At 65.5% G+C, this 45,647-nt stretch carries 40 protein-coding genes, 2 pseudogenes and 1 riboswitch; of the genes and pseudogenes, 31 read left to right on the top strand and 11 right to left on the bottom strand.

Features of this window, described 5'->3' with window-relative positions:
• Positions 1-336 precede the first annotated feature (336 nt).
• From rpmH to CCX87_RS18955, 8 genes are all read left to right on the top strand, one after another.
• Positions 337-471, top strand: a complete 135-nt coding sequence (rpmH, locus tag CCX87_RS18995) for a 50S ribosomal protein L34 (protein WP_005798102.1) — start codon at positions 337-339, stop codon at positions 469-471.
• Between the two features lie 63 nt (positions 472-534).
• On the top strand, positions 535-1,026 hold the full coding sequence (locus tag CCX87_RS18990) for a ribonuclease P protein component (protein WP_087748085.1): 492 nt from the start codon (positions 535-537) through the stop codon (positions 1,024-1,026).
• The gene (yidD, locus tag CCX87_RS18985) at positions 1,023-1,325 is read left to right on the top strand and encodes a membrane protein insertion efficiency factor YidD (RefSeq protein WP_087748084.1); all 303 of its coding nucleotides are present in this window, start codon (positions 1,023-1,025) and stop codon (positions 1,323-1,325) included. Before CCX87_RS18990 ends, yidD begins: the two co-directional genes overlap by 4 nt.
• The gene (yidC, locus tag CCX87_RS18980; RefSeq protein WP_087748083.1) at positions 1,322-3,034 is read left to right on the top strand and encodes a membrane protein insertase YidC; all 1,713 of its coding nucleotides are present in this window, start codon (positions 1,322-1,324) and stop codon (positions 3,032-3,034) included. The genes yidD and yidC overlap by 4 nt, the downstream gene beginning before the upstream one ends.
• Positions 3,035-3,159: 125 nt before the next feature.
• Positions 3,160-4,746, top strand: coding sequence for an ABC transporter substrate-binding protein (locus tag CCX87_RS18975; protein WP_087748510.1), 1,587 nt, complete (start codon positions 3,160-3,162; stop codon positions 4,744-4,746).
• Between the two features lie 203 nt (positions 4,747-4,949).
• Positions 4,950-6,374: a tRNA uridine-5-carboxymethylaminomethyl(34) synthesis GTPase MnmE gene (gene mnmE / locus CCX87_RS18970; protein ID WP_087748082.1), complete on the top strand. Its 1,425-nt coding sequence runs from the start codon at positions 4,950-4,952 to the stop codon at positions 6,372-6,374.
• An 80-nt stretch (positions 6,375-6,454) separates the two neighbouring features.
• On the top strand, positions 6,455-6,946 hold the full coding sequence (locus CCX87_RS18965) for a Crp/Fnr family transcriptional regulator (protein WP_087748081.1): 492 nt from the start codon (positions 6,455-6,457) through the stop codon (positions 6,944-6,946).
• Between the two features lie 412 nt (positions 6,947-7,358).
• Positions 7,359-8,222, top strand: a complete 864-nt coding sequence (locus CCX87_RS18955) for a hypothetical protein (RefSeq protein ID WP_087748080.1) — start codon at positions 7,359-7,361, stop codon at positions 8,220-8,222.
• Positions 8,223-8,284: 62 nt separating this feature from the next.
• Here the strand turns inward: CCX87_RS18955 and CCX87_RS18950 are convergent, their stop codons facing one another.
• Complete coding sequence (locus tag CCX87_RS18950) at positions 8,285-8,839, bottom strand: adenine phosphoribosyltransferase (protein WP_086913825.1); 555 nt, start codon at positions 8,837-8,839, stop codon at positions 8,285-8,287.
• Positions 8,840-9,039: 200 nt separating this feature from the next.
• On the opposite strand from CCX87_RS18950, the gene CCX87_RS21545 reads away from it, so the two are divergent.
• Positions 9,040-12,087, top strand: coding sequence for an EAL domain-containing protein (locus CCX87_RS21545; protein WP_087748079.1), 3,048 nt, complete (start codon positions 9,040-9,042; stop codon positions 12,085-12,087).
• A 134-nt stretch (positions 12,088-12,221) separates the two neighbouring features.
• Here the strand turns inward: CCX87_RS21545 and CCX87_RS18940 are convergent, their stop codons facing one another.
• Complete coding sequence (locus CCX87_RS18940) at positions 12,222-14,207, bottom strand: monovalent cation:proton antiporter-2 (CPA2) family protein (protein WP_087748078.1); 1,986 nt, start codon at positions 14,205-14,207, stop codon at positions 12,222-12,224.
• Positions 14,208-14,255: 48 nt separating this feature from the next.
• Between CCX87_RS18940 and CCX87_RS18935 the strand changes: the two genes are divergently transcribed.
• The 4 genes from CCX87_RS18935 to CCX87_RS18920 all read left to right on the top strand — a co-directional run bounded on the left by CCX87_RS18935 (position 14,256) and on the right by CCX87_RS18920 (position 17,322).
• A complete protein-coding gene (locus CCX87_RS18935) occupies positions 14,256-15,251 on the top strand; it encodes a KpsF/GutQ family sugar-phosphate isomerase (RefSeq protein ID WP_087748077.1) in 996 nt (331 codons plus the stop codon).
• Between the two features lie 106 nt (positions 15,252-15,357).
• Positions 15,358-15,921 (top strand): KdsC family phosphatase, encoded by a 564-nt coding sequence (locus tag CCX87_RS18930; protein WP_087748076.1) that lies wholly within the window; start codon positions 15,358-15,360, stop codon positions 15,919-15,921.
• Positions 15,918-16,511, top strand: a complete 594-nt coding sequence (gene lptC / locus CCX87_RS18925) for an LPS export ABC transporter periplasmic protein LptC (RefSeq protein ID WP_087748075.1) — start codon at positions 15,918-15,920, stop codon at positions 16,509-16,511. The genes CCX87_RS18930 and lptC overlap by 4 nt, the downstream gene beginning before the upstream one ends.
• Positions 16,512-16,539: 28 nt before the next feature.
• Positions 16,540-17,322, top strand: a complete 783-nt coding sequence (locus CCX87_RS18920) for an SDR family oxidoreductase (RefSeq protein WP_087748074.1) — start codon at positions 16,540-16,542, stop codon at positions 17,320-17,322.
• A 145-nt stretch (positions 17,323-17,467) separates the two neighbouring features.
• Here the strand turns inward: CCX87_RS18920 and CCX87_RS18915 are convergent, their stop codons facing one another.
• Positions 17,468-18,016, bottom strand: coding sequence for an RNA recognition motif domain-containing protein (locus CCX87_RS18915; protein WP_087748073.1), 549 nt, complete (start codon positions 18,014-18,016; stop codon positions 17,468-17,470).
• Positions 18,017-18,284: 268 nt separating this feature from the next.
• Positions 18,285-18,671, bottom strand: coding sequence for an RNA recognition motif domain-containing protein (locus CCX87_RS18910; protein WP_087748509.1), 387 nt, complete (start codon positions 18,669-18,671; stop codon positions 18,285-18,287).
• A gap of 256 nt (positions 18,672-18,927) precedes the next feature.
• A riboswitch (yybP-ykoY riboswitch) is annotated at positions 18,928-19,116 on the top strand.
• Between the two features lie 14 nt (positions 19,117-19,130).
• Between CCX87_RS18910 and CCX87_RS18905 the strand changes: the two genes are divergently transcribed.
• From CCX87_RS18905 to CCX87_RS18880, 6 genes are all read left to right on the top strand, one after another.
• Positions 19,131-19,694: a TMEM165/GDT1 family protein gene (locus tag CCX87_RS18905; RefSeq protein ID WP_087748072.1), complete on the top strand. Its 564-nt coding sequence runs from the start codon at positions 19,131-19,133 to the stop codon at positions 19,692-19,694.
• Positions 19,695-19,838: 144 nt separating this feature from the next.
• Entirely contained in the window at positions 19,839-20,966 is a 1,128-nt protein-coding gene (gene metX, locus CCX87_RS18900; RefSeq protein WP_087748508.1) for a homoserine O-succinyltransferase MetX, read from the top strand.
• Positions 20,963-21,547, top strand: a complete 585-nt coding sequence (gene metW, locus CCX87_RS18895; protein WP_087748071.1) for a methionine biosynthesis protein MetW — start codon at positions 20,963-20,965, stop codon at positions 21,545-21,547. The genes metX and metW overlap by 4 nt, the downstream gene beginning before the upstream one ends.
• A 261-nt stretch (positions 21,548-21,808) precedes the next feature.
• Complete coding sequence (locus CCX87_RS18890) at positions 21,809-23,779, top strand: methyl-accepting chemotaxis protein (protein WP_087748070.1); 1,971 nt, start codon at positions 21,809-21,811, stop codon at positions 23,777-23,779.
• A gap of 222 nt (positions 23,780-24,001) precedes the next feature.
• A complete protein-coding gene (locus tag CCX87_RS18885; RefSeq protein WP_087748069.1) occupies positions 24,002-25,492 on the top strand; it encodes a M20 family metallopeptidase in 1,491 nt (496 codons plus the stop codon).
• 152 nt (positions 25,493-25,644) lie between these two features.
• Complete coding sequence (locus CCX87_RS18880; RefSeq protein ID WP_442857477.1) at positions 25,645-26,493, top strand: alpha/beta hydrolase; 849 nt, start codon at positions 25,645-25,647, stop codon at positions 26,491-26,493.
• 6 nt (positions 26,494-26,499) lie between these two features.
• Here the strand turns inward: CCX87_RS18880 and CCX87_RS18875 are convergent, their stop codons facing one another.
• The 5 genes and pseudogenes from CCX87_RS18875 to CCX87_RS18855 all read right to left on the bottom strand — a co-directional run.
• Complete coding sequence (locus tag CCX87_RS18875; RefSeq protein WP_087748067.1) at positions 26,500-27,411, bottom strand: ABC transporter permease; 912 nt, start codon at positions 27,409-27,411, stop codon at positions 26,500-26,502.
• Entirely contained in the window at positions 27,408-28,403 is a 996-nt protein-coding gene (locus CCX87_RS18870; protein ID WP_087748066.1) for an ABC transporter ATP-binding protein, read from the bottom strand. Before CCX87_RS18870 ends, CCX87_RS18875 begins: the two co-directional genes overlap by 4 nt.
• Positions 28,404-28,411: 8 nt before the next feature.
• On the bottom strand, positions 28,412-29,467 hold the full coding sequence (locus tag CCX87_RS18865; protein ID WP_198314737.1) for an ABC transporter substrate-binding protein: 1,056 nt from the start codon (positions 29,465-29,467) through the stop codon (positions 28,412-28,414).
• Positions 29,468-29,551: 84 nt separating this feature from the next.
• Positions 29,552-30,472 carry a TauD/TfdA dioxygenase family protein gene (locus CCX87_RS18860; RefSeq protein WP_087748065.1) on the bottom strand — a complete coding sequence of 307 codons (921 nt, stop codon included), beginning with the start codon at positions 30,470-30,472 and terminating at the stop codon, positions 29,552-29,554.
• Between the two features lie 147 nt (positions 30,473-30,619).
• A pseudogene (locus CCX87_RS18855) lies at positions 30,620-31,010 on the bottom strand (MFS transporter); the annotation flags it as partial.
• A gap of 278 nt (positions 31,011-31,288) precedes the next feature.
• On the opposite strand from CCX87_RS18855, the gene ubiU reads away from it, so the two are divergent.
• The 8 genes from ubiU (at position 31,289) to CCX87_RS18815 (ending at position 39,713) form a co-directional block, all read left to right on the top strand.
• Entirely contained in the window at positions 31,289-32,332 is a 1,044-nt protein-coding gene (gene ubiU, locus CCX87_RS18850; protein WP_087748064.1) for a ubiquinone anaerobic biosynthesis protein UbiU, read from the top strand.
• Positions 32,333-32,513: 181 nt separating this feature from the next.
• Complete coding sequence (locus tag CCX87_RS18845; protein WP_087748506.1) at positions 32,514-33,437, top strand: U32 family peptidase; 924 nt, start codon at positions 32,514-32,516, stop codon at positions 33,435-33,437.
• Between the two features lie 45 nt (positions 33,438-33,482).
• Complete coding sequence (gene ubiT, locus CCX87_RS18840; RefSeq protein ID WP_087748063.1) at positions 33,483-33,998, top strand: ubiquinone anaerobic biosynthesis accessory factor UbiT; 516 nt, start codon at positions 33,483-33,485, stop codon at positions 33,996-33,998.
• A gap of 2 nt (positions 33,999-34,000) precedes the next feature.
• A complete protein-coding gene (locus tag CCX87_RS18835) occupies positions 34,001-34,405 on the top strand; it encodes a putative zinc-binding protein (RefSeq protein ID WP_369825319.1) in 405 nt (134 codons plus the stop codon).
• Positions 34,398-34,994: a UbiX family flavin prenyltransferase gene (locus tag CCX87_RS18830; protein ID WP_087748061.1), complete on the top strand. Its 597-nt coding sequence runs from the start codon at positions 34,398-34,400 to the stop codon at positions 34,992-34,994. Before CCX87_RS18835 ends, CCX87_RS18830 begins: the two co-directional genes overlap by 8 nt.
• 66 nt (positions 34,995-35,060) lie before the next feature.
• Complete coding sequence (ubiD, locus tag CCX87_RS18825) at positions 35,061-36,548, top strand: 4-hydroxy-3-polyprenylbenzoate decarboxylase (RefSeq protein WP_087748060.1); 1,488 nt, start codon at positions 35,061-35,063, stop codon at positions 36,546-36,548.
• 218 nt (positions 36,549-36,766) lie between these two features.
• On the top strand, positions 36,767-38,401 hold the full coding sequence (locus CCX87_RS18820; RefSeq protein WP_087748505.1) for a long-chain-fatty-acid--CoA ligase: 1,635 nt from the start codon (positions 36,767-36,769) through the stop codon (positions 38,399-38,401).
• A 52-nt stretch (positions 38,402-38,453) separates the two neighbouring features.
• On the top strand, positions 38,454-39,713 hold the full coding sequence (locus CCX87_RS18815) for a branched-chain amino acid ABC transporter substrate-binding protein (protein ID WP_087748059.1): 1,260 nt from the start codon (positions 38,454-38,456) through the stop codon (positions 39,711-39,713).
• A 27-nt stretch (positions 39,714-39,740) separates the two neighbouring features.
• On the opposite strand, the gene CCX87_RS18810 is transcribed toward CCX87_RS18815, so the two are convergent.
• Positions 39,741-40,484, bottom strand: coding sequence for an SOS response-associated peptidase (locus CCX87_RS18810; RefSeq protein ID WP_087748058.1), 744 nt, complete (start codon positions 40,482-40,484; stop codon positions 39,741-39,743).
• A 152-nt stretch (positions 40,485-40,636) separates the two neighbouring features.
• Entirely contained in the window at positions 40,637-41,569 is a 933-nt protein-coding gene (gene argC, locus CCX87_RS18805; RefSeq protein ID WP_087748057.1) for an N-acetyl-gamma-glutamyl-phosphate reductase, read from the bottom strand.
• 172 nt (positions 41,570-41,741) lie between these two features.
• Here argC and sucC point away from each other — a divergent pair, with 172 nt between their 5' ends.
• The 4 genes and pseudogenes from sucC (at position 41,742) to CCX87_RS18785 (ending at position 45,596) form a co-directional block, all read left to right on the top strand.
• On the top strand, positions 41,742-42,902 hold the full coding sequence (gene sucC, locus CCX87_RS18800) for an ADP-forming succinate--CoA ligase subunit beta (RefSeq protein WP_087748056.1): 1,161 nt from the start codon (positions 41,742-41,744) through the stop codon (positions 42,900-42,902).
• Between the two features lie 19 nt (positions 42,903-42,921).
• The gene (gene sucD, locus CCX87_RS18795; protein ID WP_087748055.1) at positions 42,922-43,818 is read left to right on the top strand and encodes a succinate--CoA ligase subunit alpha; all 897 of its coding nucleotides are present in this window, start codon (positions 42,922-42,924) and stop codon (positions 43,816-43,818) included.
• Positions 43,819-43,953: 135 nt separating this feature from the next.
• Positions 43,954-44,154, top strand: a pseudogene (locus CCX87_RS18790) (TerC family protein); the annotation flags it as partial.
• 356 nt (positions 44,155-44,510) lie between these two features.
• On the top strand, positions 44,511-45,596 hold the full coding sequence (locus CCX87_RS18785) for an IS630 family transposase (protein ID WP_087748270.1): 1,086 nt from the start codon (positions 44,511-44,513) through the stop codon (positions 45,594-45,596).
• The last annotated feature ends 51 nt before the right edge of the window (positions 45,597-45,647 follow it).

The raw sequence follows: 45,647 nt of genomic DNA, 5'->3' as shown, positions 1-45,647 counted from the left end.
GTGGATAGGAGGAACGGTTGCAGGCCGCGGATTGTAGCTTGTCAAGGAGTTATCCACAATTTGAAAAGCACCTGCGGGAAGGGGGGGCGGGTCGCCAAGGCGGGTGTGCCCGCCCCGCCCGCAAAGGCCCACAACCAGATGGGCATTGCCAGCCGGCGTCAAGCCTGCGATAATTTCGGGTTTCCCTGAATGTGTTCAGGGTGATTTGACCCGGCGCGCCGATATTGGTGCTCCGCCAAGTCTTTGGTTCGTGCGCGTTTCCCGCAAGGGCGCTGCGACCACGGCGGGCGGGGTTCAAGAGCAGCAGTCCGGAACTGAACCTCAAGGAATAGCATCATGAAACGTACTTACCAGCCATCCAAGACGCGCCGCGCGCGCACCCACGGTTTCCTCGTCCGCATGAAGACCCGCGGCGGCCGCGCCGTGATCAACGCACGCCGCGCCAAGGGCCGCAAGCGCCTGGCCGTCTGAGGCCGTTACGGTCTCCGGCCTGCTCCCCGGTTTGCGCCGTCAGGTTCCAAACGGGGCGCTTGCATGCAACGGCTGAAAACCCGTCCGCAGTTTCAGGCGGCCATGGCGGGGGGCACTGTCTCCCGCACTGCGCATTTCGCGCTGCACCGCCTGGTGCTGGACGCCGAGAATACCGCCGCGGCAGCGACCCGCATTGCTCCTACAGGGCCCGATTCCTTGCCGTCTGCGCAAGGGTCGCAGGCCCTGTTTGGCGTGTCTGATGTGTGGCTGGGCGCCATGGTGCCCAAGCGCTGGGCGCGTCGCGCCGTCACCCGCAACACCATCAAGCGACAGATTTATGCCGTGGCGGCCTTGTTCGAGGCCCGGTTGCCGCAGGCTGCCCATGTGGTGCGCTTGCGTTCCACGTTTGATCGCAAGCAGTTCGTCAGCGCCACGTCCGGCCCGCTCAAGCAGGCGGTGCGGGCCGAGTTGCTGCAGTTGTTTGGCCATGCGGCGCGGCGCTCTGCCGCAGCGCAGGCACCAGCGACAGCGCCAATGCAGGTGGCCGCCCCATGATGCGTGCGCTGCTGATCGGCGTGGTCAAAGGCTATCGGCTGTTCCTCAGCCCCTGGCTGGGCTCGGCCTGCCGGTTCGAACCCACCTGTTCGGCTTATTCGCTGCAGGCGCTGGAGCAGCATGGCGCTGCGGCGGGCAGTTACCTTACAGTGCGCAGGCTGGTACGCTGCCACCCCTGGTGTGACGGGGGTCTCGATCCGGTTCCTCCGGGCCCGCAAGACTTGCCGCGCAGCATGCGGCTTTTCTCGCGGCTTTCTCCTTCCAACACCCAACCATCCTCACCAAAGAAGTCTTCATGAACGACATTCGCCGCACCATCCTGTGGGTGATTTTTGGCTTTTCCATGGTTCTGCTGTGGGACAAGTGGCAGCTGCACAACGGGAACAAAGCCACATTTTTCCCATCACCCACCCCCGCCGTGACGGCGCCTGCACAGGGCCCTGCGGGTGCCGCATCCGCCTTGGCGGGGGCTGCCAGCGTGCCGTCGCCCACGGTGGCGCCTGCCGCGCCTGTGCAAGGGGCGGCCGCGGTGCCGGGCCAGCCTGCCCCCGCAGCGCCCGCCGTGCGCGAGCGGGTCGAGGTGACCACCGATGTGTACCGCCTGACCTTTGACAGCGAAGGCGGCTCGCTCACCCATGCAGAGCTCCTCAAGCATGTGGACATGGCCGACAAGTCCCGCAATTTCGTCCTGTTTGACGAGAGCGCCCAGCGGGTGTACATGGCCCAGACGGGCCTGATCGGCGGCAATTACCCGACCCACAAGACGGTGATGAAGGCCGTGCCGGGCCCTCGCGCGCTGCAGGACGGCGAGAACGAACTGAGCGTGCGCTTTGAATCGCCCGACCTGGGTGGCCTGAAGCTGGTCAAGACCTGGACGCTCAAGCGCGGCGCCTACGACATGGCCGTGGCCCATGAAGTGGTCAACACCGGCAGCACGCCGGTGTCGCCCCAGCTGTATCTGCAACTGGTGCGCGACGGCAACCCGCCTCCCGGAGAGTCTTCCTTCTATTCCACCTTCACCGGCCCCGCGGTCTACACCGACGCCAAGAAATACCAGAAGGTCGAGTTCAAGAAGATCGAAGAAGGCAAGGCCGAGATCGAAAAGACCGCCACCAACGGCTATGCGGCCATGGTGCAGCATTACTTTGCCAGCGCCTGGCTGCTGGGCGACGGCATCCAGCGCGACCTGTTCATGCGCAAGGTCGACACCAACCTGTATTCGGTGGGCATGATCACGCCGGTGGGTGAAATCGCCCCCGGCGCCAGCAAGACGGCGCAGGCCCAACTGTTCGCCGGCCCACAGATCGAGACCAGCCTGGAAAAGCTGGCCCCCGGCCTCGAACTCGTCAAGGACTACGGCTGGCTCACCATCCTGGCCAAGCCGCTGTACTGGTTGCTCGACCAACTGCACAAGATCCTGGGCAACTGGGGCTGGTCCATCGTGGGCCTGGTGCTGCTGCTCAAGATTTTGTTCTATTGGCTCAACGCCAAGGCCTACGCCAGCATGGCCAAGATGAAGGCCATCAACCCCAAGATCATGGAGATGCGCGAGCGCCTGAAAGACAAGCCGCAGCAGATGCAGCAGGAGATGATGCGCATCTACCGCGAGGAAAAGGTCAACCCCATGGGTGGCTGCTTTCCCATCATGATCCAGATCCCCGTGTTCATTGCGCTGTACTGGGTGCTGCTGTCCAGCGTCGAGATGCGCAACGCGCCCTGGATTGGCTGGATTACCGACCTGTCCACGCCCGACCCGTACTTCATCCTGCCCCTGCTGATGACGGCCAGCTCGCTGCTGCAGACGGCGCTGAACCCCGCACCGCCCGATCCGATGCAGGCCAAGATGATGTGGTTCATGCCGCTGATCTTCAGCGTGATGTTCTTCTTCTTCCCGGCCGGCCTGGTGCTGTACTGGCTGACCAACAACATCCTGTCGATTGCGCAGCAGTGGCTTATCAACACCCGCATGGGCGTGCCGCCGCAGTTCAATCTGCCGAAGTTCCGCTGACCCCCACACTGGCGCACCACTGCGGTGCGACTGAAACCCAACGGCCGCGCATGCGGCCGTTATCGTTTTGGGTACGATGCTTGCTTGTCACCTCATTCACGATTCACGACCACGAGGAAAAGCTGATGAACCATCGACCGAACTTCAAGCTGGGTGCCCTGTGTCTGGCTGCGCTGCTGGCTACCGGGGCGGCGGGGGCTGCCACCATGCGCTGGGCAGGCGCCAATGACATCCTGACTGTGGATCCGCACGCGCAAAACCACCAGACCACGCACGCCTTCCTGCAGCAGGTGTACGAAAGCCTGGTGCGCTACGACAAGGCCTACAAGATCGAGCCGGCATTGGCCACCAAGTGGACGCAGATCTCGCCCACGCAGATCCGGTTCGAGCTGCGCAAGGGCGTCAAATTCCATGACGGAGCGCCCTTCACGGCGGACGACGTGGTCTTCTCGCTGACGCGCGCGATGACACCGCCGTCCAACATGCAGTCGGCCGTGCAGAGCGTCAAGGAAGTGAAGAAGGTGGACGATCACACCGTGGATCTGATCCTCAAGGGCCCCAACCCCATCTTGCTGCGCGAGCTGACGGAAGCGCGCATCATGAACAAGGCCTGGGCCGAGAAGAACAATGCCCTGAAATCGCAGGACTACGCTGCCAAGGAAGAAAACTTCGCTGCGCGCAACGCCAACGGCACCGGTCCTTTCATCATGGTCGGCTGGCAGCCGGACGTGAAGGTCACGCTCAAGAAGAACCCCAACTGGTGGGACAAGCCCACGGGCAACATCGACGAGGTGGTTTTCACGCCCATCAAGTCGGCCGCCACGCGCTCGGCCGCGCTGATCTCGGGCCAGGTGGACTTTGTGTCTGATCCGCCGCCGCAAGACCTGGCGCGCATGAAGGGCAGCCCCGACATCAAGCTCGTCGAAGGCGCCGAGAACCGCACCATTTACCTGGGCCTGGACCAGTTCCGCGACGAGCTCCCCGGTGCGGGCACACCAGGCAAGAACCCGCTCAAGGACAAGCGCGTGCGCCAGGCGCTCTACCAGGCCATCGACTCGGCCGGCCTGCACAGCCGCACCATGCGCAACCTCTCGGTGCCCGCCGGCACCATGGTGGCACCCATGGTCCACGGCTGGAGCAAGGCACTGGACGAGCGCGCCGCCAAGTACGACGTCGAAGCCGCCAAAAAGCTGCTGGCCGATGCCGGCTATCCCAACGGTTTCTCGCTCAAGCTCGACTGCCCGAACGACCGCTATGTGAACGACGAGGCCATCTGCCAGGCAGTGACCGCCATGTGGACACGGATCGGCGTCAAGACCACGCTGCAGGCCGCGCCCATGTCGCAGTTCGTGACGCGGGTGATGAACAACGACGTCAGCGCCTACCTGTTCGGCTGGGGCGTGGCCACGTTCGATGCGCTTTACTCGCTCGACTCCCTCATGGCCACCAAAGACGGCAAGACGTCTGCGGGCGTCTACAACGCCGGGCGTTTCAGCAATGCCGAGCTGGACACCAAGATCAGCCAGATCAAGGTCGAGATGGACACCGCCAAGCGCGACGCGCTGCTGGCCGACGCGCTCAAGCTGGTCAAGGACGAGTACCTGTACCTGCCGGTGCACCACCAGATCCGTCCTTGGGCCATGCGCAGCAACGTGGAAACGCAGCACCGCGCGGACGACCGCCCGATGCCCGTCTGGACCACGATCAAGTGAGCTGTTGAAGACATGGCCCGGGTTGCCCGCTGCGTTGTGGATTTTGAGCAAAAAGTGCCTCAAGCCCAATGAGATAAAGCGCAAGGTGCTATTGTTTTTAAAGCGATAAAGCCCTGGCACAAGGCCCGCACGCGCGGGCCTTGTGCATTGCGCGGCTATCATGCCGCTCCCCTTCTCCCCCGCACAACGCCTGCCACCCACCCATGCTGCCCCGCCACTCCGACCCCATCGCCGCCATCGCCACTGCCCCGGGGCGCGGCGCGGTCGGCATCGTGCGCGTCTCGGGCAGGCAGCTCGCCGGCCTGGTCCAGGCGCTGTGCGGCCGCACGCTGCGGCCGCGCGAAGCCACCTATCTTCCCTTTCGCGATGCGGCGGGCCAGGCCATCGACCAGGGGCTGGCGCTGTATTTTCCCGGCCCGCACAGCTACACCGGTGAAGACGTGCTGGAACTGCAGGCCCACGGCGGCCCCGTAGTGCTGCAACTGCTGCTGGCGCGCTGCCTGGAGGCGGGCGCAGCCGCCGATCTGGCCACGGGCCAGCCCTGCCTGCCCGGCTTGCGGCTGGCACAGCCGGGCGAGTTCACCGAACGCGCGTTCCTGAACGACAAGATTGACCTGGCCCAGGCCGAGGCCATTGCCGACCTGATCGACGCCAGCACCGAGGCGGCCGCGCGCAGCGCCAGCCGCTCGCTGACCGGGGCGTTCTCGCAAGAGATCCATGCGCTGCGCGATGCGCTGATCCATCTGCGCATGCTGGTGGAGGCCACGCTGGATTTTCCTGAGGAAGAAATCGACTTCCTGCGCAAGGCAGACGCGCGCGGACAGCTACAAAAACTAGAGCAAACGCTGGCGCAGGTGATGGCGCGCGCTCGGCAAGGTGCGTTGCTGCGCGAAGGCATCAAGGTGGTCATTGCCGGCCAGCCCAATGCCGGCAAAAGCTCGCTGCTCAACGCGCTGGCGGGCGCCGAGCTGGCCATCGTGACCCCCATTGCCGGCACCACGCGCGACAAGGTGCAGCAGACCATCCAGATCGAAGGCGTGCCCCTGCATGTGATCGACACCGCCGGCCTGCGCGACAGCGACGACGAGGTCGAACGCATCGGCATCGCCCGTGCCTGGGACGAAATCGCGGGCGCCGATGCGGTGCTGTTCCTGCACGATCTGGTCCGCTGGGATGCTATCGAATACAGAGCTGCAGACGCAGTCATAGAAAGCACTCTGGCCGAAAAACTGCCTAAATCAACCCCTGTCATTGATGTCTGGAACAAGGTCGATTGCGTGCCCGGCGCAGCAGCGCGGCCCCCGGCCGCAGGGCGCGCTGCCGTGCACCTGTCGGCGCGCACGGGCGAGGGGCTCGATGCCTTGCGCCGCATCTTGCTGCAGGTGGCCGGCTGGCAGTCGGCGCCCGAAGGCGTGTACATCGCCCGCGCCCGGCATGTGCAGGCGTTGCGTGCGGTGCAGGCGCATCTGCACGAAGCCGCGGCGCAGCTGGATGCGCAAGGCCCCGCGCTGGACCTGCTGGCCGAGGAACTGCGGCTGGCCCAGAACGCGCTGAGCGCCATCACGGGGGAATTCTCGTCCGACGACTTGCTGGGCGTCATCTTTTCCAGCTTTTGCATCGGCAAATAACGGCATCGGTTGGCTTTTGTTGTAAACAGTCGTAAAGAATGCTTGTGCCTGCTCTGTTGCACAGGTAGTTTCGGAGGGCCATGAACGCCATCACGCCCCTCCAATCCAAAGTGGATCTCACTGACCTGCTCAACGCCATTGCCCAGGCGGGCGCGGAAGACAGCATGACCAATCCCTTCACCCCGGCGCAGTGGGACATCTTCTGTGCCTATCTGCAGCCCTACACCCTGCCAGCAGGGCATGTGCTGTTTGCCCAGGGTGCTTCGGACCGCACCCTTTACCTGGTCGAAAGCGGCAGCCTGAGCGTGCATTACCAGGACGAGAAAGAGCGCTTGCGGCTGGCGATCGTGGGGCCGGGCTCGGTGGTGGGTGAAGGCGCCTTCTTCTCGCTGCGCCCCCGCAGCGCCACGGTGCAGGCCAGTGCCCCGACCAAGCTCTGGAGCCTGACCGCGCTGCGCTTCACCGAGCTGTCCAATCGCCAGCCGGCCATCGCACTGGGGCTGGCCATGGCCGCTGGCGCCGTGCTAGCCAAACGGCTGAGCAATCGCCGCCGCCGCGTTGCAGCCACCTGACCAAAGGCGCCTGATTTGAGCGGGGACGGATAGCGCTGCCAGCACAAGCTACGACCCGCAAAAGTTCACGGGGGCAGTAAATGCGACGGCGTGAGCGTGGGCAGCGGCACTGTGCAATTGGTGTGCGTGGAATACGCTACGCGGCGCAAGCAGTTCAAGAAGGCCCGTCTGAACTGGCGCGTCAGCAATCCAAAATCGGGCAAGTAATCGCTGGGTTGGATTCCGTTCAAAGGCGGGCACGCCAGGTACAAGGCCGGGCAAATTCACTTTGCGGGCCAGAGTTCAGCCTCTGGGCAGAGGCGGCGAGGATGTCAAACCGGGTATTTTCAGCACGCTTGCGGGGGCGCTTGCTGGGAGGCGCCGGGTAAACTTGATCGGGTTATTTACCGGTGCTATCGCCAGAAAGCAAACGATGTCCCTGTTCAGTTGGTTTAGCCGCAAACCTTCACCGCCGAAAGCCCGTGCAGCCCTGGACCCTTCGGGGTTGTTCAATGCCGATGCCACCGTTCCGCTGGCCGTGGGACGCAAGCCCACCCTGGAACCCCAGCCTGCGGAACACGCGGTAAATCGCAAGAATGAACGCATGGAGCGGCGCGAACTGCTCTACACCGTGGTGCGCGATGCCATGGTGCGCGCCGGCGTGCTGTCGGCCAGTTACAAGTTCAAGGTGCTGTCGCTGGACCAGCGGGGCCGGCAGTTTCTCGTCATGATGGACCTGGCCCGCGAGTTTGGTGGAGAAACCGTGCGGCTCAGCGAGATCGAGGCGCTGATCGCCCAGACGGCCAAGGCCCGTTACGACATTCTGGTGACGGCGGTTTACTGGCGCATCAATGACCATGTGGCCGTGGGCATTCCCCAAAAGGGCATTGCGCCCCTTGGCGCGTCGCTGCCCACGGCCTCTGCTGCGCCCGCGGTGCCGGTGCGGGCGCCGCAGGCCCCGGCCGCACGCCCGGTCGCGCCGGTGAGCGCGGCGGCCCCTGCAGCGCCCATGCTGCCAGCCACCCCGGTGCCGGCCCGCCCTGCTGCCGCTGCGGCGCGCCCTGTGCAGCGTTTTGATCCGATCGAGGCCGATGAAGTGGCTGCATTCAAGCGTGCGCTGTCGGATGCAGCGGGTGCCCGGCCCACCCCTGCCGCGGCCGTCAAGCCGGGGGTGTCTGTGCGATCGGGCCCGCTGTTGCCGCCGTCGCGGCCGACCGGATTTGAAGACACGGTGATACCCGGTGCCGACGGGACCTTTCCCGATCTCAGCACCACCCAGTACGGCGATCTGAATTGAGGCAAGGCGTCTGGCAGGGCCAGACACACAGGCCTTGGCCGCCTGGAGCGCCCGGTATGGCTTCAGTGCCCGGCGAAGTCCACCAGGGTGTACAGCGCAAGGCCGCCTTCGCGCAGCCGTTGTGACCCACCAAGCTCCGGCAAATCGACGATGGCGGCGCCTTCGGTGACCGTGGCGCCAAGTTTTTCCAGCAGTTTCTTGCCGGCCATCATGGTGCCGCCGGTGGCAATCAGGTCGTCGATCAGCAGCACGCGGTCTCCTGCCTTGACGGCGTCGGTGTGCAATTCGACCGTGGCGCTGCCGTATTCGAGCTCATACGTTTCCTCGACCGTCGTGAATGGCAGCTTGCCCTTCTTGCGGATGGGCACGAACCCCACGTTCAGTTCGTAGGCCACCACGGCCCCCAGGATGAAACCGCGCGCGTCGAGCCCGGCCACCACATCGGGGCGCAGGGCGCGGTCCATGTAGCGGTGAACGAAGGCATCTATCAGGACGCGAAAGACTTTGGGGTCCTGCAGCAGGGGCGTGATGTCACGAAACTGCACTCCGGGCGCGGGCCAGTCAGGAACCGTGCGGATGTGCTGGCGAAGGTACTCGTTGACGCTAAGGGGCTGCATGGAGGGGTGGATTGGGAAATGAACAAAGAGCAACGCGGGCAAGCCCGTTTCACTCGACGCCCGAAGTGTAAGGACTGCGTCGCACGCATGACACAGCGGCTGTGCAGCCTGGGCTGCCCCCATAATCGGTAACTGTTGTTTCTCCTTGTTCCGCCATCGGCTTTTTGGGGCCGATTTGGTTTCGCACTCCGGATCGGCCCATGCCCATCTCTGTCCTTTTGATCGATGGCGACTCTGACCATGCGCAGTCCGTCGTCCATGCGCTGGTCGATCCCTGGCTGGACTGGACAGTCGACATGGCGCCCACCCTTGCGCAAGCCCGCCGGATACTGGCCCGCCAGCAAATCGACGTGGTGCTGACGGTGCGCAGCATGGCCGATGGCACGGCCTTTGATGTGCTGAAAATGCTCGACGATGTGCCGGCGCTGATCATGGTGCTCCCGGGCGAGGAGGCTCAGGCGGCCCAGGCCATGCGGCACGGGTTCAGTGATTTTCTGGTGCAGACCCCGCAACGCGATCACTTGCTGGCGCTTCCCGCGCAGATTGAGGCGGTGTTGGAACGCAGCACGGTCGCACGGGCCCGCCAGACCGCCGAGGCCATGCTGGCAAGGCAGCACCGCCTGCTGCAGGCGATCTCCAAAGTTCAGGCCATTTTCATTGCCCAAACTTCTCCCCGCGCGGCGTTTGATGCGGTGCTCCAGGAGTTGATGGCGCTCACCGGCAGTGCGTTCGGGCTGGTGGGGCAGGTACAGCGCGCGCCCCAGGGCCTGCCGTTCTTGCGGGTGCATGCCATGACCGACATCAGCTGGGACGCAGCTTCGCGGGTCCGCTATGCCCAGCACGCCCAGGAGGGGATGGTTTTTGACAATCCGCACTCGCTCTTGGGCGCGGCGCTGTTGACGGGCGAGGCCGTCATCAGCAACAACCCCGCCGCAGACCCGCGCAGTGCCGGGCGGCCGCAGGGGCACCCGGCGCTCACAACCTATCTGGGCCTGCCGATCCATGCCGCAGGGGAGCTGGTCGCCATGGTCGGGCTGGCCAATCGCCCGGGGGGCTATTCGCAGGCCGATGTGCAGTTTTTGCAGCCGCTGCGCAACACCGTGGGCCAGCTGGAACTGGCCCGCCGGGCCGAGCTGGCGCGCAGCGAAGTCGAGTCCCGGCTGGCACGCACCAGTGCCCTGCTCTCCGAAAAGACCCGCGCGCTGGAAGGCACGCTGGCCAGCGTGTCCCAGGGCATCGCGAACGTGGATGCCAACGGGCGCATACGCCTGTACAACCGGCGTTATCTGGAACTGCTGGATTTGCCCGAAGAACTGCTCGCAACGCAGCCGCTCGTGGAAGACGTGGTGCGTTTCCAGACCGAGCGGGGAGATTTCGGGCAGGATCTCGACCTGATCGAATCGCCCGCACGGGCCTACCTGGCATCGGACCACGCCGGGGGCTCAGCAATGCCCGAAACCTATATCCGCAAGACACGCGCAGGGCGGTACCTGGAAGTGCGCACGCGACTGCTGGAGGCGGGCGGCTGGGTGCGTAGTTTTGCGGATGTGACCGATTACCTGGGCACATTGCAGGCATTGCGGGAGAGCGAGGCGCGCTGGCGCAGCCTTACCGATCTTTCCTCGGACTGGTACTGGGAGCAGGATGCCGACTTCCGGTTTGTCCGGTTCGACGGCAGCGTCGAGCGCGGTATCCCGGACGAAACGCAGTACGGACTGACCCGCTGGGAACTGCCCGACGCCGTGGTGGCGCCCGGGCAGTGGAGTAAGCACCGCCAACAGCTGCAGGCCCATGAGGTCTTTCATGACTTCGAGATGCAGCGCACCACCACTGACGGCACACCCGTCTGGGTGTCCATCAGTGGCGAACCCATTTTTGATGCCGAAGGCCGGTGTACCGGCTACCGCGGCGTTGCGCGCAACATCACTGAACGCAAGAAGGCGGAGGCCGAGATCCAGCGGCTGGTGTTTTACGACGAGCTCACGGCGCTGCCCAATCGCCGGCTTTTGCTTGACCGGCTGGAGCACGCCACCCTGGGCTGTGTGCGCGAAGCGTGCCATGGCGCCTTGCTGTTTCTGGACCTGGACAACTTCAAGGCCATCAATGACACCCTGGGCCACGAGATGGGCGACCGCCTGCTGGTGCAGGTGGCCGCGCGCTTGCGATCGTGCGTGCGTGCCATGGACACCGTGGCACGGCTGGGCGGTGATGAATTTGTGGTGATTCTCCAGCAGCTGCACAGCGCGGAGCCCGAGGCCGCCGTCGAGGCGGAGGCCATTGCCCAGAAGATCATCGCGTCGCTCAACGGGCCCTTTCAGGTGGACAACCGCGAGATACACAGCACCCCGAGCATCGGCATTGCGCTGTTTCGCGACGCAGGGCAGCCGGTGCATGAATTGCTGCAGCGCGCTGACCTGGCCATGTACCAGGCCAAGGCCCAGGGGCGCAACACCTTGTGTTTCTTTGACCCGGCCATGCAGGCGGCCGCCAGTGCACGTTCGGCACTGGAAGGGGATATCCGGCAGGGCCTGCAGCGCGACGAGTTCTTGCTGCACTACCAGCCGGTGGTCAATGAGACAGGCGATGTGCTGGGCGCAGAGGCCCTGGTGCGCTGGAAGCATCCGCAACGCGGCATGGTGCCGCCCGGCGATTTCATCCCCTTGGCCGAACAGACTGGGCTGATCTTGCCCCTGGGGCGACAGGTCATGCGCCTGGCATGTGCGCAACTGGCGCTGTGGGCGGCCATGCCGCACAGCGCCGGCTGGAGCGTGGCGGTGAACGTCAGTGCGCAGGAGTTCCGGCATCCCCACTTTGTGCAGCAGGTGCTGGATGCCCTGCGCGAGTCCGGCGCCAGCCCGCGCCGGCTGAAGCTGGAGCTGACCGAAAGCCTGATGCTGCATGACGTGGAAGACAGCATCCTGAAAATGCAGGCCCTGCGCACCCTGGGGGTGGGGTTTTCGCTCGACGATTTTGGTACGGGCTATTCCTCGCTGGGTTATCTCAAGCGCCTGCCGCTCGACCAGCTCAAGATCGACCAGAGTTTTGTGCGCGATGTGCTCACCGACCCCAACGATGCGGCCATTGCCTGCACCATCATTACGCTGGCAAGCAGCCTGGGGCTGGATGTGGTGGCCGAAGGGGTGGAAACCGAGGGCCAGCGCGCTTTTTTGCTGCGCAACGGCTGCCGGCAGTTCCAGGGCTACCTGTTCGGGCGGCCCGGACCTGTCGATTTGCTATCTAAAATATAGCTATTAGCGCTTTATGGATAAGCGCTAGAGCCGTATTTCATTCATTTTTTCCAGTCCCTTTGGGTACAGGCACTGCGTGAAACGAGTACCGCCGCGCAAGGGCCGCCCCGCCGCTCAGGGGCTGCCTCCTGCCTTTACCCCCGCAGCAGCTTGTCTTCCGCCAGCGCCAGCGCAGCAGGGTGCCCCGACAGCACCAGCGTATCGCCCGCCGCCAGCAGCGCTTCGGCCACCGCGGCACCCGGATGGCCGTCGCCGCGCCGCAAATTGACCACCCGCACGCCCATCGCCGGCAAGGCCAGCCCGCCCAGCGACTGACCGACGACTTTGGCGCCGGGTGGCAGCGTGACGGTGGACAGGCGCTCCTGGTCGCGCTCGTTCACGGTGTCGTCGTCGGCGCCATGGAAGTAGCCGCGCAGCAGGTTGTAGCGCGCATCGCGCTGGTCCTGCACCAGCCGCAGCACCCGGCGCATGGGCACCCCCACCAGTGCCAGTGCGTGGCTGGCCAGCATGAGCGAGCCCTCGATGGCCTCGGGCACCACCTCGGTGGCGCCTGCCTCCTGCAGCTTGTCCAGGTGCAGGTCGTCCTGCGTGCGCACCACCACGGGCACCTGCGGCGCATGGGCGCGCGTGTTGGCCAGCACCTTGAGTGCCGACGGCACGTCCAGATAGGTCACCGCAACCGCGCTGGCGCGCACCAGCCCCGCCGCCATCAGCGCCTGCAGGCGCGTGGCATCGCCATAGACCACGGAATGGCCCGCGGCGGCGGCCTGGCGCACGCGGTCGGGGTCCAGGTCCAGCGCCATGTAGGGAATGCCTTCGCGCTCCAGCATCCGGGCCAGGTTCTGGCCGCAGCGGCCAAAGCCGCAAATGATCACATGCTTGCTGGTGTTGATGGACTTGCGCGCGATGGTGGTCATCTGCAGCGACTGCTGCAGCCAGTCGCTGGCCACCAGCCTCATCACGATGCGGTTGCTGTACAGGATGAGAAACGGCGTGGCCAGCATCGACAGCACCATGGCCGCCAAAATCGGGTTCATGAGTGCCGGCTGCACCAGCCCGTTTTCCAGCGTGAGCGACAGCAGCACAAAGCCGAACTCGCCCGCCTGCGCAAGATACAGGCCGGTGCGCAGCGCCACCCCGGCCGTGGCGCCCATGCCGCGCGCCAGCACCAGGATGAGCACCAGCTTGAGCAGCAGCGGCACCGTGACCAGCACCAGCACCAGCGCCCAGCGGTCCACCAGAATATGCCAGTCCAGCATCATGCCGATGGTGATGAAGAACAGGCCCAGCAGCACGTCGTGGAACGGGCGGATATCCGTGCCCACCTGGTGGCGGTATTCGGTCTCCGAGACCAGCACCCCCGCAATGAAGGCGCCCAGGGCCAGGCTCAGGCCGGCCAGGTCGGTCAGCCATGCCAGGCCCAGCGTGATCAGCAGCAGGTTCAGCATGAACAGCTCGTCGCTCTTGCGCCGAGCCACCTGCGTGAGCCACCAGCGCATCAGGCGCTGGCCGCCCGTCAGCAGCAGGCCCACCAGCAGCGCGGCCTTGAGCAGCGCCAGCCCCAGCGCCGTGAGCAGGCGGTCGGGCGACGAGCCCAGGGCCGGAATCAGCACCAGCAGGGGCACCACCGCCAGGTCCTGGAACAGCAGGATGCCCATCACGCGCCGGCCATGCTCGCTTTCAAGTTCGGAGCGCTCGGCCATCAGCTTGACGACGATGGCCGTGCTGCTCATGGCCAGCACCCCCGACAGCGCCAGGGCCGACTGCCAGCCCAGCGCCCACACGCCGCCCACCAGGTGCGCCAGCGCCAGCAGCAGCCCGGTGACCACCAGCATGCTCAGCACCACCTGCAGCAGTCCCAGGCCAAACACCTGGCGGCGCATGGCGCGCAGCTTGGGCAGGCTGAATTCGAGCCCGATGGCGAACATCAGGAACACCACCCCGAATTCGCCGAGGTGCCGCACCCCTTCCGAGTTCTGCGCCAGCGCCAGCGCATGGGGTCCGATCAGCACGCCTGCGGCCAGGTAGCCCAGCATCGGCGGCAGTTTGAGGCTGCGACACACCACCACCCCCAACACCGCGGCCAGGAGATAAAGCAAGGTCAGCGCGAGTGAGGACATAGACCAATGCTATCCGAGGCCCCGCACCCCGGTCGATAGAATCCGCGGATGACTCCCGCCGCCCTTTCCCCTCTTGATCCGGATCAGGTCCTGCGCCTGGCGCGGGAAACGTTTGACATCGAGGCCGCTGCCCTCACCGGGTTGGCCGCACGCCTGGACGCCCGGTTTGTGCAGGCCGTGCAGCGCGTGCTGCAGACCACCGGGCGCGTGGTGGTCATGGGCATGGGCAAGAGCGGTCATATCGGGCGCAAGATTGCAGCCACCCTGGCGTCCACCGGCACCCCCGCCTTTTTTGTCCACCCCGCCGAGGCCAGCCATGGCGATCTGGGCATGGTGACCGCCGACGACCTGGTGCTGGCCATCTCCAACAGCGGCGAAAGTGGCGAGCTCACGGCGCTGCTGCCGGTGCTCAAGCGCCTGGGCGTGCCCCTGATCGCCATGACGGGCGGCGCGCACTCCACGCTGGCGCGCCACGCCGACCTCACGCTCGACTGCAGCGTGCAGCGCGAAGCCTGCCCGCTGAACCTGGCGCCCACGGCCAGCACCACCGCGCAACTGGCCATGGGCGATGCCCTGGCCGTGGCCTTGCTCGATGCGCGCGGGTTTCGGCCCGAAGACTTTGCCCGTTCGCACCCCGGCGGCGCCCTGGGCCGCAAACTGCTGACGCATGTGAGCGATGTCATGCGCTCGGGCGACGCGGTTCCGCGCGTTTTGCCCGACGCCACCTTCAGCGAGCTGATGCGCGAGATGAGCGCCAAGGGGCTGGGTTCCACGGCCGTGGTGGATGGCGCGGGGCAGGTGCTGGGCATCTTTACCGACGGCGATCTGCGCCGCCGCATCGAAGCGGGCGCCGACCTGCGCAAGGCCACGGCCGCCCAGGTCATGCACGCCACGCCCCGCCGCATTGCGCCCGACGCCCTGGCGGTCAATGCCGCCGAAATGATGGAAACCCACGGCATCACCAGCGTGCTGGTGGTGGGAGCGACCGGAACGCTGGAAGGCGTGGTCCACATCCGCGACCTGATGCGCGCGAAAGTTATATGACCCCCCTGAGTCGCTTCGCGCCTTCCCTCCAGAGGGACGCACCCCGTGGCCCGGCAAAGCCGGTTCCACGGGTGCACTGGCCGCGGCCGTGCCTTTTACATCCGCCATGCCTCCCATTGAAATGACCCTGCCCGTGCTGCAATTCCCCCCCGAACTCCTGCTGCGCGCCCAGGGCGTGCGCGTGGCCTTTTTTGATGTGGACGGGGTGCTGACCGATGGCGGCCTGTACATCAGCGAAGCCGGCGAAACGCTCAAGCGCTTCAACACCCTGGACGGGCATGGCCTCAAATTGCTGCAGCAGGCGGGCATCACCCCGGCCGTGATCACCGGCCGCGACTCGGCCCCGTTGCGCTTGCGCCTGCAGGCCCTCGGTGTCGAGCATGCAGTTTTTGGCACCGAAGACAAGCGCCCGGCGGCCGAGCAGATCCTGTCGAAGCTGGGGCTCTCCTGGACGCAGGCTGCCGCCATGGGCGACGACTGGCCGGATCTGCCCGTCATGCGCCGCTGCGCCCTGGCCTGTGCACCCGCCAATGCCCATGTGGAAGTGCGCCATGCCGCGCACCACACCACGCTGGCGCGTGGCGGCGAAGGCGCGGCGCGCGAGTTCTGCGACCTGCTGCTGGTGGCCAGTGGCCGCTATGCAGCCCTGCTGGCGGGCTACACGCTATGACCCCGCTGCTGCGCCAGGGCTGGGAGCGGTTTACGCTCTACCTTCCGATCATCCTCATGGGGCTGCTGGCCTTGGGCACCTGGTGGCTGGTGCGCAACGCCCCCGCGCCCATCGCCGCCGTGGCCGCGCCCAGCAACGGCCACCAGCCCGACTATTTCATGAAGGCTTTTTCGGTCAAGAGTTTTGACGCCACCGGGCGGATGCAAAGCGAGGTCAAGGGCGACATGGGGCGGCATTTTCCCGACACGGACACCCTGGAAATCGACAATGTGCGCATGCGCTCGGTGACGCCGCAGGGCGTCGTGACACTGGCCACGGCCCAGCGCGCACTGAGCAATGCCGATGGCTCTGAGGTGCAGCTTTTTGGCAACGCGGTGGTCACGCGCGAGACGCAGCCGCGCCTGGAATTTCGGGGTGAATTCCTACACGCGTTCACCCAGGCCGAGCGTGTGCGCTCGGACCAGCCTGTCGTCCTCATCCGGGGCAACGACCAGTTCACGGCCGATGCCATGGAATATGACAACCTCGATCAGGTGCTGCAACTGCGCGGGCGTGTGCGGGGCGTGCTGATGCCTGCGGCGTCGCGATAAGTCGCCCAACAGCGTGCAGACCGACCCCATGACGGCCCCGCTCGTCTTCATCACGGGCGCCTCCAGCGGCATTGGCCAGGCGCTGGCCCTGCGTTTTCATCAGGGTGGTTATCGGCTGGCGCTGGTGGCACGGCGCACATTTGACATGAAATCATGGGCTAGCGCCCAAGGGATAAGCGCTAGTAGCTATGAAATTTATAGTGCTGATGTGTCGGTGCCTGAAAGCATCATGGCCGCGGGCCGGGACTGCATAGCGCGCCAGGGTCTGCCCGATGTGGTCATTGCCAACGCCGGCATCAGCGTGGGCATGGACACCGCCATCCGTGCCGATATCGACGTCATGGCGCGCACCTTTGCCACCAACAACATCGGCATGGCGGCCACTTTTCAGCCCTTTTTGGATGGCATGGTGCAACGCCGCGGCGGCACCCTGGTGGGTATCGGCAGTGTGGCGGGCATCCGCGGCTTGCCTGGGCATGGGGCTTATTGCGCCAGCAAGGCGGCGGTCATCAGCTATTGCGAAAGCCTGCGCGGCGAGATGCGTCCGCACGGGGTGCGCGTGGTTACGATTTCGCCAGGCTATGTCGACACGCCGCTCACGCGCCACAACCGCTACGGCATGCCGTTCCTGATGCAGGCCGATTGTTTTGCTGACCGCGCCTTCCAGGCCATTGGCGCAGGGGTGAGTTACCGCGTCATTCCCTGGCAGATGGGTGTTGTCGCCAAACTGCTGCGCTTGCTTCCCAACGCGCTGTTGGACGCACTGCTGGCAGGCCGGCCCCGCAAGCACCGCCAGGATGAGGTGGAATAACTGCGGTGGACGACCAAGCCGGTGTGAGGCTTGCTGGCGCCCAGCTTGGCAGATTGGCGTCGGGGCGGCATCAGCTCCCGAAACCTGCGGCCATGAAAAAAGCCCCCAAAGGGGCTTCTACCCAACCATCCTGCTGGTGTACGGTTTAGTAGCTGTTGCCGCCACCATAGCCACCACCCCCGCCGCCACTGCGGCCACCGCCATTGCGCGAGCCTGAGCCGTAGGGGCTGCGAAAGCCGCCTTCGCTGCGGCCACCGCCGCCGTAACCGCCGCCATCACCTCGGCCACCGCCGCCACCACCGTATCCACCACCACCGCCGCCTTCACGGCCACCGCCGTAGCTCCCGCCACCGCCATAGCCGCCGCTTCCACCACTGCGGCCACCGCCACCGTATCCGCCGCCACCACCGCCAAAACCACCGCCGCCACTGCGGGGTGGACGGGGTTCCATGGGGCGGGCCTCATTGACGACGATGCCGCGTCCACCCAAAGGCTGGCCGTTCATGCCCTGAATGGCGGCCTGCGCCTCGGCATCGCTGCCCATTTCGACGAAGCCGAAGCCCTTGGAGCGGCCGGTGTCGCGCTCCATCATGACCTTGGCGCTCGTCACGACACCAAATTGGCCAAAGGCCTGTTCCAGATCGCTGTCGCGCACCGAGTACGGCAGGTTGCCGACATACAGTTTGTTGCCCATCACGGGACTCCTCAAAAACACATGAATAAAGCGATGGAGTCCAGAAAACGCAGCCAGCTAATCTCAATGACGCCCTATGCGCGAAACCGACGGATCACCGCAAACCTTTTTAGGCGAGAAAACCCCCGCAGTCACGATATGTCGCATAGTTTTTGGGAAAAGGCAAGTGCTTTGCGCGGTTGTTGCCGCAATGCTGCAGGCATGAAAAAAGGAGCCCTGAGGCTCCTTGTTTTTCCGGTAGCAGGTGCAAGCACCTGCTGAAACGGTCTTAGTAGCTGCTGCGGCCACCGCCGTAACCACCACCACCACCGCCGCCGCTGCGGCCACCACCGTAGCCACCGCCACCACCACCGTAGCCGCCACCACCGTTACCGCCGCCGAAGCCGCCGCTACGGGGAGCGCGTGGCTCCATGGGACGGGCTTCGTTGACCACGAGGTCACGGCCGCCAAAATTGGTGCCATGCACGCCTTGGATGGCGGCTTGGGCTTCAGCATCGCTGCCCATTTCGACAAAGCCGAAACCCTTGGAGCGGCCGGTATCGCGCTCCATCATGACCTTGGCGCTGCCGACCGTGCCGTACTGGCTGAAGGTCTGCTGCAGGTCTTCGTCGCGGAAAGAGTAGGGCAGGTTGCCCACGTAAAGTTTGTTGCCCATGAAGGACTCCTGAAAAAACATGAAAACGCGATGGGAGTCCTACGCAATCAACAAACCTGTGACGACTTCAAAGACGCGAAACTGACCAATCACCGCTAACTTAACTGCTTTCCTGCATTGCAGAAAAGCGAAGCCATTATTAATCACTTTTATGCGCCGCGTGAATATTTATTTCTAAGGAAAAATTTTTCGGGTAGGAAACCTTGGCGGCGGCGGCTGTTGCCGCAGTGGACAGGGCGGCGCACTGCACTAGAATACGGCGGTCTTTGGGGAGTAGCCCGCCTGGCAGCACACCGCGCCGGGGGCAGGCGTCAACACACTTGGGTTCTCACAACCTATGGCGCATGCGGCTTGCATTGAGCTGGGCGAGACCATTGACTGCATGCCGATCCATTGGCCGGAGTCGGGGTGCAGTCAATGCGTTCACCACCCATCCGGCCGGATTGGATCCCCCTCCTCATGGAAGCCTTTTTTGTTTCTACCGCCATCGTCGCCTTGGCCGAGATGGGCGACAAGACCCAGTTGCTGGCCCTCGTGCTGGCCGCGCGCTTTCGCAAGCCCTGGCCCATCGTGCTGGGCATTCTGGTCGCCACGCTGGCCAACCATGGGCTGGCGGGTGCCGTGGGCGCCTGGGTGACCACGGTGGTGGGGCCGCAGGTGTTGCGCTGGATACTGGGCGCTTCGTTCATCGCCATGGCGGTCTGGATGCTGATTCCGGACAAGCTCGATGAGGGGGATGCCGACGGCACGCCGCGCTGGGGGGTGTTTGGCACCACCCTGGTGGCTTTTTTCCTGGCCGAGATGGGCGACAAGACGCAGATCGCCACCGTCATGCTGGCGGCGCAATACAACGCCTACCTGTGGGTGGTGGCCGGGACCACGCTGGGCATGATGCTGGCCAACGCACCCGTGGTCTGGCTGGGCGACCGCATCACGCGCCTGGTGCCCATTCGCATCGTGCACATTGTGTCGGCGGTGATTTTCGTGGTCCTCGGGCTGGTGGCCATTTTTGCGCCAACCTGATCGACCAGGGCCGCCGTTGGGCGGCCCTTTTGGTATATTTGCCCCACGCGCCGATTTGCCACAGCTTGCGGGCGCTTAATAAATTCTGCTAAAGACCCGTCCGACCTATCCCCGGCCTCGTTTTTAGCGATGCCGGTTTTTTTTATGTCGTTCATTGCCACACCCCAGACCATGCATTTTCCGCAGCTGCTGCCGCTGCAAAGCGGCGCATCGCTGCGCGATTACCACCTGGCCTTCGAGACCTACGGCACGCTCAACGCCGATGCCTCCAACGCCGTGCTGGTCTGCCATGCCCTCAATGCCTCGCACCATGTGGCCGGGGTGTACGAAGGCCAGGACAAGAGCGCGGGCTGGTGGGACAACATGATCGGCCCGGGCAAGCCGGTGGATACCGACAAATTCTTCGTGATCGGCGTGAACAACCTGGGCTCGTGCTTTGGTTCCACCGGCCCCATGCACCTGCACCCCGACACGGGAGAGGTGTACGGCGCCGATTTTCCCGTGGTGACGGTGGAAGACTGGGTCAACGCGCAGGCCCGGCTGCTCGACCGCCTGGGCGTCACCCAACTGGCGGCCGTGCTGGGCGGCAGCCTGGGCGGCATGCAGGCCCTGAGTTGGACACTGCAATACCCCGAGCGCGTGCGCCACGCCGTGGTGGTGGCCAGCGCGCCCAACCTTACGGCCGAGAACATTGCCTTCAACGAGGTGGCACGCCGCGCCATCGTGACCGACCCCGATTTCCACGGCGGCCACTTTTACCGGCATGGCGTAATCCCCCAGCGCGGCCTGCGCATCGCCCGCATGATCGGCCACATCACGTACCTGAGCGACGACGTGATGAACGAAAAGTTCGGTCGCCAGCTGCGTGAGGGGCTGGACCTCAAATACTCCACCCAGGACATCGAGTTCCAGATCGAGAGCTACCTGCGCTACCAGGGCGACAAGTTCAGCGAGTATTTCGACGCCAACACCTACCTGCTGATCACGCGCGCGCTCGATTACTTTGACCCGGCGCGCGGCCATGGTGGCGACCTGACCCAGGCCCTGGCGCGTGCCACGGCGAAATTCCTGCTCATCAGCTTCACCACCGACTGGCGTTTTTCTCCCCGGCGCAGCCGCGAGATCGTCAAGGCCCTGCTCGACAACCGCCGCCACGTCAGTTATGCCGAAATCGACGCCCCCCACGGGCATGATGCCTTTTTGCTCGATGACGCCCGCTACATGAGCGTCATGCGCTCTTACTTCGATAGCATTGCAAAGGAGTTCGCATGACCGAGAAAACCACGATGCAGGCCATTGCCCGCATGGTGCCGCCCGGCTCGCGCGTGCTGGACCTGGGCTGTGGCGACGGCGCCCTGCTGTCCTACCTGCAGCGCGAGCGCGGGTGCAGCGGCTACGGCATCGAGATTGATGACGCCAACGTGCTGGCCTGCGTGCAGCGCGGGGTGGACGTGATCCAGCTCAACCTCGACGAAGGCCTGGCGATGTTTGGCGACAACTCGTTTGACGTGGTGCTGCAGATCGACACCCTGCAGCACCTGCGCAACGCCGAGGTCATGCTGCGCGAAACCGCCCGCGTGGGGCGCACCGGCGTGGTGGCTTTCCCCAATTTTGCGCACTGGCCCAACCGCCTGTCGGTGCTGCGCGGGCGCATGCCCGTCACGCGCCGCCTGCCCTACCAGTGGTACGACACGCCCAACATCCGTGTCGGCACCTACAAGGATTTCGAGGTGCTGGCGCTTAAGAACAATTTGCGCGTGATCGACGCGTTCGGCCTGCAGGACGGGCGCGCTGTGCGCTGGTGCCCGAACGCGCGGGCGGGCACTGCGGTGTTCCATTTCGAGCACGCCTGATTCCCAGCACCGGGTTGCCGCCCCACGGGGTTGGGAATTGATTTGCTATCAATAACAGAGCTGTTTGCGTTTACTGCATAAGCGTAAAAGCCTGTTTTTCCTCAAATTTGCATGGTGCGTCGTCAACGGGCTGGCCCCAACCCGCCGGTACGCGACACTGCGTAAGGGAATGCGTTAATGAATGTAACTACGCCCCTGTCTTAGAGTGGGAGCAGACCGGCACAGCCGGCTTCATGCATTCATTTTCCGGAGACAACCCTTATGGCAGCATCCCTTGCCAATAACCGTTCTGTGGCGCGCCAGGTCACCTTGATGGCCATTGGTCTGGTGGCGCTGGTGCTGGTGCTGGTGGGTCTGGCGATCGCGGTTCTTACCGAGCGCAGCACCCGTGCCGAAGTGGTCGGTAGCGTGGGCAACACGGCCCAGAGCGTGGCGCAATCGATTGACGCGGCCGACGCCACCAACCGCGAGCTCGTGCAGCTCACCATGCGGGGCTTTCAGCGCTATTTCGAGGCCAACATGCAGCTCGACGAAGGCACGGGCGAGTTGCGCAGCTTTGGTGCGCTGGTCAATGATGACCACGGCTCGGTGGACAAGTTCGCCAATGAAACGGGCGGCATTGCGACCGTATTTGCACGCAAGGGTGACGACTTCGTGCGCGTGACGACCTCGGTCAAGAACGACAAGGGCGAGCGCCAGCAAGGCACGCTGCTTGAGCGCGACAGTGCGGCCTACCAGCGCGTGAAGACGGGCGAGCCCTATGTGGGCCGCACCGTGGTCAACGGCAAGCCCTACATGGGCTATTACGTTCCGTCCAAGGACAGCACCGGCAAGGTGATTGCCTTGCTGTTTATCGCCAACGACGTGAGCGTGTTCGAGACCATGCTGGAAAAACAGGTGGCGCAGACGCGCTTTTTCGACAACGGTGGCACCTATGTGATCGACCCAGGCAAGTCGCTGGCCGATGCGGTGTTTGTGGCCCACCCCACGGCGCGCGGCAAGAAGGTGCTGGAGGCCTATCCCCAGGACCGTGCGTTCTTTGATGCGCTGGCCACGGCCGACGGCGGCTATGTGCGCCAGGCGGCGCCGGTGCTGGGCGGGCAGTCGTCCGACCCTTGGACGCTGGTGCGCAAGACGCGGGCCGATGGCTGGTGGGTGGTGGCCGAGGTGCCCGACGCCGAGGCCATGGGCGGGCAACGCCGCGTCACGCTGGCCGTGTGGTGCCTGATGGCGGTGGCGGTGGCGCTGCTGGCGGTGGGGTTGTTCATGATGCTGCGCCGCGGCGTGAGCCGGCCCCTGCAGGGGCTCACCAAAGCCATCACGCTGGTGGCCCAGGGCGACCTGACCGAGGCCTTCCACACCACGCGGCGCGACGAGATTGGCGCCCTGGTGCACGAGGTGGAGGGCATGCGCCAGCGCTATGTGCAGATGCTGCAGCAGGTGCGCACGGCGGTGGACAGCATCACCACGGCCAGCGCCGAGATCGCCAGCGGCAACCAGGATCTGTCGGCACGCACCGAGGCCACGGCCAGCAGCCTGGCCCAGACCGCGCAAAGCATGGAACAGCTTACCGCCACGGTGCGCCAGTCGGCCGACGCAGCCCAGCAGGCCAACCAGCTGGCCAGCTCGGCCGCCGAGGTGGCGGCGCGCGGTGGCCGGGTGGTGGGCGAGGTCGTCACCACCATGGGCGACATCAACCAGAGCTCGCGCAAGATCGCCGACATCATCGGCGTGATCGACTCCATTGCCTTCCAGACCAATATCCTGGCGCTCAACGCCGCGGTGGAAGCGGCCCGGGCCGGCGAGCAGGGCCGTGGCTTTGCCGTGGTGGCCGGTGAGGTGCGTTCGCTCGCCGGGCGAAGCGCCGAGGCCGCCCGCGAGATCAAGCAGCTCATCGGCGCGTCGGTCGAGCGGGTCGAATCGGGCGCACGCCTGGTGCAGAACGCCGGCACCACGATGGAGGAGATCGTGGGTTCGGTCAAACGCGTCGGCGACATCATTGGCGAGATCACGGCGGCGTCCAGCGAGCAGTCCGATGGCATCGGCCAGGTGAATACCGCCGTGAACCAGCTTGACCAGATGACACAGCAGAACGCCGCGCTGGTGGAAGAGTCGGCCGCAGCGGCCCACAGCCTGCGCGAACAGGCCACGCGCCTTGCCGGGGCGGTGCAGGTGTTCAAGCTGTCGGGCGGGGACGCGGCCGGGCACATTGCCCTGCCGGGCGCCGTATAGGAGATTCCCCCCGCGCAGGGTGTTGACGCCACGACCCTGACCCCCTGATCACTACAGCGGGCCAGCCCCACCGGTTGCCCTGCGTCACGGTGGCGAGCCTGCTGCACCGCGCTGTCGCGGGCCGCAATCCCAAGACCGCCCCGGCATCTCTCCATTGAGCCGTGGCGCCGGCGGGCGCGTTGTGGTCGAATGTAGTTTTCGCATTGCCGCTGGAGCCCGCCCATGAACGCCCGTGTCCCTTCCCAAGTCCTTCAACCTGCGCTGGCGCTGGAGCGGGTCAGCCAGGCGTGGGACCACGACATCCTGCGCCAGCTCACCGAATACATCGCCATCCCGGCCAAGTCGCCCACCTTTGCCCCCGACTGGGCGCAGTTGGGGCTGCTCGACACCGTGGTGCGCAACGCCGCCGCCTGGGTCGAGGCGCAAAAAGTGGCCGGCCTGCGGCTGGAGATCGTGCGCCTGCCCGGCCGCACCCCGGTGCTGTTCTTCGAGATCGAAGCCACCGAGGCCGCCGCCACCCAGACGGTGCTGATGTACGGCCACCTCGATAAGCAACCCGAGTTCTCCGGCTGGCGCAGCGACCTGGGCCCCTGGACACCTAAATACGAAGACGGCAAGCTCTACGGTCGGGGCGGTGCCGACGATGGCTACGCGGTCTACGCCAGCATTGCCGCCGTGCAGGAACTCAAGCGCCAGAACGTGCCGCACCCGCGCATCGTGGGCCTGATCGAAACCTGCGAGGAAAGCGGCTCGCGCGATTTGCTGCCCACCATCGACACCCTGCGCGCCCGCCTGGGCGATGTGGGGCTGGTGATCTGCCTGGACAGCGGCGCCGGCAACTACGACCAGCTGTGGCTCACCACCAGCCTGCGCGGCATGGCCAGCGGCACGCTCAAGGTCGAGATCCTGACCGAGGGCGTGCATTCGGGCGATGCCTCGGGCCTGGTGCCCTCGTCGTTTCGCATCATGCGCCAGGTGCTCGACCGCCTTGAAGACAGCGCCACCGGCCGCCTGCTGCCCGCCAGCTTTCACTGCGAGGTGCCCGCCGACCGCCTGGCCCAGGCCCGCGCCACGGCTGCCATCCTGGGCGAAGAGGTGTACAAGCGCTTTCCGTGGGCGCACTACGACTGCGGCGGCTCTACCCAGTTTGCGCTGCCCACCACCACCGACCCGTTGAAGGCGCTGCTCAACCGCACCTGGGCGCCCACGTTGAGCGTGACCGGTGCCGAAGGCTTTCCGGCACTGCAAGATGCCGGCAACGTGCTGCGCCCCTATACCGCCTTCAAGCTCAGCCTGCGCCTGCCGCCGCTGGTGGATGCCGCCCAGGCCGTGCAGCAGCTCAAAGCCCTGCTCGAAGACAACGCGCCCTACCAGGCCCGGGTCACGTTTGAAAACGGCGGCGGCGCCACGGGCTGGAACGCCCCGGTCACCACGCCGTGGTTCGAGCATGCGCTCAACGCGGCGTCGCAGGCGCATTTCGGCGCGCCCTGCGGCTACATCGGCCAGGGCGGCACCATCCCGCTGATGAACATGCTCAGCGAGGGCTTTCCGAAGGCCCAGATGATGGTGTGCGGCGTGCTCGGCCCCAAGAGCAATGCGCACGGCCCCAACGAGTTCCTGCATGTGCCCTACGCCAAGCGCCTCACCGCCTCGGTGGCGCAGGTGATCGGCGCCATGGCACAGCAGGCGGCATCAGAGGCTGCTGCTGCCTGAGCCCCGTCGGGGCGCGTACGTGCTTCGCTGGCCCCGGCCGATCCCGTTTCCCCAGCGGTCTGCTGGAACCTCCACCGCAACGCGTGCTGCCTGGGCCGCCCGGGCTGCACGCCATCCTTGCCCGACCCATGTCTGACACCCTTGTTTCCACCATGAGCACCTTGACGACGTTTACCGCGGCAGACGGTGAAAACCTGGCGGTGCAGGACTGGCCCCTGACAGAGGGCGCAACCCGCGGCACCGTGCTGCTGGTGCATGGCCTGGGTGAGCATGTGGGGCGCTACGACGCCGTGGCACAGCGCCTCAATGCCTGGGGCTTTGCCGTGCGGGGCTACGACCAGTATGGCCATGGCGAGTCGGGCGGCCCGCGCGGCGGCCTCACCGGCGACATGCGCCTGCTGGAGGATCTGGCCGACATGGTGGACGCCACCCGTGCCCGCATGGCGCCAGGCGAGCCGCTGGTGCTGCTGGGCCACAGCATGGGCGGGCTGGTTGCGGCGCGCTTCGTGTCGATGCACCTGCGGCCGGTGGATGCGCTGGTGCTCTCGTCGCCCGCGCTGGACCCTGGGCTCAATGCCGTGCAAAAGCTGTTGCTGGCTACGCTGGCGCGCATCCTGCCCAACCTGCGCGTGGGCAACGGGCTCGATGCGCAATATCTCTCGCACGACCCGGCCGTGGTGGCCGCCTATCTGGCCGATCCGCTGTGCCACGACCGCATCAGCGGCCGCCTGGCCCGGTTCATCGCCGACGGCGGGCCCGCCACGGTGGCGCGGGCCGCGCACTGGAGCGTGCCCACCCTGCTGATGTGGGCTGGGGCCGACAAGTTGGTCAACCCCGCGGGCAGCCGGGCATTTGCCGCTGCGGCGCCCCGGGGCATGGTGCAGTCACAGCGCTTTGAGCCCTTGTTCCACGAGCTGTTCAACGAAAGCCCCGACCTCGCCGCGCCGGTGTTTGCGCTGCTGCGCCAGTGGCTGCTGCAGCGTTGTCCGGCCGTGGGCTGACGGGCCTCAGCGCTGCACGCCCCAGCGCCGTATCGTGAGGCGCTCCAGCGTGTGAAAGCCCAGGCTTTCCACCAGCAGGCCGATGATGATCACCAGTGCCAGGCCGGCAAACACCTTGTCGGTGTAGAGCTCATTACGGTTCTGGAAGATGTACCAGCCCAGGCCCCCTTTTCCCGACGATGCGCCAAACACCAGTTCGGCCGCGATCAGTGTGCGCCAGGCAAAGGCCCAGCCGATTTTCAGCCCCGACAGAATGGACGGCAGCGCCGCTGGCACCAGGATCTGCAGCACATAGCGGATGCCGGTGAGGCCGTAGTTGCGCCCCGCCATGCGCAGCGTCTCGGGCACCGCCTGAAAACCCGCGTAGGTGTTGAGCGCCAGCGGCCACAGCACCGAATGGATCAGCACGAACACCAGGCTGCCTTGCCCCAGCCCGAACCACAACAGCGCTAGCGGCAGCAGCGCAATGGCTGGCAGCGGGTTGAGCATGGACGTGAGCGTGGACAGCAGGTCGCGCCCGAACTGCGTGGACACTGCCAGCGTCGTCAGCACGAAGGCGCCCACGATGCCCGCGAAATAGCCCTTGAGTAGCACCGACAGCGAGATGGCCGCTTTTTGCAGCAGCTCGCCCGTGGCCAGTCCTTCGACAAGCGCCTTGGCCGTTTGCACAAACGTGGGCAGCAACAGGTCGTTGTCCTGCCAGCGAGCGGTTACTTCCCAAAGTGCCGCCAGCACCGCCAGGATGACAAACTTGCGCACCCAGGCCTGCTGCCAGATGCGGGCCGCGAGCGGCAGGGGTTGCTCGGGCGCGATGCTGCCCAGCGGCTCCAGCGTGCGTTCGATTTCGGGGCGTATGGGCGGTGTGAGCGGTGGCTGGAGCGCCAGCGAAGGCGCGGGCGATGGGAAGGTGGTGCTCATACGGAAATCCGGAAAGGCAGGGCGCCGTGCCCGGCCGCACTGCGTGGCCCACGGGCCAGGGCGGCCGCGTCGGCCTCCACCGACCCCGGCACGGGCGTTGCAGCGGGTTCGGCGGATGGGGTGTCCTGCCCTTCAAACAGCAGACCGTGGATGCGCCGCGCCGTGGCCTGGAAGGCGCTGCCGCCCAGGCTGTGCAGCCCAAACGCATGGCTGTTGATCTCGGCGCGCAGGCGTCCGGGGTGTGGCGAGAGGATGGCGATGCGGTTGCCCACCACCAGCGCCTCTTCAATCGAATGCGTGACGAAGATCAGCGTGAAGCGGAATTCGTCCCACAGGCCCAGCAGTTCTTCCTGCATGCGCCGGCGCGTGAGCGCGTCGAGTGCGGCAAAGGGCTCGTCCATCAGCAGCACCTGCGGCTGCATGGCGAGCGCCCGGGCAATCGCCACGCGCTGCTTCATGCCCCCCGAGAGCTGGTGCGGGTGCACATCGGCAAACCGGCTCAGCCCCACTTTCTCCAGATACAGTGCGGCGCGCTCGGCCGCCTCGGCGTGCCCGCAGGTGCGCGAGGCCAGCAGCGGAAACGCCACGTTCTCGCGCACGGTCTTCCAGGGCGGCAACTGGTCGAACTCCTGGAACACGACCACGCGGTCCGGTCCGGGCTGGGTCACGGCGCGGCCCTGCAGGCGGATCTCGCCCTCGCTCGGGGCAATGAACCCGGCCACCGCCTTGAGCAGCGTGGACTTGCCGCAGCCCGAGGCGCCCAGCAGCACGAAGCGGTCGCCCGCGTGCACGTCGAACGAGACGCGGTGCGTGGCGCGCACCACGCGTTCGTGCGTGCGGTAGTCGATGCTGACGCCGTCCACCTGCAGCAGGGGGGCCTCCAGCGCGGGCGTGGCGCCTGGTGCGGGTGCTGGCGTGTGCGCGGGTCGGGCCGGCAGGCCCACCAGGCCTTGCTGGCGGGAGCGGTGACGAATCCAGTGGGGCCAGGACATGGGGGCGATCAGTTGCCGCCTGCGGTCAGGGCGTCGTCGAAGAAGTAGTCCTTGAGCGCGGTGGGCTGGTTCTTGATGGCGCCCACGCGGTGCAGGAACTGGCCCAGGCCCAGGGTGTTCTCGGGCCTGACCTTGAATTGCACCTCGGGGTTCTGGATGATGCCCAGCAACAGTTTGCGGTCGGTGTTGCCGCCCGACACCTTGAGGTAGATGTCAGCCGCCTTTTCAGGATAGGCGGTGACGAACTTTGCCGCTTCGTCGAGCGCATCGACAAAGGCCTTGTAGGTCTTGGGGCTCTCGGCGCGGAATTTTTCGGTGGCGTAGAGCACCGTGGCCGAGGCGGGGCCGCCCAGCACGTCGTAGGACTTGAGCACGATGTGCGCATTCGGGTTGCCGGCCAGGGCCTGGTCCTGGAACGGCGGGTTGCCGAAATGGGCGTTGATCTCGGTGCCGCCCTTGATGATGGCGGCGGTGGCGTCCGGGTGCGGCACGGCCACCTGCAGCTTGTCGAGGCGGTTGTATTCCTTCTCGCCCCAAAGCTTGGCCGAGGCCAGTTGCAGCACGCGCGACTGCACTGAAACGCCGACGGCCGGCAGCGCAATGCGGTCCTTGTCGGTGAAGTCGGCAATGGTCTTCACGGCCGGGTTGTTGCTGACCAGGTAATAGGGGAAATTGCCCAGCGAAGCCACGCCCTTGACGTTCTGCTTGCCCTTGGTGCGGTCCCACAGGGTGAACAGAGGGCCCACGCCGGCGCCGGCAATGTCGATGTTGCCCGACAGCAGCGCATCGTTCACCGCCGAGCCGCCCGACAGCTTGAGGAAGTCCACCTTGATGTCCACCCCGGCTGCCTTGCCGTGTTTTTCAATCAGCTTTTGTTCCTGCGCCACGTTGAGCAGCAGATAGACGATGCCGAACTGCTGGGCAATGCGCAACTGGCCTTCGGCGGCATGCGCCGGGGCCGACAAGCCCAGGCCCGCCGTGAGCAGGCCCGCAGCAGTGAGCACGGCGGCCGTCTTGCGGCCCAAGGTGCGGCGGGTGAAAAGGCGGCGGGTGGGGTGGGTCATGGCAGGGCTTTCGGTGGAATAAAAGTAAAAAATGCCTATGGCGCTTATGGGATAAGCGCTAGCAGCTATAAAAAATGAAGTGCCTCAGAAAGGCAGATCGCCTTCGATGGTGGTGCGATAGAGCTTGCGGCGTTCGGTGTCGGGGGTGCCGGTGGCCAGGTGCAGCACCGAGCGGTTGTCCCAGAACACCAGGTCATGCGGCTGCCAGCGGTGGCGATAGACGAATGCGGGCTTTACGCTGGCGGCAAACAGCTGGGCCAGCAGGTCGCGGCTTTCGTCTTCGGGCAGGCCCACGATGCGCGTGGTGAAGTGCTCGCTGACAAACAGCGCCTTGCGCGCGGTTTCGGGGTGGGTGCGCACCACGGGGTGCACGGCAGGCTTGACCTCATCGATCTGCGCCTGTGTCAGCGCGGGGCGCCAGGGGCTCTTTGCGCGCAGCTCGTCGTAGCGGGCCAGGTAGCTGTGCTCGGCCTGCAACGGGGCGATGGTTTTCTTCAGTGCCTCGGGCAAGGCGTCGTAGGCCGCGTGCTGGTCGGCAAACAAGGTGTCGCCGCCCACGGCAGGCAGTTCCTGGGCGTGCAGCAGCGAACCCAGGCTGGGCACGACCTTGTACGACAGGTCGGAGTGCCAGAAATGGCCCGCATCCCCCAGGCCGATGGGCTGGCCGTTTTCCTTGATGTTGGAGACCACCAGGATCTCGGGGTGGCCCGCGAGCTGGAAGTTCTTCAGTACATGGATCTGCAGCGGCCCAAAGCGGCGGCTGAAGTCGATGTGCTGGCGCGGCGTGATGCGCTGGTTGCGAAACACCAACACATGGTGGTGCAGGTGCGCCTGGTGCAGGCGCGCAAAGTCATCGGCGGTCAGCGCTTGCGCCAGATCGAGCCCCAGCACCTCGGCCCCCAGCGGGCCGGCCGCATCGGCGACGGGGCGGATTTCAAAGGTTTGCGATGCGGGGGTGGCAGCCACCGGGGTGGCGGCATCACCAGCGGACAGAACAGCAGACATGGGCGACTTTTCACGACACCGGCGCCAAACCGGGGCCGCCGATGCGGCCCGGGCGGGTCAGTGCGAATGAAGTCTAGGGAAGGCGCCCGGCGGTGAAAACCACGTTTTTCGCGCTTGCAAATGACAAAAACAAATATCGATGGCGGTCTAGGGCGTTGACGCCACCCGCGCCCGGCGCTGACGCAATGCCAGCCACAGCAAGGCCGCGCCGGTGACCGCAATGGGCGCCAGCGGGCCATGTTTGAGAAGCGTCCAGCCCTGGGTGGTGACCAGCACGCCCGAGAACAGCGAGCTCACGGCCAGCGTGGCAAACACGCAGAAGTTGATGGCCGCCTGGGCGCGGTCTTTTTCTTCAGGGCGGTAGGCCGTCACGGCCAGCGCCGTGCTGCCGGTGAACAGAAAATTCCAGCCCACCCCCAGCATGAACAGCGCAATGCCGAAGTGGTGCAAGTCCACCCCCAACAGCGCGACGGCCACGCAGGCCAAGGTTCAGCAGCACGCCCGCCCCCATGATGGGCAGCTCGCACCAGCGCTTGATGGCGATGAAGACCACGTTGTTGGTCAGCAAAAGGCCCTGGCACAAGGCCAGCAGCCAGAGGTTTTTGTTCATGGCGGTAGGGCGTTGGGGAGAGGGGTGACGGGGCGCATGAACGCGATGCCAGTGGCCCGAAGGCATGGCCTGCGTCAAAGCCCGACTGTATTCGTCTGGAATTGTGCCCTGCAGTTGACGAAGATCAGCCGCCGCACGGTTCCACATCGCTAAGGTGCCGCCAGTGCCGTGGCTCCACGCCCGGAGCCGGCTATTGATTGCTTGTGATGGAATCCTTGAACCCGATTGCGGCGCCCCCTGCGGCGCCTGCCCTTGAACTGGTCTGCCCCGCCGGCAGCCTGCCCGCCCTGAAGGCTGCGGTGGACAACGGTGCCAACTGCGTCTATCTGGGTCTGCGCGACGCCACCAACGCGCGCAACTTTGCCGGACTGAACTTTGACGAGGCGGCTATCGCCAACGGCATCCGCTACGCGCATGAGCGCGGCTGCAAAGTCTTCATGGCGCTCAACACCTACCCGCAGGCGTCCGACCCCGCACCCTGGCGCAGCGCCATGGACAAGGCGGTGGATCTGGGTGTGGACGCCGTCATTCTGGCCGACCCCGGGCTCATGCACTACGCGGCGCAGCGCCATCCCCAGCTGCGCCTGCACCTGTCGGTGCAAGGCTCGGCCACCAACTACGAGGCCATCAACTTCTACCGCGAGCAGTTCGGCATCGTGCGGGCCGTGCTGCCGCGCGTGCTGTCGATGGAGCAGGTGCGCCAGGTCATCGACAAGACCGCGGTGGAGATCGAGGTGTTCGGCTTCGGCAGCCTGTGCGTGATGGTCGAGGGGCGCTGTGCCCTGTCTTCGTACGTGACGGGCGAATCTCCCAACACGCATGGCGTGTGCTCGCCGCCCAAGGCCGTGCGCTGGCAGGAGACGCCGCAGGGCCGAGAGTCGCGCCTGAATGGTGTCTTGATCGACCGCTACGCGCCCGGCGAAAACGCCGGCTATCCCACCCTGTGCAAGGGGCGGTTCGATGTGGGCGACGACGAAAACTACTACGCCATCGAAGAGCCCACCAGCCTCAACACACTGGAGCTGCTGCCCCAGTTGCTCAAGATCGGCGTGCGCGCCATCAAGATCGAAGGCCGCCAGCGCAGCCCGGCCTATGTGGCGCAGGTCACCAGGGTCTGGCGCGAGGCTGTGGACCAGTGCCTGGCCAACCCCCACCGCTACGCCACCAAAACGACCTGGATGGCCAGCCTCGACCAGGTGGCCGAGGGCCAGCAGCACACGCTGGGCGCCTACCACCGCCCCTGGAAGTGATGAGACAACCCCCTGAGCCGCTGCGCGGCTTCCCCCTTCTCTCTACGCGCTTCGCGCTAGGGGAAGGGGGACGACGCCAGCGCGGCGGGGCGGCCCTTGCGCGGCGTCCGCTGGCCTGGGGCGCGCCAGTTTTATGCCGAGTGGGCTGCGCACAACGCCCTGAAAAATGGAGAGCACCGTGATGAAACTATCCCTGGGTCCGCTGCTGTACTACTGGCCGCGCGAAGATATCTTTGCTTTCTACGAGGCCATGGCCGCCACGCCGCTCGATGTGGTGTATCTGGGCGAGACGGTGTGCTCGCGCCGCCACGAACTGCGCCTGACCGACTGGCTGGACATCGCCCGCATGCTGCAGGACGCCGGCAAGCAGGCCGTGCTGTCCACGCAGGTGCTGATCGAGTCGGGCTCGGACGTGAGCGTGCTGCACAAGATCGCTGACAACGCGGACTTCACCGTCGAGGCCAACGACATGGGCGCGGTGCGCTGCCTGTCGGGCCAACCGACAAGTCGGCCCTTTGTGGCGGGCCCGCACCTCAACCTGTACAACGCACCCTCGCTGCAATGGATGGCGCAGCTGGGCGCCAGCCGCTGGGTGATGCCGCTGGAGATGGCGCAGGATGCGCTGGCCGCCATGCTGGTGAATCGCCCTGCGGGCCTGGAAACGGAAGTGTTCGCCTACGGGCGCATGCCGCTGGCCTACTCGGCGCGCTGCTTCACGGCGCGCCACTGCAACCTGCCCAAAGACGACTGCCGCTTCAGCTGCCTGGAGCATCCCGACGGCCTGACGCTGCGCACCCGCGAGAGCGAGGACTTCCTCGTGCTCAACGGCACGCAGACGCAATCGGCCCGGGTCTACAACCTGGCCAACGAGCTGGCCGCGATGCGCACCATGGGCGTGGACCTGGTGCGGCTGAGCCCGCAGTCGCAGCACATGGTGCAGATCATTGCGCTGTTCGATGAAGCCCGGCGCCTGGCGCAGCCTGGCGGCGCAGACTTTGTGCTGCGCATGCAGCCTTTCATGCCCGACCAGCCCTGCAACGGTTACTGGTTCGGTCGTCCTGGTCTGGAGCAGGGGCACGCCGGTGCCACCGCACCCGGCCTCTGATTGACATCGTGCTTTTCTACCTGGCCCGCGTGCCACCCCCACACCATGGCTGCTTCTTCTGATTCTTTGGTTCCCTCACCGGTGGGGGCCTTGCTGTCGCGCCTGCCCGCCTACCCCGGCTCGCTGCTGCTGGTGACGGCGCTCAACCTGGCATTGGCCCGGCATCTGCCCGCCGATGTGGGGCAGCTGATGCTGCACAAGAAAATGCACGTGCAGGTTCGCGATGCGCGCCTGGTGTTCGACTTTGCCTGGACAGGCCAGCGCTTTGCGCCCCGCGCCCCGCTGGTTGCCCCTGAGGTCGCCGATCTGACGCTGAGCGCCACCGCCCACGACTTTTTGCTGCTGGCCCAGCGCCAGCAAGACCCCGACACGCTGTTTTTCAACCGCCGCCTGTCGATGGAGGGCGATACCGAGCTGGGCCTGGTGGTGAAGAACGCGCTCGATGCCATCGAGCTGCCCGTGCTGGACCCGCGCCAGTGGGTGCCGTTGCTGTCACCGCGCCAGGTGCTGGGCCACCTCCGGCAGCGCCTCGACTCCGCTTCGCACACCACAGGAGGATGACCATGGCCGCCGATCCGAACCACCCCCTCGTCTATTCCTGCTCGGGCTGCTCCAGCGCCGCGCAGCTGGCCAACCACGTGGCGCTGCAGCTCGATCGGCGCGGCGTGGCCGAGATGTCGTGCATCGCCGGTGTGGGCGGCGATGTGCCGCACCTCATGAAAACCGTGCGCTCGGGCCGGCCCATCATCGCGCTCGACGGCTGCCCGCTGGTGTGCGTGAAAAGTACGCTGGCGCGCCACGGCATTGCGCCCGACCGGCATTACCAGTTGCAGCAATACGGCGTGAAAAAGCGCACGCACGAAGACTTCGACCCGGTGCAGGCCGCGCTGGTGCTGGAGCAGGTCGAGGCCGACCAGCAGGCGCAGCCCTTGGCTCGCTCTGTCGCCGTGGAACCCTCGCATGGCTGATGTTGCCCACACCCGCCGCATCATCGTCGCCATCTCGGGCGCCAGCGGCGCCGTGTATGGCGCGCGCCTGCTGCAGGTGCTGCAGGGCCAGAGCGGCATCGAGACGCACCTGGTTGTCTCGGACGTGGGCTGGCGCAACCTGCAGCACGAGCTGGACATGGACCGCCCCGCCGTCGAGGCCCTGGCGCACCGCGTGCACGACCTGCACAACGTGGGCGCGGCCATTGCGAGCGGTTCGTTCCAGTGCCATGCGATGGTGGTGGCGCCGTGCTCCATGCGCACGCTGGCCGCCATTGCGCATGGCCTGGCCGACAACCTGCTCACGCGTGCGGCCGACGTGGCCCTCAAGGAGCGCCGCCGCTTGGTGCTGATGGTGCGCGAGTCGCCGCTGCACCTTACACACCTGCGCAACATGGTGGCCGTGACCGAGATGGGCGGCATCATCTGCCCGCCGCTGCCCGCCTTCTACCTGCGCCCGCAAACGGTGGGCGAAGTGGTGGACTACAGCGTGGCCCGCGTGCTCGACCTCATCGACGTGCCCCACGACCTGGCGCCTCGGTGGCAGGGTCTGGCACCAGATACTCCTTAATTGATAGCTGCTAGCGCTTGATGGATAAGCGCTAGAGGCCGATTTCATTCAAATTCTGGACCTGACATGGCCTATAGCGACCTGCGCGACTTCATGGCCCAGCTCGAAGCCACGGGCGAGCTGCGCCGCGTGGCGGAGCCCGTATCGCCCCACCTGGAGATGACCGCGCTCAGCGACCGCGTGCTGCCCGCCAGCGGCCCGGCGCTGCTGTTCACCCAGCCCACGGGCCACCGCATGCCGGTGCTGACCAACCTGTTTGGCACGACAGCCCGCGTGGCCCGCGCCATGGGCGTGCCCGACCTGCGCGGCGTGCGCGCCCTGGGCACCTTGCTCGCCACGCTGAAGGAGCCCGAGGCGCCGAAAGGCTTCAAAGACATGCTGGGCATGGGCCAGCTGCTCAAGACCCTGTGGAACATGGCGCCGTACACCGTGGCGCGCGGCGCGCCCTGCCAGCAGGAGGTGTGGGAAGGCCCCGATGTCGATCTGGCCCGCCTGCCCGTGCAGCACTGCTGGCCGGGCGACGTGGCCCCGCTCATCACCTGGGGCCTGACCATCACGCGCGGGCCGCGCAAGGCGCGGCAAAACCTGGGCATCTACCGCCAGCAGGTGGTCGGGCGCAACCAGGTCATCGTGCGCTGGCTGGCGCACCGGGGCGGCGCGTTGGACTTTGCCGACCACTGCGCCGCACACCCCGGCCAGCCCTACCCCGTGGCCGTGGCGCTGGGGGCCGACCCGGCCACGCTGCTCGGTGCCGTCACGCCCGTGCCCGATGCCTTGAGCGAATACCAGTTTGCCGGCCTGCTGCGCGGCGCGCGTACCGAGGTGGTTGCGGCCTTGGGCGTGCCCCTGCAAGTGCCCGCCACGGCAGAGATCGTGCTCGAAGGCCACATCCAGCCCGACGCCAACCACGCGAGCGGCTGGCAGCACGCGCTGGAAGGGCCGTATGGCGACCACACCGGCTACTACAACGAATGCGCCGAGTTCCCCGTGCTCACCATCGACCGCATCACGCAGCGCCGGGACGCGATCTACCACAGCACCTACACCGGCAAGCCGCCCGACGAGCCCGCCGTGCTGGGCCTGGCGATGAACGAGCTGTTCATCCCGCTGCTGCAAAAGCAGTTCCCCGAGATCGTGGACTTCTACCTGCCGCCCGAAGGCTGCAGCTACCGAATGGCGGTGGTCAGCATCCGCAAGGCCTACGCGGGCCACGCGCGGCGCGTGATGATGGGCGTGTGGAGCCACCTGCGCCAGTTCATGTACACCAAGTTCATCGTGGTGGTGGATGCGGATGTGGACGTGCGCAATTGGAAAGACGTGATCTGGGCCATCACCACCCGCATGGACCCGGCGCGCGACACGCTGCTGGTGGAGCACACCCCCATCGACTACCTGGACTTCGCCTCACCCGTGAGCGGCCTGGGCAGCAAGATGGGGATGGATGCCACGAACAAGTGGCCCGGCGAAACCCAGCGCGAGTGGGGCCGCCCCATGGCCATGGACGCTGCCGTGCAGGCGCGCATGGACGCGCTCTTCGCAGCGCTCGGTTTTTAGCGCGCCAAGGCCGTAGGCCCTGCGTCAACGCGGCATTCCGGTCATTCTGCGCGGGCCAAGGCGCACCACGGGGGCGGCTCTCACCCCAGTCGCGCAGAAGACAAGCGCGCCCCGCGTTGTTTGCGACGATGCGCCAGCCCCGGCATAGAGGGCCCTGCACCGGCACCCCCACGGATGCCGCGATGCAGCACCGCGCACACCACAAGGAGACAAAAGCAATGCAGCAGCCCGGCAGCATGATGGACCGGCCATTACTGGTTTCGGCCATCCTCGAGCATGGCGAGAACCAATACGGCGACCAGCAGATCGTCTCGCGCGACACCGATGGCAGCCTGCACCGCTACCGCTTTGCCGACATGGCGCGGCGCGCCCGGCAGCTCGCCAACGCACTGCAGGCGCTGGGGCTGCGCCCCGGCAGCGTGGTGGGCTCGCTGGCCTGGAACAACCACCGCCACCTGGAGGCGTATTACGCCGTGTCCGGCAGCGGCATGGTCATGCACACCTGCAACCCGCGCCTGCACCCCGAGCAGCTGGCCTACATCGTCAACCACGCCGACGACGAGGTGGTGCTGTTCGACACCACCTTTGCGCCGCTGGTGCGCGCCATTGCTGCGTCGTGCCCCCGCGTGCGGCACTGGGTGGCCCTGTGCGATGCCGGTGCGCTGGGCGCCATCGACCTGCAGGGGGTGCCCGGAGTCGAGGCCTATGAGACGCTGGTGGCCCGCCAGGGCGACACCTTTGCCTGGCCCGAATGCGATGAAAAGACTGGCGCGGCGCTGTGCTACACGTCGGGCACCACCGGCAACCCCAAGGGCGTGTTGTATTCGCACCGGGCGCTGGTGCTCAGCGCCCTGTCGGCCTGCATGCCGGGCGTGCTCAGCATCAGCGCGCAGGAGACCATCCTGCCCGTGGTGCCCATGTTCCACATCAACGCGTGGTGCCTGCCCTATGCAGCCCTGATTGGCGGCGCCAAGCTGGTGCTGCCCGGCCCGCGCCTGGACGCCGCCAGCCTGTACGAGCTGATGGAAACCGAGCGCGTCACCGTCAGCGCGGGTGTGCCCACGATCTGGATGGGCCTGATCCAGCATGTGGAGCAGCACCAGCTGCGCTTTAGCACCATGCGACGCACGGGCGTGGGCGGCTCGGCCATGCCCAAGGCGCTGATCGCCAAGTTCAACGACGTGTACGACGTGGACGTGCGCCACGGCTGGGGCATGACCGAGACCACGGCCATCGCCACCATGAGCACGCTGGGCGCGGGTGATGCCGAGCTGCCGCCCGAGGACCGCCACGCGCTGATCGCCAAGCAGGGCAAGTCGGTGTTCGGCATCGAACTCAAGCTGGTGGATGAAAACGGCGCCAGCCTTCCACGTGACGGCGTTGCACAGGGCGAGCTGATGGTGCGCGGCCAATGGATCGTGGACCGGTACCACAAGGCCGAGCGCTCGGCGCTGGCCGATGGCTGGTTCCCCACGGGCGACATCGCCACCATCAGTCCGCAAGGCGTGGTGCAGATCCGCGACCGCACCAAGGACGTGATCAAGTCCGGCGGTGAGTGGATCAGCTCCATTGATCTGGAGAACGCCGCCGTGGCCCACCCCGCAGTGGCCATGGCGGCCGTCATCGGCGTCAAGCACCCCCGGTGGGACGAACGCCCTCTGCTCTTCATCGTGCGCAAGCCGGGCCAGCCGGTGGACAAAGCGCAGATCCTGGACTTTCTCGCGCAGCGTGTCGCCAAGTGGTGGCTGCCCGACGACGTGCTGTTTGTGGACAGCCTGCCGCTGGGCGGCACCGGCAAGGTCCAGAAAAACGAGCTGCGGCAACGCCATGGCTCGGTGTTCAGCGGTTGTTGAAGAATGCCCTGCGTTGTTGGCAGTTCCCCCCCCCCACCCCACGGAGACACACATGAACATGGTTCCCAGGAAATGGCCTCACCAATGGCTCAAGGCCGGCGCCTGCGCCGCAGCGCTGGTGATGGCGGCGCACGCCGGCGCGGCCGAGACGGTGAAGATCGGCTTCATCGACCTGCTGTCCGGCCCCTTTGCGCTCACCGGCCAACGCTCGCTCAACCAGCTGCGCGAGGTGGTGGCGCAGGTCAACGCCAAGGCGGGGCCCAACGAGCCCCGGTTCGAGGTGGTGGACTTTGACAACAAGGGCACGCCGCAGGAGAGCCTGAATGCCCTGAAGGCCGCCACCGACCGGGGCGTGCGCTACATCACCCAGGGGGGCGGATCGGGCGTGGCGCTGGCGCTGGTCGATGCGCTCAACAAGCTCGCCGAGCGCGACCCGGAGCGCGCCACCGTGTACCTCAACTACGCCGCCATGGACCCGCAGCTCACCAACGAGCGCTGCAGCTTCTGGCACTTCCGCTTCTATCCATCGAGCGAGATGAAGATGGAGGCGCTGACCACCTACCTGCAAGGCCGCAAGGATGTGAAGCGCGTGTACCTGATCAACCAAGACTACACCCACGGCCGCCAGGTCTCCAAGGCCGCCAAGGAGTACCTGGCCCGCAAGCGGCCCGACATCGAGATCGTGGGTGAAGACTTCATCCCCATTGCGCAGACGCGCGACTTTGCCTCGTACGTGGCGAAGATGGCCGCTGCCAAGGCCGATACGGTCATCACGTCCAACTGGGGCAGCGACCTGACGCTGTTGTTCAAGTCGTCCCGCGACTACGGCCTGAACATCAACTACTTCACGCTCAACGCCAATAACCCTGGCACGCCCGCGCAAATTGGCCCCTGGGGTGAGGACAAGGTGGGGGTGATCTGGAACTGGGTGCACAACGCCCCTACTCCCGAGCTGGAAAAGATCTACGTGGACTACAAGAAAAAGACGGGCGACGACTTTGTGTTTGCCGCCCACTGGAACAGCGTGCACATGCTGCGTGAAGCCATGCGCAAGGCGCAGTCCACCGACGCCAAGAAGGTGGCCCTGGCCCTGGAAGGCATGACCTACAAGAGCCCCATGGGCGAGGTGCGCATGCGCAAGACCGACCACCAGCTCGAAGCCCCGCTTTACCTGGGCATCTGGGCCAAGCAGGGCAGCAAGGGTGTGAAGTACGACGCCGAGAAAACCGGTTACGGCTTCCGCTCCGAAGTGGTCTGGGACTCTTACGTTAGCGCCCAGCCCACTTCTTGCCAGATGAGGCGGCCTTCCTGAGCGCGCCCCTGGGCGGTAGGTGCAGCGTCAGCCCAGCAAGCCCTTGGGCACCTTGTCCGCTTTCTTCTCCACCGGGTTGGCTGTGAGCCACTGCGCCGCGTACTGCCGCATGAACTCCTTGGCCTTCTCGGGCCGGGCCGTGAGCCAGGCGTCGTAGGCGCCTTCGTTGACGATGGCGGGCATGCTTTTCTCGCTGCCCGGCTGGCCGTAGCGGTGCAGCAGCGCGTGGTTGTTGGCGTTCACCGTGAGCAGGCAGTAGCTGATGATCACCTCGCCATCCGCGCCTTGCCAGCGTGCCCACAGGCCTGCCACGCCCATGGGCTTGCCGTCCACGCGCGCAACGCGGGTGGACACGGCCTTGCCGCTGCGCAGGTCGTCTTCATAAAACGCGGCCATGGGCACGATGCAGCGCTGGCCCTTCAGCCAGGCATCGCGAAACGCCGTGCCGGTCGAGGCGGTGTCGGACTTGGCATTGACCAGCTTGGGCGCGCGCAGCTTGGCGTCGGACGCCGACTTGACCCAGTGCGGCACCAGGCCCCACTGCGCTGGCACCAGCACGCGTGCGGGCGCAGCGTTGTCGGTGGATGGCGGCGCGGCCTCGGGCGCGGCCCCTGGCGGTTGCGACAGGGCCGCCGCCGTCGCTGCATGCACGATGAAAAAGCCTGGCTTGCGCGGCCACAGGTGGCGCTCGCCCAGCGCTGCTGGGGGCTCTACCGCAAACGCCTCGCGGTAGGTATCGGCTTGCTGCAGGGTTTCGTAATGGGTACTCATCGGGCCATGGTACCTGCGTGGGGGAGTTTCGCAGCGAAAAGGGCATCAAGCGCTTTATTGATAAGCGCTACAAGCTATCAAATGCAGAGCAAATCAGTGGCCTGGCCAGCCAACCGGCTGCGTCACATCCCGCTATCGCAGTGCGTGCCCGCTTACAAACCCAGCATCAATTGCATGTTTTGCACCGCAGCACCGCTGGCGCCCTTGCCCAGGTTATCCAGGCGCGCCACCAGCACGGCGTGGCGGTAGGTTTCGTTGGCGAACACGCGCAACTCCAGCTTGTTGGTGTCGTTGAGCGCGGTGGGCTCCAACTTGCCATCTTCGGTGGGTGGCAGCACGCTCACCCACTGCGCGGGCGTGTTGCTTTGGGCGTAGTGCGCGGCCAGAGCGTCGTGCAGGTCGGCCGCCTTGGGCTGGCCCGGCAGCAGATCCAGGTGCAGGGGCAACTGCACCAGCATGCCCTGGCGGAAGTTGCCGACGGCCGGTACGAAGATGGGCCGGCGCGTGAGCCCGGTGTATTTCAGGATCTCGGGCAGGTGCTTGTGCGACAGGCCCAGCGCGTACAGCTCGAACGGTGCGGCCTGGCCCTGCTCATAAGCCTCGATCATGGTGCGGCCGCCGCCCGAATAGCCACTGACCGAAGGCAGCGCCAGCGGAAAGTCTTTAGGCACCAGGCCCGCATCGACCAGCGGGCGCAGCAGGGCAATCGCGCCGGTGGCGTAGCAGCCGGGGTTGGAGACGCGCAGCGCCTCGCGCACGGCCTGCGCCTGACCGGCGGCCAGCTCGGGGAAACCAAACACCCAGCCCGGTGCCGTGCGGTGCGCGGTGCTGGCGTCGATCACCTTCACCTGGCGGCCGGTGGTTTTTTCGATGTCATCGACCATGGCCACGGTCTCGCGCGCGGCGTCGTCGTGCAGGCACAGCACCACCAGGTCCACGCCCGCAATCAGTTCGCGCTTGGCGGCAGGGTCCTTGCGCAGCTCGGGGGCAATGCTGACCAGCTCGATCTGCGGCATGGCCTGCAGGCGTTCACGGATTTGCAGGCCCGTGGTGCCGGCTTCGCCATCGATAAAGATTCTGGACATGTGAATGCTCCTGCAAGGGGTGAATGTGCTGTGGGCGACCTTGTAAGCTGGGCACAAGGGTTGGTGCGGTGCAGCATGATACAGTCGCCCGCTGCCATGTTCCCAGCCCGCGTCCAGACAATTGTTGTTCATGGTAAACGGGTAAATACCATCCTTCCCTGAGAGAGACCTCATGAAGATTCACGAATACCAAGGCAAGGAAATCTTGCGCAATTTTGGTGTGCCCGTTCCGCGTGGCATTCCCGCGTTCACGGTGCAAGAAGCCGTTGAAGCAGCCCAGAAACTCGGCGGCCCCGTGTGGGTGGTCAAGGCCCAGATCCACGCCGGTGGGCGCGGCAAGGGCGGCGGCGTGAAGGTTGCCAAGACCATTGACGACGTCAAGCGCATTGCGGGCGAAATCCTGGGCATGCAGCTCAAGACCCACCAGACCGGCCCCGAAGGCCAGAAGGTGCGCCGCCTGTACATCGAAGACGGCGCCGACATCAAGAACGAACTGTATGTATCGCTGGTCACCGACCGCGCGACGCAAAAGGTGGCCCTGATCGCTTCGTCTGAGGGCGGCATGGACATCGAGGAAGTGGCCCACTCCACGCCCGAGAAGATCGTCACCGAGATGATCGACCCGCTGACCGGCATCACCGCTGAGCAAAGCAAGAAAGTTGCCGCAGCCATTGGCCTGACCGGCGCTTCCATCGACCAGGCCGTAGACATCTTCGCCAAGATCTACAAGTGCTACATGGAAACCGACGCGTCGCTGGTGGAAATCAACCCACTGAACTGCGACTCCAAGGGCAACTTGATGGCCCTGGACTCGAAGTTCAACTTCGACCCCAACGCCCTGTTCCGCCACCCCGAAATCGTGGCCCTGCGCGACCTCGATGAAGAAGACCCGGCCGAAGTGGAAGCCAGCAAGTTCGACCTGGCCTACATCAGCCTGGATGGCAACATCGGCTGCCTGGTGAACGGCGCCGGCCTGGCCATGGCCACCATGGACACCATCAAGCTGTTTGGCGGCGAGCCGGCCAACTTCCTCGACGTGGGCGGTGGCGCCACCGCCGAGAAGGTCACCGAAGCCTTCAAGATCATGCTGAGCAACCCCAAGGTGGAAGGCATTCTGGTCAACATCTTCGGCGGCATCATGAAGTGCGACACCATCGCCACCGGCGTGATCACCGCCTGCAAGGCCGTGAACTTGTCGGTGCCGCTGGTGGTGCGCATGAAGGGCACGAACGAAGAGCTGGGCAAGAAGCTGCTGGCCGAGTCCGGCCTGCCCATCATTGCCGCAGACACCATGGCCGAAGCCGCTACAAAAATTGTGGCAGCAGTGAAGTAAGAAGCCCGGAGAAATACCCATGTCGATCTACATCAACAAAGACACCAAGGTCATCACCCAGGGCATCACGGGCAAGACTGGCCAGTTCCACACCGAAAAGTGCCAGGAATACGCGAACGGCAAGAACGCCTTCGTGGCCGGCGTGAACCCCAAGAAGGCCGGCGAGTCGATCTTCAACATCCCGATCTACGCCTCCGTCAAGGAAGCTGCCGCGCAAACCGGCGCCACCGTGTCGGTGATCTACGTGCCGCCCGCAGGCGCTGCTGCCGCCATCTGGGAAGCCGTCGAGGCCGACCTGGATATGGCAATCTGCATCACCGAAGGCATTCCAGTGCGCGACATGCTCATGGTGCGCAACAAGATGAAGGCCAAGGAAGCCGCCGGCGGCAAGAAGACGCTGCTGCTGGGCCCCAACTGCCCCGGCATCATCACGCCCGACGAAATCAAGATCGGCATCATGCCCGGCCACATCCACCGCAAGGGCCGCATCGGCGTGGTGAGCCGCTCGGGCACGCTGACGTACGAAGCCGTGGCCATGCTGACCGAAGTGGGCCTGGGCCAATCCACCGCCGTGGGCATTGGTGGCGACCCCATCAATGGCTTGAAGCACATCGACGTGATGAAGGCCTTCAACGACGATCCCGACACCGATGCCGTCATCATGATTGGCGAAATCGGCGGTCCTGACGAAGCCGAAGCAGCGCAGTGGTGCAAGGCCAACATGAAGAAGCCCATCGTCGGCTTCATCGCGGGCGTGACGGCTCCGGCCGGCAAGCGCATGGGCCACGCAGGCGCGCTGATCTCCGGCGGTGCCGATACGGCCGATGCCAAGCTCGCCATCATGGAAGAGTCGGGCTTCGTCATCACGCGCAACCCCTCGGAACTGGGCAAGCTGCTCAAGGCCCAGCTGAAGTAATTCAGTCGCTGCCGTAAGCAGAATTACGGACGACCCGGGCGCCGCCGCCCGATAGATTGGCGTCTCCAAAAAAACAGAAGCGCCCGAAACCCTGGTTTCGGGCGCTTCTTGCATTCGTAGCAATGGAGTTACGTCATTGAATTTCTGCGCAGTGCCGATTTCTGGATCGGTTTCGCCAAGATCGTCTGGATCAACAGCATTCTTTCTGGCGACAACGCGGTCGTCATTGCACTGGCCGCGCGCTCCCTGCCGCCGCACCAGCAACGCAAGGCCGTTTTCTGGGGTTCCGGCGCAGCCGTGGTGCTGCGCATAGCGTTGGTGGTGGGCATCGGCAAGTTCTGGCCGCAGGTGCGACGTAGCGTGGACAGCCTGGGTCGTGACAAAAATGACATGTCCATGACGACCTGCCGCCAGGATCGTCAGTAAAAGGGCGCGATTGAGCGCCAGGCCCGGCGAGCCAAGGCTATTGGCTTTGGCCGGGGCGCATCATGATGCGGGCGCAGAAATTGCTGCCTGACTCCCAGTCGAAACAGCAAGACTGAGAGTTTTTTGACCATGCAAGCGCTTCCCAATCCATGACACCAGGGCTGGTCACCACCCCCATGGCGCTAGTGTAGTGTTTGATTCTTAATGAAACTTAATTGAGCAACCACGCTCCAATGCTCTACTACGGTTTGCATTGGAGTGAAAAATTGCGAGTTGCCCCGACGATTGTGTTGACGGATGAAGAGGAAAGCGAGCTGAGCCGGCTGGCGCGCTCCAAGCGCACCAGCGTCAGATTGGCCCAGCGCGCCCAGATCGTGCTGCTGGCCGCGCAGGGGCTGCAAAACAAGGATATTGCCGAGCAGCTTGGCATTGGGCGCGTGCAGGTGGCGCGCTGGCGTGAACGCTACCTGCAATTGGGGCTGCAAGGTATCGAGCGCGACTTGCCGCGCGGCGCACCGCCGGTGAAGGTGGATGTGGCCAAGCTTGTGAAGCTAACCACACAGACCAAGCCCGAGGCGGCCACGCACTGGAGCACGCGCACGATGGCCGCTGAGTTGGGCGTCAGCGCCAGCACCGTGATGCGCCATTGGCAGGCCCACGGTCTCAAGCCTCACATCGTGCGCGGCTTCAAGGTCTCGCGCGATCCGCAGTTCGTGCAAAAGCTCGAAGACATCGTGGGGCTTTACATGTCGCCGCCCGAGCATGCGCTGGTGCTGTGCTGCGACGAAAAGAGCCAGGTGCAGGCGCTGGACCGAACGCAGCCCGGGCTGCCGCTCAAGAAGGGGCGCGCGGCCACCATGACGCACGACTACAAGCGCAACGGCACAACCACCTTGTTCGCTGCGCTCAACGTGCTCAACGGTCAGGTCATCGGCCAGTGCCAGCAGCGCCACACCCACATCGAGTGGCTGAAGTTCCTGCGTCAAATCAATCGGGAGACGCCCAAGGACAAGACGCTGCATCTGATCGCCGACAACTACGCCACGCACAAGCATCCAGCTGTGCAGGAGTGGCTGGCCAAGCACCCCAGATTCAACATGCACTTCACGCCAACCTCGGCATCGTGGCTGAACATGGTCGAGCGCTTCTTTCGCGACATCTCCGAGAACCGGCTACGCCGCGGGGTGTTCACCAGCGTGCCCGAACTCGTCTCGGCCATCGATGAGTACATCGCGCATCACAACACCAACCCCAAGCCGTTCATCTGGACCAAGAACGCTCGCGACATCCTGCAAAAGGTCATCCGCGCCAATAGCCGATTAAGTTCCAAACAGAATGCAACACTACACTAGCGCTGCAAACCCCATGCGCTCGTCTATGATGCGGGGCGCAATGCAATGGGC

The sequence above is a fragment of the Acidovorax sp. T1 genome, from assembly GCF_002176815.1.
GTDB lineage: Bacteria > Pseudomonadota > Gammaproteobacteria > Burkholderiales > Burkholderiaceae_C > Acidovorax.
This window is presented reverse-complemented; position numbering and strand designations above follow the sequence as displayed.

What these genes read in the sequence shown, in the direction of transcription:
- CCX87_RS18885 (WP_087748069.1), top strand. Translation starts at nt 24,002, where the DNA reads ATGAACGCCCGTGTCCCTTCCCAAGTCCTTCAACCTGCGCTGGCGCTG.
- rpmH (WP_005798102.1), top strand. Translation starts at nt 337, where the DNA reads ATGAAACGTACTTACCAGCCATCCAAGACGCGCCGCGCGCGCACCCAC.
- CCX87_RS18875 (WP_087748067.1), bottom strand. Translation starts at nt 27,411, where the DNA reads ATGAGCACCACCTTCCCATCGCCCGCGCCTTCGCTGGCGCTCCAGCCA.
- yidC (WP_087748083.1), top strand. Translation starts at nt 1,322, where the DNA reads ATGAACGACATTCGCCGCACCATCCTGTGGGTGATTTTTGGCTTTTCC.
- CCX87_RS18915 (WP_087748073.1), bottom strand. Translation starts at nt 18,016, where the DNA reads ATGGGCAACAAACTGTATGTCGGCAACCTGCCGTACTCGGTGCGCGAC.
- ubiD (WP_087748060.1), top strand. Translation starts at nt 35,061, where the DNA reads ATGGCCTATAGCGACCTGCGCGACTTCATGGCCCAGCTCGAAGCCACG.
- CCX87_RS18950 (WP_086913825.1), bottom strand. Translation starts at nt 8,839, where the DNA reads ATGCAGCCCCTTAGCGTCAACGAGTACCTTCGCCAGCACATCCGCACG.
- metX (WP_087748508.1), top strand. Translation starts at nt 19,839, where the DNA reads ATGTCGTTCATTGCCACACCCCAGACCATGCATTTTCCGCAGCTGCTG.
- CCX87_RS18930 (WP_087748076.1), top strand. Translation starts at nt 15,358, where the DNA reads ATGCCTCCCATTGAAATGACCCTGCCCGTGCTGCAATTCCCCCCCGAA.
- CCX87_RS18880 (WP_442857477.1), top strand. Translation starts at nt 25,645, where the DNA reads ATGAGCACCTTGACGACGTTTACCGCGGCAGACGGTGAAAACCTGGCG.
- sucD (WP_087748055.1), top strand. Translation starts at nt 42,922, where the DNA reads ATGTCGATCTACATCAACAAAGACACCAAGGTCATCACCCAGGGCATC.
- mnmE (WP_087748082.1), top strand. Translation starts at nt 4,950, where the DNA reads ATGCTGCCCCGCCACTCCGACCCCATCGCCGCCATCGCCACTGCCCCG.
- CCX87_RS18810 (WP_087748058.1), bottom strand. Translation starts at nt 40,484, where the DNA reads ATGAGTACCCATTACGAAACCCTGCAGCAAGCCGATACCTACCGCGAG.
- CCX87_RS18845 (WP_087748506.1), top strand. Translation starts at nt 32,514, where the DNA reads ATGAAACTATCCCTGGGTCCGCTGCTGTACTACTGGCCGCGCGAAGAT.
- CCX87_RS18975 (WP_087748510.1), top strand. Translation starts at nt 3,160, where the DNA reads ATGAACCATCGACCGAACTTCAAGCTGGGTGCCCTGTGTCTGGCTGCG.
- CCX87_RS18955 (WP_087748080.1), top strand. Translation starts at nt 7,359, where the DNA reads ATGTCCCTGTTCAGTTGGTTTAGCCGCAAACCTTCACCGCCGAAAGCC.
- CCX87_RS21545 (WP_087748079.1), top strand. Translation starts at nt 9,040, where the DNA reads ATGCCCATCTCTGTCCTTTTGATCGATGGCGACTCTGACCATGCGCAG.
- ubiT (WP_087748063.1), top strand. Translation starts at nt 33,483, where the DNA reads ATGGCTGCTTCTTCTGATTCTTTGGTTCCCTCACCGGTGGGGGCCTTG.
- CCX87_RS18830 (WP_087748061.1), top strand. Translation starts at nt 34,398, where the DNA reads ATGGCTGATGTTGCCCACACCCGCCGCATCATCGTCGCCATCTCGGGC.
- CCX87_RS18835 (WP_369825319.1), top strand. Translation starts at nt 34,001, where the DNA reads ATGGCCGCCGATCCGAACCACCCCCTCGTCTATTCCTGCTCGGGCTGC.
- CCX87_RS18920 (WP_087748074.1), top strand. Translation starts at nt 16,540, where the DNA reads ATGACGGCCCCGCTCGTCTTCATCACGGGCGCCTCCAGCGGCATTGGC.
- CCX87_RS18865 (WP_198314737.1), bottom strand. Translation starts at nt 29,467, where the DNA reads ATGACCCACCCCACCCGCCGCCTTTTCACCCGCCGCACCTTGGGCCGC.
- CCX87_RS18910 (WP_087748509.1), bottom strand. Translation starts at nt 18,671, where the DNA reads ATGGGCAACAAACTTTACGTGGGCAACCTGCCCTACTCTTTCCGCGAC.
- CCX87_RS18935 (WP_087748077.1), top strand. Translation starts at nt 14,256, where the DNA reads ATGACTCCCGCCGCCCTTTCCCCTCTTGATCCGGATCAGGTCCTGCGC.
- CCX87_RS18940 (WP_087748078.1), bottom strand. Translation starts at nt 14,207, where the DNA reads ATGTCCTCACTCGCGCTGACCTTGCTTTATCTCCTGGCCGCGGTGTTG.
- metW (WP_087748071.1), top strand. Translation starts at nt 20,963, where the DNA reads ATGACCGAGAAAACCACGATGCAGGCCATTGCCCGCATGGTGCCGCCC.
- CCX87_RS18905 (WP_087748072.1), top strand. Translation starts at nt 19,131, where the DNA reads ATGGAAGCCTTTTTTGTTTCTACCGCCATCGTCGCCTTGGCCGAGATG.
- CCX87_RS18990 (WP_087748085.1), top strand. Translation starts at nt 535, where the DNA reads ATGCAACGGCTGAAAACCCGTCCGCAGTTTCAGGCGGCCATGGCGGGG.
- CCX87_RS18890 (WP_087748070.1), top strand. Translation starts at nt 21,809, where the DNA reads ATGGCAGCATCCCTTGCCAATAACCGTTCTGTGGCGCGCCAGGTCACC.
- CCX87_RS18965 (WP_087748081.1), top strand. Translation starts at nt 6,455, where the DNA reads ATGAACGCCATCACGCCCCTCCAATCCAAAGTGGATCTCACTGACCTG.
- sucC (WP_087748056.1), top strand. Translation starts at nt 41,742, where the DNA reads ATGAAGATTCACGAATACCAAGGCAAGGAAATCTTGCGCAATTTTGGT.
- CCX87_RS18860 (WP_087748065.1), bottom strand. Translation starts at nt 30,472, where the DNA reads ATGTCTGCTGTTCTGTCCGCTGGTGATGCCGCCACCCCGGTGGCTGCC.
- CCX87_RS18815 (WP_087748059.1), top strand. Translation starts at nt 38,454, where the DNA reads ATGAACATGGTTCCCAGGAAATGGCCTCACCAATGGCTCAAGGCCGGC.
- yidD (WP_087748084.1), top strand. Translation starts at nt 1,023, where the DNA reads ATGATGCGTGCGCTGCTGATCGGCGTGGTCAAAGGCTATCGGCTGTTC.
- lptC (WP_087748075.1), top strand. Translation starts at nt 15,918, where the DNA reads ATGACCCCGCTGCTGCGCCAGGGCTGGGAGCGGTTTACGCTCTACCTT.
- CCX87_RS18870 (WP_087748066.1), bottom strand. Translation starts at nt 28,403, where the DNA reads ATGTCCTGGCCCCACTGGATTCGTCACCGCTCCCGCCAGCAAGGCCTG.
- argC (WP_087748057.1), bottom strand. Translation starts at nt 41,569, where the DNA reads ATGTCCAGAATCTTTATCGATGGCGAAGCCGGCACCACGGGCCTGCAA.
- ubiU (WP_087748064.1), top strand. Translation starts at nt 31,289, where the DNA reads ATGGAATCCTTGAACCCGATTGCGGCGCCCCCTGCGGCGCCTGCCCTT.
- CCX87_RS18820 (WP_087748505.1), top strand. Translation starts at nt 36,767, where the DNA reads ATGCAGCAGCCCGGCAGCATGATGGACCGGCCATTACTGGTTTCGGCC.